At 75.1% G+C, this 56,950-nt stretch carries 52 protein-coding genes (1 of these 52 cut by a window edge); 28 read left to right on the top strand and 24 right to left on the bottom strand.

The genetic code is table 11. The features are described 5' to 3' along the window. The 3 genes in view from BLT72_RS14685 to BLT72_RS14675 are tightly spaced (each overlapping or abutting the next) and all read right to left on the bottom strand, a layout consistent with a single transcriptional unit that may run on beyond the window. On the bottom strand, positions 1–696 hold the 5' portion of the coding sequence (locus BLT72_RS14685; protein ID WP_091413813.1) for an endonuclease/exonuclease/phosphatase family protein. It extends 294 nt beyond the left edge of the window; only the first 696 of its 990 coding nucleotides appear in the window; the start codon lies at positions 694–696; the stop codon falls past the left edge of the window. Beyond that, complete coding sequence (locus BLT72_RS14680; protein ID WP_091413811.1) at positions 693–1,727, bottom strand: endonuclease/exonuclease/phosphatase family protein; 1,035 nt, start codon at positions 1,725–1,727, stop codon at positions 693–695. The genes BLT72_RS14685 and BLT72_RS14680 overlap by 4 nt, the downstream gene beginning before the upstream one ends. Then, positions 1,724–2,683: a GNAT family N-acetyltransferase gene (locus BLT72_RS14675; protein ID WP_091413809.1), complete on the bottom strand. Its 960-nt coding sequence runs from the start codon at positions 2,681–2,683 to the stop codon at positions 1,724–1,726. Before BLT72_RS14675 ends, BLT72_RS14680 begins: the two co-directional genes overlap by 4 nt. An 83-nt stretch (positions 2,684–2,766) precedes the next feature. Between BLT72_RS14675 and BLT72_RS14670 the strand changes: the two genes are divergently transcribed. The 3 genes from BLT72_RS14670 (at position 2,767) to BLT72_RS14660 (ending at position 7,002) form a co-directional block, all read left to right on the top strand. Beyond that, complete coding sequence (locus BLT72_RS14670; protein WP_091413807.1) at positions 2,767–3,621, top strand: DegV family protein; 855 nt, start codon at positions 2,767–2,769, stop codon at positions 3,619–3,621. Positions 3,622–3,710: 89 nt separating this feature from the next. Next, a complete protein-coding gene (locus BLT72_RS23340; protein WP_197677049.1) occupies positions 3,711–4,568 on the top strand; it encodes a ComEA family DNA-binding protein in 858 nt (285 codons plus the stop codon). A gap of 85 nt (positions 4,569–4,653) precedes the next feature. Continuing rightward, complete coding sequence (locus tag BLT72_RS14660) at positions 4,654–7,002, top strand: ComEC/Rec2 family competence protein (RefSeq protein ID WP_172826083.1); 2,349 nt, start codon at positions 4,654–4,656, stop codon at positions 7,000–7,002. 6 nt (positions 7,003–7,008) lie between these two features. Here BLT72_RS14660 and BLT72_RS22785 read toward each other — a convergent pair whose 3' ends face one another. Both BLT72_RS22785 and BLT72_RS14650 read right to left on the bottom strand, forming a co-directional pair. Then, positions 7,009–8,478 carry a hypothetical protein gene (locus BLT72_RS22785; protein WP_197677048.1) on the bottom strand — a complete coding sequence of 490 codons (1,470 nt, stop codon included), beginning with the start codon at positions 8,476–8,478 and terminating at the stop codon, positions 7,009–7,011. A gap of 11 nt (positions 8,479–8,489) precedes the next feature. After that, positions 8,490–9,224 (bottom strand): hypothetical protein, encoded by a 735-nt coding sequence (locus BLT72_RS14650; RefSeq protein ID WP_091413803.1) that lies wholly within the window; start codon positions 9,222–9,224, stop codon positions 8,490–8,492. Positions 9,225–9,361: 137 nt separating this feature from the next. Between BLT72_RS14650 and holA the strand changes: the two genes are divergently transcribed. Continuing rightward, positions 9,362–10,333, top strand: coding sequence for a DNA polymerase III subunit delta (gene holA / locus BLT72_RS14645; protein WP_091413801.1), 972 nt, complete (start codon positions 9,362–9,364; stop codon positions 10,331–10,333). A gap of 184 nt (positions 10,334–10,517) precedes the next feature. On the opposite strand, the gene rpsT is transcribed toward holA, so the two are convergent. Next, the gene (gene rpsT, locus BLT72_RS14640; protein WP_091413799.1) at positions 10,518–10,778 is read right to left on the bottom strand and encodes a 30S ribosomal protein S20; all 261 of its coding nucleotides are present in this window, start codon (positions 10,776–10,778) and stop codon (positions 10,518–10,520) included. A gap of 90 nt (positions 10,779–10,868) precedes the next feature. Then, positions 10,869–11,906 (bottom strand): hypothetical protein, encoded by a 1,038-nt coding sequence (locus BLT72_RS14635; protein WP_091413797.1) that lies wholly within the window; start codon positions 11,904–11,906, stop codon positions 10,869–10,871. A gap of 215 nt (positions 11,907–12,121) precedes the next feature. Between BLT72_RS14635 and lepA the strand changes: the two genes are divergently transcribed. Further along, positions 12,122–13,936, top strand: a complete 1,815-nt coding sequence (lepA, locus tag BLT72_RS14630) for a translation elongation factor 4 (protein WP_091413795.1) — start codon at positions 12,122–12,124, stop codon at positions 13,934–13,936. A gap of 160 nt (positions 13,937–14,096) precedes the next feature. Here lepA and BLT72_RS14625 read toward each other — a convergent pair whose 3' ends face one another. The 3 genes from BLT72_RS14625 to BLT72_RS14615 are packed head-to-tail and all read right to left on the bottom strand — an operon-like array spanning position 14,097 to position 17,189. After that, positions 14,097–14,924 (bottom strand): carbohydrate ABC transporter permease, encoded by an 828-nt coding sequence (locus tag BLT72_RS14625; RefSeq protein WP_091413793.1) that lies wholly within the window; start codon positions 14,922–14,924, stop codon positions 14,097–14,099. Beyond that, on the bottom strand, positions 14,921–15,889 hold the full coding sequence (locus tag BLT72_RS14620) for a carbohydrate ABC transporter permease (protein ID WP_425349211.1): 969 nt from the start codon (positions 15,887–15,889) through the stop codon (positions 14,921–14,923). The genes BLT72_RS14625 and BLT72_RS14620 overlap by 4 nt, the downstream gene beginning before the upstream one ends. Positions 15,890–15,893: 4 nt before the next feature. After that, positions 15,894–17,189, bottom strand: coding sequence for an ABC transporter substrate-binding protein (locus BLT72_RS14615; RefSeq protein WP_091413791.1), 1,296 nt, complete (start codon positions 17,187–17,189; stop codon positions 15,894–15,896). 97 nt (positions 17,190–17,286) lie between these two features. Here BLT72_RS14615 and BLT72_RS14610 point away from each other — a divergent pair, with 97 nt between their 5' ends. The 4 genes from BLT72_RS14610 to BLT72_RS22775 all read left to right on the top strand — a co-directional run bounded on the left by BLT72_RS14610 (position 17,287) and on the right by BLT72_RS22775 (position 20,984). Then, on the top strand, positions 17,287–18,186 hold the full coding sequence (locus tag BLT72_RS14610; RefSeq protein WP_091413788.1) for an NADP-dependent oxidoreductase: 900 nt from the start codon (positions 17,287–17,289) through the stop codon (positions 18,184–18,186). Between the two features lie 92 nt (positions 18,187–18,278). Further along, the gene (gene hemW, locus BLT72_RS14605) at positions 18,279–19,499 is read left to right on the top strand and encodes a radical SAM family heme chaperone HemW (protein WP_091413786.1); all 1,221 of its coding nucleotides are present in this window, start codon (positions 18,279–18,281) and stop codon (positions 19,497–19,499) included. A gap of 121 nt (positions 19,500–19,620) precedes the next feature. Continuing rightward, complete coding sequence (locus BLT72_RS22780; protein WP_197677047.1) at positions 19,621–20,436, top strand: acetamidase/formamidase family protein; 816 nt, start codon at positions 19,621–19,623, stop codon at positions 20,434–20,436. Continuing rightward, a complete protein-coding gene (locus BLT72_RS22775; protein WP_197677046.1) occupies positions 20,403–20,984 on the top strand; it encodes an acetamidase/formamidase family protein in 582 nt (193 codons plus the stop codon). Before BLT72_RS22780 ends, BLT72_RS22775 begins: the two co-directional genes overlap by 34 nt. 14 nt (positions 20,985–20,998) lie before the next feature. Here the strand turns inward: BLT72_RS22775 and BLT72_RS14595 are convergent, their stop codons facing one another. Beyond that, positions 20,999–21,862, bottom strand: a complete 864-nt coding sequence (locus BLT72_RS14595; protein WP_091413784.1) for a DUF3097 domain-containing protein — start codon at positions 21,860–21,862, stop codon at positions 20,999–21,001. Between the two features lie 99 nt (positions 21,863–21,961). On the opposite strand from BLT72_RS14595, the gene BLT72_RS14590 reads away from it, so the two are divergent. Then, entirely contained in the window at positions 21,962–22,549 is a 588-nt protein-coding gene (locus tag BLT72_RS14590; RefSeq protein ID WP_231930646.1) for an LON peptidase substrate-binding domain-containing protein, read from the top strand. A gap of 242 nt (positions 22,550–22,791) precedes the next feature. On the opposite strand, the gene BLT72_RS14585 is transcribed toward BLT72_RS14590, so the two are convergent. Continuing rightward, complete coding sequence (locus BLT72_RS14585; protein ID WP_091413781.1) at positions 22,792–23,823, bottom strand: substrate-binding domain-containing protein; 1,032 nt, start codon at positions 23,821–23,823, stop codon at positions 22,792–22,794. A gap of 88 nt (positions 23,824–23,911) precedes the next feature. Continuing rightward, positions 23,912–24,814 carry an MBL fold metallo-hydrolase gene (locus BLT72_RS14580; RefSeq protein WP_157720512.1) on the bottom strand — a complete coding sequence of 301 codons (903 nt, stop codon included), beginning with the start codon at positions 24,812–24,814 and terminating at the stop codon, positions 23,912–23,914. A 103-nt stretch (positions 24,815–24,917) separates the two neighbouring features. On the opposite strand from BLT72_RS14580, the gene hrcA reads away from it, so the two are divergent. From hrcA to era, 11 genes are all read left to right on the top strand, one after another. Then, entirely contained in the window at positions 24,918–25,931 is a 1,014-nt protein-coding gene (hrcA, locus tag BLT72_RS14575; protein ID WP_091413777.1) for a heat-inducible transcriptional repressor HrcA, read from the top strand. A 12-nt stretch (positions 25,932–25,943) separates the two neighbouring features. Beyond that, on the top strand, positions 25,944–27,119 hold the full coding sequence (gene dnaJ / locus BLT72_RS14570; protein ID WP_091413774.1) for a molecular chaperone DnaJ: 1,176 nt from the start codon (positions 25,944–25,946) through the stop codon (positions 27,117–27,119). A gap of 31 nt (positions 27,120–27,150) precedes the next feature. Further along, positions 27,151–27,882, top strand: a complete 732-nt coding sequence (locus BLT72_RS14565; protein ID WP_091413772.1) for a 16S rRNA (uracil(1498)-N(3))-methyltransferase — start codon at positions 27,151–27,153, stop codon at positions 27,880–27,882. An 81-nt stretch (positions 27,883–27,963) separates the two neighbouring features. Beyond that, the gene (locus tag BLT72_RS14560; RefSeq protein ID WP_091413771.1) at positions 27,964–28,794 is read left to right on the top strand and encodes an MBL fold metallo-hydrolase; all 831 of its coding nucleotides are present in this window, start codon (positions 27,964–27,966) and stop codon (positions 28,792–28,794) included. 98 nt (positions 28,795–28,892) lie between these two features. After that, entirely contained in the window at positions 28,893–30,506 is a 1,614-nt protein-coding gene (locus BLT72_RS14555; RefSeq protein WP_091413769.1) for a serine/threonine-protein kinase, read from the top strand. Positions 30,507–30,567: 61 nt separating this feature from the next. Continuing rightward, positions 30,568–31,014, top strand: a complete 447-nt coding sequence (locus tag BLT72_RS14550) for a DUF5709 domain-containing protein (protein ID WP_231930067.1) — start codon at positions 30,568–30,570, stop codon at positions 31,012–31,014. A 324-nt stretch (positions 31,015–31,338) separates the two neighbouring features. After that, positions 31,339–32,280 carry a PhoH family protein gene (locus BLT72_RS14540; protein ID WP_091417513.1) on the top strand — a complete coding sequence of 314 codons (942 nt, stop codon included), beginning with the start codon at positions 31,339–31,341 and terminating at the stop codon, positions 32,278–32,280. Between the two features lie 10 nt (positions 32,281–32,290). Next, positions 32,291–32,764 carry an rRNA maturation RNase YbeY gene (gene ybeY / locus BLT72_RS14535; RefSeq protein WP_091413766.1) on the top strand — a complete coding sequence of 158 codons (474 nt, stop codon included), beginning with the start codon at positions 32,291–32,293 and terminating at the stop codon, positions 32,762–32,764. Continuing rightward, positions 32,761–34,119 carry a hemolysin family protein gene (locus BLT72_RS14530; RefSeq protein ID WP_091413765.1) on the top strand — a complete coding sequence of 453 codons (1,359 nt, stop codon included), beginning with the start codon at positions 32,761–32,763 and terminating at the stop codon, positions 34,117–34,119. The genes ybeY and BLT72_RS14530 overlap by 4 nt, the downstream gene beginning before the upstream one ends. Further along, complete coding sequence (locus tag BLT72_RS14525) at positions 34,116–34,490, top strand: cytidine deaminase (RefSeq protein WP_091413763.1); 375 nt, start codon at positions 34,116–34,118, stop codon at positions 34,488–34,490. The genes BLT72_RS14530 and BLT72_RS14525 overlap by 4 nt, the downstream gene beginning before the upstream one ends. Before the next feature lie 16 nt (positions 34,491–34,506). After that, positions 34,507–35,442 (top strand): GTPase Era, encoded by a 936-nt coding sequence (era, locus tag BLT72_RS14520; protein WP_091413761.1) that lies wholly within the window; start codon positions 34,507–34,509, stop codon positions 35,440–35,442. A 54-nt stretch (positions 35,443–35,496) separates the two neighbouring features. Here era and BLT72_RS14515 read toward each other — a convergent pair whose 3' ends face one another. Beyond that, positions 35,497–36,537: a GNAT family N-acetyltransferase gene (locus BLT72_RS14515; protein ID WP_157720511.1), complete on the bottom strand. Its 1,041-nt coding sequence runs from the start codon at positions 36,535–36,537 to the stop codon at positions 35,497–35,499. Positions 36,538–36,756: 219 nt separating this feature from the next. Here BLT72_RS14515 and leuA point away from each other — a divergent pair, with 219 nt between their 5' ends. Beyond that, entirely contained in the window at positions 36,757–38,514 is a 1,758-nt protein-coding gene (leuA, locus tag BLT72_RS14510) for a 2-isopropylmalate synthase (RefSeq protein WP_091413759.1), read from the top strand. Between the two features lie 444 nt (positions 38,515–38,958). On the opposite strand, the gene BLT72_RS14505 is transcribed toward leuA, so the two are convergent. Further along, the gene (locus tag BLT72_RS14505) at positions 38,959–40,440 is read right to left on the bottom strand and encodes a M1 family metallopeptidase (protein ID WP_091413757.1); all 1,482 of its coding nucleotides are present in this window, start codon (positions 40,438–40,440) and stop codon (positions 38,959–38,961) included. Then, positions 40,427–41,167, bottom strand: coding sequence for a DNA repair protein RecO (gene recO, locus BLT72_RS14500; protein WP_091413756.1), 741 nt, complete (start codon positions 41,165–41,167; stop codon positions 40,427–40,429). Before recO ends, BLT72_RS14505 begins: the two co-directional genes overlap by 14 nt. Before the next feature lie 18 nt (positions 41,168–41,185). On the opposite strand from recO, the gene BLT72_RS14495 reads away from it, so the two are divergent. From BLT72_RS14495 to BLT72_RS14480, 4 genes are all read left to right on the top strand, one after another. Beyond that, positions 41,186–42,037: an isoprenyl transferase gene (locus tag BLT72_RS14495; protein WP_091413754.1), complete on the top strand. Its 852-nt coding sequence runs from the start codon at positions 41,186–41,188 to the stop codon at positions 42,035–42,037. A gap of 85 nt (positions 42,038–42,122) precedes the next feature. After that, entirely contained in the window at positions 42,123–43,145 is a 1,023-nt protein-coding gene (locus BLT72_RS14490; protein ID WP_091413752.1) for a 3-oxoacyl-ACP synthase III, read from the top strand. Next, positions 43,142–45,769 carry an alpha/beta fold hydrolase gene (locus BLT72_RS14485; RefSeq protein WP_091413750.1) on the top strand — a complete coding sequence of 876 codons (2,628 nt, stop codon included), beginning with the start codon at positions 43,142–43,144 and terminating at the stop codon, positions 45,767–45,769. Before BLT72_RS14490 ends, BLT72_RS14485 begins: the two co-directional genes overlap by 4 nt. Positions 45,770–45,787: 18 nt before the next feature. Then, complete coding sequence (locus BLT72_RS14480) at positions 45,788–46,780, top strand: NAD-dependent epimerase/dehydratase family protein (RefSeq protein WP_091413748.1); 993 nt, start codon at positions 45,788–45,790, stop codon at positions 46,778–46,780. A gap of 3 nt (positions 46,781–46,783) precedes the next feature. Here the strand turns inward: BLT72_RS14480 and BLT72_RS14475 are convergent, their stop codons facing one another. From BLT72_RS14475 to BLT72_RS14440, 8 genes are all read right to left on the bottom strand, one after another. Beyond that, positions 46,784–47,188 carry a Fur family transcriptional regulator gene (locus BLT72_RS14475; protein ID WP_091413746.1) on the bottom strand — a complete coding sequence of 135 codons (405 nt, stop codon included), beginning with the start codon at positions 47,186–47,188 and terminating at the stop codon, positions 46,784–46,786. Between the two features lies 1 nt (position 47,189). Beyond that, complete coding sequence (locus BLT72_RS14470; protein ID WP_091417509.1) at positions 47,190–48,164, bottom strand: metal ABC transporter permease; 975 nt, start codon at positions 48,162–48,164, stop codon at positions 47,190–47,192. Between the two features lie 23 nt (positions 48,165–48,187). Beyond that, a complete protein-coding gene (locus tag BLT72_RS14465) occupies positions 48,188–48,991 on the bottom strand; it encodes a metal ABC transporter ATP-binding protein (protein ID WP_091413744.1) in 804 nt (267 codons plus the stop codon). After that, on the bottom strand, positions 48,982–49,947 hold the full coding sequence (locus tag BLT72_RS14460) for a metal ABC transporter substrate-binding protein (protein ID WP_091413742.1): 966 nt from the start codon (positions 49,945–49,947) through the stop codon (positions 48,982–48,984). Before BLT72_RS14460 ends, BLT72_RS14465 begins: the two co-directional genes overlap by 10 nt. A 70-nt stretch (positions 49,948–50,017) precedes the next feature. Continuing rightward, complete coding sequence (locus BLT72_RS14455) at positions 50,018–51,373, bottom strand: GAF domain-containing protein (protein ID WP_091413740.1); 1,356 nt, start codon at positions 51,371–51,373, stop codon at positions 50,018–50,020. Between the two features lie 91 nt (positions 51,374–51,464). After that, a complete protein-coding gene (locus BLT72_RS14450) occupies positions 51,465–51,767 on the bottom strand; it encodes a DUF6703 family protein (RefSeq protein WP_342587403.1) in 303 nt (100 codons plus the stop codon). A 61-nt stretch (positions 51,768–51,828) separates the two neighbouring features. Further along, positions 51,829–53,142 carry a glycosyltransferase gene (locus tag BLT72_RS14445; protein WP_091413737.1) on the bottom strand — a complete coding sequence of 438 codons (1,314 nt, stop codon included), beginning with the start codon at positions 53,140–53,142 and terminating at the stop codon, positions 51,829–51,831. A gap of 48 nt (positions 53,143–53,190) precedes the next feature. After that, on the bottom strand, positions 53,191–55,467 hold the full coding sequence (locus BLT72_RS14440; protein WP_091413735.1) for a glycoside hydrolase domain-containing protein: 2,277 nt from the start codon (positions 55,465–55,467) through the stop codon (positions 53,191–53,193). A gap of 154 nt (positions 55,468–55,621) precedes the next feature. Here BLT72_RS14440 and BLT72_RS14435 point away from each other — a divergent pair, with 154 nt between their 5' ends. Both BLT72_RS14435 and BLT72_RS14430 read left to right on the top strand, forming a co-directional pair. After that, positions 55,622–56,557 carry an SDR family NAD(P)-dependent oxidoreductase gene (locus BLT72_RS14435; protein WP_091413734.1) on the top strand — a complete coding sequence of 312 codons (936 nt, stop codon included), beginning with the start codon at positions 55,622–55,624 and terminating at the stop codon, positions 56,555–56,557. 57 nt (positions 56,558–56,614) lie between these two features. Further along, positions 56,615–56,935, top strand: a complete 321-nt coding sequence (locus BLT72_RS14430) for an antibiotic biosynthesis monooxygenase family protein (RefSeq protein ID WP_091413733.1) — start codon at positions 56,615–56,617, stop codon at positions 56,933–56,935. The last annotated feature ends 15 nt before the right edge of the window (positions 56,936–56,950 follow it).

Genomic DNA, 56,950 nt, shown 5'->3' with positions numbered 1-56,950 from the left:
CTGCTCGCCCGCCCAGCCCGACCCACCGCGCACCGGACGCTGCGGGTGGACCGCGACCACGGTGACGCTGCCCATCCCCGGCACCTGCAGGTCGGCGCGCCAGTGCTGGTCGCCGAGGGCGGCGTCCAGCGGGCCGTCGGACCGGACCGGGTACCGGCTGTACAGGTGGGTGCCGGACGCGCCCGTGCGCGGCAGCGCGCCGCTGCCGGCCTCGAACGGGAACCGCTCCCGCACCCCCGCCGCCTCGAGCGCCTGGCGCGCCGGCTCCGTGGCCTCGGTGAGCACAAGCACGTCGACGTCCTGCGCCGCCTGCAGCAACGCCCCGGGGTCGGCGCCCCCGTAGAGCATGTTCTGGGCCAGCACGCGCAGCTCGCCGGGACCGCCGGCCGGCCGGTCGTCGGCGACGTAGCCGGGCACCAGCCACGCGAGGTGGACGGCGGACAGCCCCAGCGCCAGGCCGACGGCGACCAGCCGCAGGCGGTTGCGCCGCAGCAGCACCCCGCCGAGCAGGCCCAGCACGGCGACGAGGTAGGCCAGCGCCCCGGCGTCGGTGAAGGAGGTCACCATCACCCAGGTGTCCGGGGCGACGCCCGGCACCCCCGGGAGCACCCGCGCCAGGGTGGTGGTCGCGCCGGCGGCCAGGGCGAGCACTCCCAGGGTCGTGGCCACGCGGGCGGCGACCCGGCGGCCCGTCACGCCGACCGCCCGACGCGGGCGAGCAGCCCCAGGTGGTCGGTCCCGTCCACCGGCACCCGCTCGAGCGCGGTGACGCCCAGGGCGGGGTCGACGAGGACGTGGTCGATGGCCAGCAGCGGGGGCAGCCGCCGCCCGGCCGGGTAGGTCGGCGCCCAGCCGCTGCCGACCAGGTCGGCCCCGCTGCGCAGGCCCAGGCGCCGCAGCTGCTGCATCGGCCCGTGGTCGACGACGGCGTTGAAGTCGCCCGCCACCACCAGCGGGCCGCCCAGCCGGCCCTGCACCTGCCGGCGGAGGTCCTCGTGCTCGCGGGCCCACCGGTCCTGGCCGCAGTAGGGGTTGCAGGGGTGCACCGCGACCAGGGCGACGGCCCCGACGTCCGGCACGTCGACGGTGGTCGCCCACTGGTCGAAGAAGCTGGAGCCGAACTGCTCGCTGCCGCTGAGCGGGAAGCGGGAGAAGACGGCGGTGTTGGTGACGCGGCCGCCGGAGGCGCCCGCGTCGTAGGGGAAGCGCTCCCGCCAGCCACGGGCGTCGAGCGCGCGGACCAGGGCGGAGGTCACCTCCACCAGCACGACCACGTCGGCCTGCGCGGCCGCGGCCCGGACCTGCTCGGGGTCGGCCTCGCCCTTGTAGGTGTTGAGCGTGAGCAGGCCGAAGGTGGTGCCGGGCACCGGCCGGTGGTCGGGGACGAAGTAGGGCAGCTGCCAGCCGACCTGGGCGCCCAGCAGCAGCGCCACCACGCCCGCCAGCGCGGCCAGCCGCGACCGCCGACGGGCCCGCACCAGGGCCCCGAGCAGGCAGAGCAGGGCGCACCCCAGCAGCGGGAGGCCATAGGGGACGAACGCGGCGACGAGGGCGGCGGCGTCGTCCGCGGGGGGCAGCCACCGCATCGCGGTCAGCACCAGCCCGGGTACGGTCAGCAGGAGGCCGACGGTGACCAGCGCCGACTGACCGGGGCGGCCGGCCTCGACGGTGTCCCAGGCGGGGCGCACCGTGCGCCGCGGACCGGCGGAGCCGCGGGTCCCGCTCACCGGCCGCGCCGGGGCGCCGCCGGGTTGCGCCGCTCCATCCGCAGCTCGACCGGGGCCGGCGGGAACTCGCACGGCCGCCGGTCGCTGCTCTCGGTCCAGCCGAGCGAGCGGTAGAAGGCGCGGGCCCCCTCGTTGCCCTCCAGCACCCACAGACCCGCCTGCGGCGCGCCGCCGTCGAAGATCTCGTGGGTCGCGAACTCGAGCAGCGCAGTGCCGTAGCCGCGCCGGGTGTGGTCCGGCACCACGCCGAGGTGGCGCACGGAGGCGTCGTCGAAGGCGACGAAGCCCACCGGCTCGCCGTCCTTCTCCAGGACGACGACCCGGACGGTCGCGTCCCGCAGCAGCCGGCGCCAGCGCCGCGTCACCTCGGTCACCGGGTAGGGGTGGCGGTCGGGCGGGAAGAGGTGGCGGAGCTCCTCCTCGCTGGCCGCCCGTTCCAGCCGGGTGAGGACGCGGCTCTCGTCGGGCCGGGCCCGCCGGATCCGCAGCCCGGTCTCGTCGTCCTCCAGCGGCGGGTCGTGCTCCTCGAGCATGTCGAACAGCTCGGTGGTGATCCGGTCGGCCCGGGTGAGGCGGCCCTTGCGGGCCGCCCGGTTCGACTTCTGCACGCACCACGCCTCGGCCCGCGCGTCGACGCCGGCCAGCACGAGGCCGTTCTCCCCGGGGGCGATCACGCGCAGGTCGTCCCAGCCGAAGCGGTGCACCGAGAAGGGGTTGACCACCGTGACCCCGGTGGCGTCGGCGCGCAGCCGCGGGTGCAGCCCGAACCGCCAGGCGTAGCCGAGGGCGATCACGCTGAGGGCGGCCAGCAGCGCCGGGGTGACCCAGCCGCGGTCGTCGGACCAGATGAGGTAGGCCAGCAGCGGGACCGCCACGGCGGCGACGACCATGAACACGACGACCACGGCGAGGGTGCCGGGCGCCGCCCGCCAGACCCGCCGGTCCCGTCCGTCCACTCGCCTGCTTCCCTCGCCGAACCCGTCCTCCAGCCCCGCCCCACCGCGCAGCCCGCCCCGACCGCGGCCCCTAGGCTGTGCAGGTGCCTGGCGTCGCGGTGGTGACCGACTCTACGTCGTCGTTCGCCCCGCAGCAGGCCGAGCGCGCCGACGTGCGCGTCGTCCCGCTGCAGGTCGTCCTCGACGGCCGGAGCCGGCCCGAGAGCGAGGTGGCCGCCGCGGAGGTGGCGGCCGCCCTGCGGGCCGGCCGCCGCGTCAGCACCTCGCGGCCGACGCCCGAGGTGATCGGCGCGACCTACGCCGGGCTCGCCGCCGCCGGCTTCACCGGCGTCGTCTCCGTGCACCTCAGCGGTGGCATCTCGGGCACCGCCCAGGCCGCCGAGGTGGCCGCCCGCAGCGCCACCCTGCCGGTCCGCGTGGTGGACAGCCGGGGGGCGGCGATGGCGACCGGCTTCGCGGCGCTGGCCGCCGCGCGGGCGGCTGGACAGGGCGCGGACCTCGACGCCGTCGTGGCCTCGGCGGCCCGGACCGCCGCAGCCACCAGCACCTGGTTCTGCGTCGACGACCTCGTCCACCTGCGCCGCGGGGGACGGGTCAGTGCCGCGACGGCGGTGCTGGGCACCGCGCTGGCCGTGAAGCCGCTGCTCACCGTCGCCGACGGCACCATCCGGGCGCTGGAGCGGGTGCGGACCAGCTCGCGGGCGCTGGCCCGGCTGGAGCAGCTGGCGGGGGAGGCCGTCCGGGCGGGCGTGGGGGCGGGCCGGGTCGTCGACGTCGCCGTGCACCACCTCGACAACGCTGACGCCGCGGAACGACTGGCCGCGGGGCTGCGCGCGCTGACGCCGGGCGGCTCCGTGCTGGTCAGCGAGCTGAGCGCCGTGCTCGCCGTGCACGTCGGCCCCGGGACGGTCGGCGTGGTGGTGTCCCCGGCCGCCTGAGCCGGCTGTCCCCAGGGCCGGTCGGGGCGCTGTCCACAGCGCCGCCGGCGGTGTGCTCGGTCCGGGGCGGGCGTCCGGAGGATGCCGACGTGGCCAGACGAGGTGATCCCGACCCGCTCCTGCTGCAGACCGTCAGCGAGCGGCTGGCGCGGCTGCTCGCCGAGCACGAGCCGCGGCGGGCCGTGGCTGACCCGCCCGCCGGTTCCGGCGGCGACGACCGGGCTGGCTCGGCGCCGGCCGCGATCGGCGCGCCGGCGGAGGACGTCGACGCGCTGCCCCCGCCCCGGCGCTTCGGCCGGGCGCACCTCGGCGTGGTCGCGGTCGTGCTGCTGCTCGGGGTCCTCGTGGCCGCCTGGAGCCTGGTGCGGGCGAGGCCGGTGGCCCTCGCCGCGCCGGAGCCCTCGACGGTGGTCGTCACCGAGCAGGCGCCGTCGGCCTCGGCCTCCGCCCGGGCGACGCCGTCCGCCGACCCCGGTGCGGGCACCGGCCCGGCGGCCGAGCTCGTGGTGCACGTGCTGGGGGCGGTGCGCCGCCCCGGGCTGGTCCGGCTGCCGGGGCCGGCCCGCGTCCAGGACGCCGTCGACGCGGCCGGTGGCCTCACCCGCGCCGCCGACCCGGGCGAGCTGAACCTGGCCCAGCTGCTGACCGACGGTCAGCAGGTGGTCATCGGCACCCGGGACGACCCCGACGGGGAGGTCCGCGGCAGCGGCGGTGGGCCGTCCGGCGACAGCTCCGGCGCTGGTGGGGGCGTCGGGCCGGTCCTGGACCTCAACAGCGCCGACGCGACCCGGCTGGAGGAGCTCCCAGGGGTCGGGCCGGTGACCGCCGCCAAGATCGTGGCCTGGCGGGACGAGCACGGCCGGTTCAGCCGGGTCGAGGAGCTGCAGGAGGTCGACGGCATTGGGCCGAAGACCTACGCGGAGATCGCGCCGCACGTCCGTGTCTGAGCCGTGGGCCCGGCGGACCGCCGCCGCACTCCGGGCCCGCCTCGCTCCGGACCGCCCGGAACCGTCGGAGGAGGCGACCGCCGCCGTGCGCGACCTCCGGGTGGTCCCGCTGGCGCTGGCCGCCGGGGCCGCGGCCTGGGCGGGGACCGGCGGGCGGCCGCTGGTCGGTCTCCTCGCCGCCGGGGCGCTCGGCCTCACCGCGACCGTCGCCGCGGCCATCGCTGCGGCCGGGCTGTCCCACCGGCGGGCCGGTGCGGACCGGACCGCCCCCGGGGCCTGGTGGCTGGTGACCGTGCTCGTGGCCCTGGTGGTCGGGACGATCGGCGTCGCGCAGGCGGAGCGGCTGCGGTCGGGCCCCCCGGCCCGGCTGGCCGCCGCCGGGGCGGTGGTGACGGCCCGGCTGGAGGTCCGCAGCGACGCCCGGCTGGTGGCCGGGAGCGCGACCCGGCCGCCGGTGCTGCTGGCGGGCGCCCGGCTGCTCGCCGTCAGCGGTCGGGGTGGCCACTGGCGGGTGCGGGTGCCCGTCACGCTGCTGGTCACCGGCGGCGAGGTCGGCTGGTGGGCCCGGCAGCCGGTGGGGACCACGGTCACGGTCGAGGGACGGCTGCAGAGCCCCCGGCGCGGCGACGACGTCGCCGCCCTGCTGCGGGTCCGGGCGCCGCCCACGGCCGTCGCGCCGCCGGGCCCTGCGGGCCGCCTGGTCGAGCAGGTGCGCGCCGGCCTCCGGCAGGCGGTGGCCGGCCGGCCACCCGAGCCGCGGGCCCTCGTGCCTGCCCTCGTCCTCGGCGACACCGCGGGACTCACCCCGGAGCTGCAGGAGGTGTTCCGGACGACCGGGCTGACCCACCTCACCGCCGTCTCGGGCGCCAACCTGACGCTGCTGCTCGCCTTCCTGCTGCTCGGGGCCCGCTGGGCCGGGGTGCGCGGCTGGTGGCTGCGAGGCGTCGGCCTGCTCGGCGTCGCCGTGTTCGTGGCGCTGTGCCGCACCGAGCCCAGCGTGCTGCGGGCGGCCGCCATGGGGCTCGTCGCGCTGGCCGCGCTGGGGGCGGGCGGCCGACGGGCCGGCCTGCGGAACCTCGGTGTGGCCGTGCTGGTCCTGCTGCTGGTCGACCCCTTCCTCAGCCGGTCCTGGGGCTTCGCGCTCTCGGTGCTGGCCAGCGGCGGGATCATCTGGTGGGCCCGGCCCTGGGCCGACGTGCTGGCCCGCTGGCTGCCCCGGCTCGTCGCGGAGTCGGTGACCCTGCCGCTGGCCGCCCACCTCGCGACCCTGCCGGTGGTCGTGCTGCTCTCGGGCCAGGTGAGCGTCGTCGGACTGCTGGCCAACGCACTGGCCGGACCGTTCGTCGGCCCGGCCACCGTGCTGGGGTTCGCCGCCGCCGGCGCCTCCCTGCTCAGCGTCCCGCTCGCCGCCGGGCTGGGCTGGGGTGCCGCCTGGTCCGCGCAGGCGATCATCACGGTCGCCCGGCTCGGGGCGCGGCTGCCCGGGGCCGCCGTCGGCTGGCCCGCGGGCCCCGCCGCGGTGGCGCTGCTCGCGGCGGGCTGCCTGCTGGCCGCGCTGCTCGTGCCCTGGCTGCTGGCTCGCCGGGTGCCCACCCTGCTGCTCGCGCTGGCCCTGCTGGTGGCGCTGGTCCGGGTGCCGACGGCGCCGGGCTGGCCGCCACCCGGCTGGCAGTTCGTCGCCTGCGACGTCGGCCAGGGCGACGGGCTGGTGCTCCGGGCCGGCCCGGGCCGTGCCGTCGTCGTCGACGCCGGCCCCGACCCGGTCGCGATGCGACGCTGCCTGGACACCCTGGGGGTGCGGACGGTCCCGCTGCTCGTGCTCACCCACTTCCACGCCGACCACGCCGACGGGCTGGCGGGGGTGCTGGCCGGGCGGACGGTGCAGCAGGTGTGGGTCAGCCCGCTGGCGGAGCCGGTGGGGGAGGTCGTCGCGGTCCGAGCCGCCGCCGCGGCGGCGGGGGCGGCCGTCACCGTGGCCGGGCCCGGCACCCGGGTGCGGGTGGGGGAGCTCGCGCTGCGGGTGGTGGGCCCGCTCCCGCCGCGCGGCACCGACGACGACGCGTCCGCCGCCCAGAACGACGCCAGCGTGGTGCTGCTCGCCGACGTCGGGGGCCTGACGGTGCTGCTGCCGGGCGACCTGGAGCCGCCGGGGCAGCGGGCCCTGCTGGCCGCCGGCGTCGACCTGCGGGTCACGGTGCTCAAGGTCCCCCACCACGGCTCCGGCCGGCAGGAGCCGGACTTCTTCGCCGCGACCGGGGCGCGGCTGGCCGTGGCCAGCGCGGGCCGGGACAACGACTACGGGCACCCGGCGCCGCGGACGGTCGCGCTGGCCCGCGGGCTGGGGATGACGGTGGTCTCCACCGACCGGGCGGGCGGGGTCGCCGTCACCGGCACCGACGCCGACCCGGGCCTGGTCACCCAGCGGCGACCGTGACCGGGCTCAGCGCAGCCGGGCGCCGGTGGCCGGGTCCAGCCGGGTGACGCGGTCGGCGCAGGTCACGACGACGGCGGCCCGGCCGGCGCCGACGTGACCGCGCTCGGGCGCGTCCCCGCCGGGCACGCCGGTGAAGCGCAGGCGGAGGGGCCGACGGTCCGGGCAGCTCCACCGCCACTGCTCGGTGCCGTCGGCGACCGCGACGGCGAGCAGCTGGTCGGCGCCGTTGTCCACGCGGTCGGAGCCGGCCAGCACCAGGGCCGGCCCGTACTGCGCGCCCACCACCCGGCCGGCCAGCCGTCGGCCCTCGGGATCGCGGGCGGTGACCGGGGCCAGCGAGAAGGGGAGCTCGCGGGTGACCAGCTGGCGGTAGCCCTCGAAGGAGGTCAGCTCCGTGCAGGTGAGGCCGGTGATGACCAGGGTGCGCGCGGGCGTCTCCGGGCCGGCCGGGCGGTCCACCTGCGCGGCGCCGCAGCTGAAGTGCACGGCGTCGGCCGGGCTGTCCTGCAGCAGCTGCGCGGCCCGGCGCTCCGCGGGCCCGACGGCGGCGCTGCCCACCAGCGCCGTCAGCACCAGGGCAGCGACCAGGACCAGCACCCGCACGCCGGTGCGGAGGTCGCGCCGCGGCGGCCAGCACTGGTAGCCGGCCCACACCGCCACGCCGACGAACAGCCCGCTGAGGTAGAGCAGCAGGGTCGTGCCGGTGGTCAGCGCCGCCAGCCGCAGGGCGACGGTGTTGCCCTGCAGGGCGGCGGCGGCATCACGCAGGTCGGGGCCGAACAGCGCCCGGCCGACCGCGGTGGGCACCGGGCCCACGACGGCGTACGCGGCCAGCAGCACCACCCCGTGCCGCCACCGCCGCTCGCGGTAGGCCTCGGGGTCCACCAGCAGCCCGGCGAGCCCCGCGTAGCCGGCGGTGCCGACCCAGAGCGCGAGCAGCACCAGCGTGAGCCCCGACGCCGATGGCCGGCCCCCGACCACCAGGGCGACGGCCATCACCAGGGCGACCAGCGCCCCGGCGGCCGCGGGCAGCACCGCGGCGCCCGGACCCAGCAGGCGGGGCCGTCGGTTCAGCACGAAGAGGACGACGGCGGCCAGCAGGAGGAGCACCCCACCCAGGCCGGGCTGGCGCCACTGCGCCTCGACCTGGGGCTCCCCGGCGCTGGTCAGCGCCTCCGACGCGAGGGGGGCCAGCTGGCCCAGCCACCAGTCGTGGGCGGGGAAGGCGCTGGTCTCGGGGATCCAGTAGGCGACCAGGAACAGCACGTGCACGCCGAGTCCGATCACCAGCGGCACCGCCGCCGCCACCCGCACCCGGGTCACGAACCGGGCGCGGTCGTCCGGCCGCTCCGGCACACCGACGGGGGAGAGGGCCGGGGCCGGCGCCTGCGGGTCGGCGTAGAGGGCGGTCGTGGCGACCGGCGCCGGCACGGGGCTGGTCGGCACGGGGCTGGGCGTCACGGGGCTGGGCGTCACGGGGGTGGGTGTCACGGGCTCGGGGCCGGGGTCGTGACCGGGTGCCGGCCCAGCACCGGGACCGTCGGCTCGTCCTGGCCGCCCTCACCGTCCCTCTCGACGACGTCGAAGCCGCGCCGCAGCAGCAGCCCGCCGCTGAACGTCAGCGGCAGCCAGCGTTCGGCCAGCACCTCGCGCAGCCCCAGCCGCTGCAGCTGGGCCAGCCGGTTCATGGCCACGGCGCCCTGGGCGGCCGCCGCGCAGGCGCGCGGCACCGGGTCGAGCAGCACCGCCTCCACCGCGGCGCCGTGCTCGGCCACCAGCGCGGCCAGCGCCGCGTACTCGTCCGCCGCGTCCAGCTGCAGCTCCAGGCGCAGGGTCACGGGGTCCACCGGGTAGCCGTCGAAGCTCACCAGACCGGCCAGCGGCACGTCGAGGTGCAGCAGGTCGGTGCTGACCGGCAGCACCCGGAGGGCCGGCGCGCCGGGACGGACGAGCAGCCGCGGGACGAGCAGCTCACCCGGTCGGCGGACGACCGCGCGGCCGTCGGGCGCCAGCACCACCGCCACCGTGCCGCGGCCGACGACGGCCAGCCGGGTCAGCGGGACGAGCGCACCCACCAGCCGGTGACCGAGCGACGGCTGCGGTGCGGGGGAGGCGCCGGTGCTGGAGGGGGCGCCGGGCGCGCGGCCCGGTTCGCGGGCGGCGCGGTCCTGGGCCCGCCGGGCCCACCAGCGGAGCAGGGCGTTGCCGCGGTCGTCGTCCACGCGTCCCCTCCGTCCGTCCCACCCGAGGCGGTCGCCCCATTCTGGCCCGCGGGGGCGGCGAGCCGGTGAGCAACGCCGCAGCCCGGTCCCGCCGCTCGGGATTCGGGACTGTCGGCGCCGGCTGGCATGCTGGCGCCGTGCCCCCCCGACCCTCACCCTTCGGCCGGGTGACCCTGGTCAGCGGACCCGAGAGCCTGCTGGCCGACCGGGCCGTCGCCGTCCTGCTCGAGCAGGTGCGGTCGGAGTCCCCGGAGGCCGAGGTGACCCGGACGGCGGGCGAGCGGCTCGACCCGTCCCGCTTCGCCGAGATGACCAGCGCCTCGCTGTTCGCGGTCCGGCGGGCCGCGGTGGTCGAGGACCTGGCCAACCTGCCGGCCGAGCTCACCGACGCCGTGCTCGAGCTGGTCCGGCAGCCGCAGGAGGACCTCGCCCTAGTCCTCGTGCACGGCGGCGGGCAGAAGGGCAAGGGCCTGCTGGACAAGCTGAAAGCCGCGAAGGTGGCCGTCGTCGACGCCCCCGCCGTCAAGGCCTGGGAGCTGCCCCAGTTCGTCGCCGCCGAGGCGCGCCGGGTGGGGGCGGGGATCGACGCGGGCGCCGCCCAGACGCTGGTCGACGCCGTGGGCCACGACCTGCGCTCGCTGGCGGCCGCGGTCAGCCAGCTGGTGGCCGACGGCGAGGGCGGCCCGATCGAGGAGGTGCAGGTCCGCCGCTACTTCGGCGGGCGGTCCGAGGTCACCAGCTTCGCCGTCGCCGACGCCGCCCTGGCGGGCCGGACCGGGGTGGCGATGGAGCAGCTGCGCTGGGCCCTCGCGACCGGGGTGGCGCCGGTGCTGGTCACCAGCGCCCTGGCCTCGGGCCTGCGGGGGCTGGGCAAGCTGGTGACGGCGGCGTCCGGACTGCGCGAGGCCGACCTCGCCCGCGAGGTCGGCGTGCCGCCGTGGAAGCTGCGCACGATGCGGAGCCAGGCCCGCGGGTGGGACCAGGGCGGGCTGGCCGCTGCCCTGCAGGCGGTCGCCGTGGCGGACGCGGAGGTGAAGGGCGCGGCGGACGACGCCGCCTTCGCCCTGGAACGGGCCGTGCTCACGGTCGCGCGCTCCCGCCGCGGCTGAGGGAACACCCGGCGCGACGGACGTCCCGGCAACACGACGTCCCGGAAACGCACGACGTCCCGATCACGAGGGTGATCGGGACGTCGAGACGGACCTGGGGGACGGGGTGGCGGCCCCCGGTGGTCGCGGCCGCGCGTGCCGGACCGGAGGCGTGGGGGTGGTCACCCCCGGTGCAGCGCTGAGCTCAGCTCAGCTTCGCGGCCTGGGCAGCGATGGCCGACTTGCGGTTCGCTGCCTGGTTCTTGTGGATGACGCCGGCGGACGCCGCCTTGTCGAGCTGGCGGTTGGCCGCACGGGCCAGCTCCAGGCTCTTGGCGTCGCCGGAAGCCGCGGCCTCACGGAAACGGCGGATCGACGTCTTGAGCGCGGACTTGGTCGCCTTGTTGCGCTGGCGGGCCTTCTCGTTCGTCTTGATCCGCTTGATCTGGGACTTGATGTTCGCCACGGGGCAAGCCTCTGTTAACTGTCGTTGTTCGGTCTCGGGGTCGCGCTGCGGTCCTGACCTGCACGGAACCCTCGGGCGCGACTAGTCACGTTACCAAACCCGGTGACCCGACCCCAAATCCACGGCCCGGACGAAGCCGAGCAGGTCGTCGGCGCAGCGCCGCTGCCAGCCGCGGATCGTCGGCAGCCCCGGCGGTTCCCCGCCGCGGGAGAGCCGGTGCAGGGTGACGGCCAGCCCGGTCATCATCGCCCAGCGCAGCACGGGGTCGACCGCGGCGGTCACCGGGTGGGACGCCAGGAAGTCGACGACGTCCATCGACCCGCCCTGCCCGCGGTCGGCGCGCGAGACGACCAGGTCGCAGGCCAGGATCGCGGGGTCCACCCACGGGGCGGCGCGCAGGGCCGCCGCCCAGTCCACGAACCAGACGTCCGGCTCCTCGCCCGGGGCCGCCGGCCGCCCGACGAGGACGTTGTCGGCGCGCAGGTCGGCGTGCACCGGCGCCTCCCCGACGACGGCCGCGCCGAGCAGTGTCGAGAAGGCCGCCAGGTCGCCCGCGCGGGCCCGCACCCACGGGTCGTCGTTCCAGGGGTCGGCCGGGTCGTCCAGCACCTCGGACCAGGGGCGGAGGAACCCCGTGAGGTGGTCGCTGCCCGGCAGCGCCGCCGTCAACACCGACCCGGCCGCCTGCACGAGGGTGGTCTGCAGGTCACCGAGCCGGTCCAGCACGAGCCGCGCCACCGGCTCCGTCCAGGGGTGGGCCGGCGGCTCGCCGGGCACCGCCGGCAGCAGCGTCACCGACCAGGTCTGGTCGGGCAGCGCGAGGTCGGCGGCGGCCAGCGGCTTCGGCAGGGCCGGGTGGTCGGGGAGCGCGGCCAGCCGGGCCCGCTCCCCGCGGTAGAGCTCGAGGGCGAAGGCGTTGGGCACCGATCCGGTGGCCTTGACGAAGCCGGCCCGTGCGGCCGTCCGGACGACGGCGGCGCAGCCGGGCGCGAACCCGCCGACGCGGTCCTCGACCTGCACGACCGGCCCGCCGAGCTGCTCCTCCACCCAGTGCCGCACCGCACCGGGCAGCTGCCGGTAGGGCACCCGCACGCCGCGGGCGTAGGTCACGGGGAGGTCGACGGGCACCGGCCCATCGTCGCGACCGCCGGGTCGGGCCGCCACGGGTTTGCCCCCGGCGCCGGGCGTCCGCGTCGATTGGGTGGCGTGGCCCGGCGTGGGAGGATGGGCAGCCGGGCGACCCGCCCGACGTGCCACCGCACGGGAGAGCACCACACCGCGCCGCCGACCGGGAAGACGACTTGACTCCGCCAGCACCCAGCCCCGGGCGTACCGAGCCCGCGATGATCCGCAACTTCTGCATCATCGCCCACATCGACCACGGCAAGTCGACCCTGGCCGACCGGATGCTGCAGCTGACCGGCGTCGTCGACTCCCGCGCCATGCGCGCCCAGTACCTCGACCGGATGGACATCGAGCGCGAGCGCGGCATCACCATCAAGTCCCAGGCCGTCCGGATGCCCTGGACGGCGCCGGGTTCGCCCGGGGCCGAGCCCGACATCCACGTCCTCAACATGATCGACACCCCGGGCCACGTCGACTTCACCTACGAGGTGTCCCGCTCGCTCGCCGCCTGCGAGGGCGCCGTGCTGCTGGTCGACGCCGCGCAGGGGATCGAGGCGCAGACGCTGGCGAACCTGTACCTGGCCCTGGACGCCGACCTCACGATCATCCCGGTGCTCAACAAGATCGACCTGCCGAGCGCGCAGCCGGAGAAGTACGCGGCCGAGCTGGCCGGGATCATCGGCTGCGACCCGTCGGACGTGCTCAAGGTGTCGGCCAAGACCGGCGAGGGCGTCGAGGCGCTGCTGCACGAGATCGTCCGCCAGATCCCGGCCCCGGTCGGGGACCCGGACGCCCCCGCCCGCGCGCTGATCTTCGACTCCGTCTACGACACCTACCGCGGCGTGGTCACCTACGTCCGGGTGGTCGACGGCGAGCTCAGCCACCGCGAGCGGGTGCTGATGATGTCCACCAAGTCCGCCCACGAGGCGATCGAGGTGGGCGTCATCTCGCCGGAGCCCGTCAAGTCGCCCTCCCTCGGGGTCGGCGAGGTCGGCTACCTCATCACCGGCGTCAAGGACGTCCGGCAGTCCCGCGTCGGCGACACGGTCACCTCCGTCGTCCGGCCCGCCACCCAGGACCTGGGCGGCTACCGGCACCCCAACCCGATGGTCTTCGCCGGGATGTACCCGATCGACGGCGCCGACTACCCGGAGCTGCGCGAGGCGCTGGACAAGCTGCAGCTGAACGACGCGGCGCTGGCGTACGAGCCGGAGACGTCCGGGGCGCTCGGCTTCGGCTTCCGGATCGGCTTCCTCGGCCTGCTGCACATGGAGATCGTCCGCGAGCGGCTGGAGCGCGAGTTCAACCTCGAGCTGATCTCGACCGCACCCAGCGTGGTCTACCGGCTGGTGATGGAGAACGGCACCGAGGTGCAGGTCACCAACCCGTCGGAGTACCCGACCGACGGCAAGATCGCCGAGGTCTACGAGCCCGTCGTCCGGGCCACCATCCTGACCCCGGTGGACTACATCGGCACGATCCTCGAGCTCTGCCAGGCGCGCCGGGGGGTGCAGCACGGGATGGAGTACCTGTCGGCCGACCGGGTCGAGATCCGGTACACGCTGCCGCTGGCCGAGATCGTCTTCGACTTCTTCGACGCCCTCAAGTCCCGCACCAAGGGCTACGCCAGCCTGGACTACGAGCCGTCGGGGGAGGAGCGCAGCGACCTGGTCAAGGTCGACATCCTGCTGCAGGGCGAGCCGGTCGACGCCTTCTCGGCCGTCGTGCACCGGGACAAGGCCTACGCCTACGGCGTGATGATGGCCGGCAAGCTGAGCGCCCTGATCCCGCGGCAGCAGTTCGAGGTGCCCATCCAGGCCGCCATCGGCGCCCGGGTGATCGCCCGCGAGACCATCCGCGCGATCCGCAAGGACGTCCTCGCGAAGTGCTACGGCGGCGACATCACCCGCAAGCGCAAGCTGCTGGAGAAGCAGAAGGAGGGCAAGAAGCGGATGAAGATGGTCGGCCGCGTCGAGGTCCCCCAGGAGGCCTTCGTCGCCGCGCTCTCCACCACCGAGCCCGCCAAGTCCTGAGCCCGACCACGGTCTCAGGCCCACCGCTGCCTGAGCCCACCACCGTTGCCTGAGCCCACCACCGCTGCCTGAGCCTGTCGAAGGCCCTTCGACAGGCTCAGGGCGCGGTGGTCGGGCTCAGGGGACGGTAGTCGGGCTCAGGCTCGGTGGCGGGCGCCAGTCAGTCGATGCCCGAACGCTCCACGCCCTGCACCAGGTAGCGCTGGAGGAACAGGAAGACCAGCAGCACCGGCAGGATCGCCACGGCGGCGCCGACGAAGAGCTGCGGCATGTCGATCCGCTGGCTGGACATGAACTGGCTGAGCGCCACCTGGACGGTGCGGAAGTCGCGGTCCTGGCCGATCAGCAGCGGCCACAGGAAGGCGTTCCACGAGCCGATGAAGGTGATGGTCCCGACGGCGGCGCAGATGCCGTAGGTGTTGGGCATCACCACCCGCCAGAAGGTCCGCCAGTACCCGGCCCCGTCGATGTAGGCGGCCTCCTCGAGCTCGCGGGGGAAGCCGAGGAAGAACTGCCGGAACAGGAACGTCGCGAACGCCGAGAACAGCACGGGGATGATCAGCCCGCGGAGCGTGGAGATCCAGCCCAGGGTGGAGACCAGCACGAAGCTGGGGATGAAGGTCACCGCCGCCGGGACCATCAGCGTCAGCACCGTCAGCCCGAGGACGAGCCGGCTGAGCCGGTGGTCGATCCGGGCCAGGCCGTAGCCGGCCAGCGCTGAGATCACCACGGTGGCCAGCGTCTGCACGACCGCGACGACGGCGGAGTTGGCCATGCTGCGGGCCATCCGGATGCTGTCGTTGGCGAACAGCTCGCGTAGGTTCGTGAGGTTGACCTCGTCGGGCAGCCAGCGCCACTGCGCCGCGGCCATCAGGCGCTCGCTCGAGAACCCGTTGCGCAGCAGCACGTAGAAGGGCAGCAGGAACAGCAGGGCCAGCACGCTCAGCACCACGTAGCGCAGCGCGGACACCCCGCGGGAGGACCTCATGCCCGGTCCTCCCGGCCGCCGACGGAGAAGATCTTGAGCTGGACGACGCCGATGACCACCACGACGGCCGTGAGGATGATCGTCCCGGCGCTGCCCAGCCCCAGGTCCTGGCTGCCCCCGCCGAGCGAGATCAGGTAGAGGTAGACCAGCGGCGGGCGGGCGAACGGCGGGTAGCCGCCGACGGAGATCAGGGTGTTGTAGAACTCGTCGAACGCCTGGAAGGCGGCGATCAGCAGCAGCAGGACCACCGCCACCGACGTCGCCCGCAGCTGCGGCAGCGTGATCCAGCGGAACACCTTCCAGCCCACGGCGCCGTCGATGGCGGCGGCCTCGTAGGTGTCGGTCGGGATCCGCTGGAGGCCGGCCAGGAACAGGATCATGTAGAAGCCGACCTGCAGCCACAGCCGCAGGCTGACCAGCACCACCCAGTAGCCGTAGTTGCCGCCGCCCAGCCAGTTGACGTTCTCGAAGCCGAGCGAGCGCAGCAGGGAGTTGGCCAGGCCGAAGCGGGCGCCGTTGAAGAAGGACAGCCGCCAGATCATGGCCGCGATCACGTAGGAGCAGGCGGTGGGCAGGAAGAAGGCCGAGCGGAAGAACGCCTGGGCCACCCGCGCCCGGTTGACCAGCAGGGCCAGCCCCAGCGAGCAGGCGAACGTGACGGGCACGATGAACGCCGCGAACACCAGGAACGTGCCCATGCTGGAGACGAACGCCGGGTCCTGCAGCAGGTAGACGTAGTTGCCGAACCCCACGAACTTCGTCGGCGTGACCGTGTTGCGGGCGTCGAAGAACGAGAGGTAGACGCTCCACAGGATCGGCACGTAGACGAAGACCAGCAGGCCGGCCAGGAACGGCCCGACGAACACCCAGAACCACCGGTTGCGGTTCTGCTGCAGGGTGCGGGCCTTCCGCGGCTGCGGGCCGCGGCGCAGGGCGCGCGCGGGTGCGGTCGGGGCAGCGGTCACCGTCTCAGCCGTTGACGCGCTCGAGCTCCGCCGTGGCCTTGGCGGCCACCGCGGCGAGCTCCTTCTGCGGGTCCGCCCCCTTGTTGACGACGTTGGTCACCGCACCGGTGTAGGCCTGCAGGATCGCGGGGGTCCACAGCAGGCTCGGGGCGTGGCCGAAGTCGGTGACGAAGGTCGCGGCGTCCTTGCCGGCGCCCTCGGCCAGCTTGGTCGCCTGGGCGGCCAGGGCGGGCTTGGCCGGGATGTGCGTCCCGTAGCTGTTGGAGAAGTCGACCTGGTCGGCCTCCTGGTCCACCCACAGCCACTTGACGAAGGCCTTGGCCGCGTCGGGGTTCTTGCCCTTGGCGGCCACGCAGGAGCTGAACGCGCCGAAGGGGACGACCTGCCGGCCCGAGGGCCCGATGGCGGGGAACGGCACGACGCCGAAGTCGTCGCCGAAGGTGTCCTGGATCTCGGGCAGCACCCAGAGGCCCGTCCACTGCATGGCGGTCTCCTCGTTGACGAACGGGGCCGCGTCGAACCAGTCCTTCGACGCGCTGGCCAGCAGGCCGTCCTCGTGCAGGGCGCGGAACTGGTCGAGGCCGTCGTACATCGCCTGGCTGTCGAAGCCGATGCCTGTCTTCTCGGCGTTGATCTGCTCCAGCCCGGCGGCCCAGATCAGCTGGTTGCCGAGGACGCCGACGCCGCCGTCGTTGCCGGCGAAGAAGCCGCCGATGTCCTTGCTCTGCAGGGCGCGCGCGGCGGTGATCAGCTCGGCCATCGTCTGCGGCGGCTGCAGACCGGCCTTCTCCAGCATGGAGCGGCGGTAGTACAGCATCTGCATGTCGACGGTCTGCGGGACGGCCCAGACCTTGTCGTCCCACGTCATCGCGGCCAGCACCGACGGCGCGAACTGGGACCGGGCGTCGCCGAGGGTGTCGGTGAGGTCCAGCACCTGGCCGGCCTTGATCATGTCCAGCGTCGGTCCGTTGCCGTACTCGAAGACGTCGGGGACGTCGTCGGTCAGCAGGGCGGCCGAGACCAGCTTCTCGTACTCACCGGGGTTCCACTTGACGGTGACCTCCGCCTGGTCGTAGGCGGCCGCGTAGCGCTTGACGGCGTCCTCGACGCCGTCCTCGCCGTACTCGTGGTACCACTGGCTCAGCTGGGCCCGGCCGCCGCCAGAGGCGCTCGCGCTGGCGCTGCCGGACGCGCCGGGCTCGGGGCGACCCGTGTTGCTGCCGCAGGCCGAGAGGCCGGCAGCGGCAGCGGCGGCGAGACCGCCGGAGAGGGACAAGAACCGTCGACGCGGAATAGCCATAGGCGGACTCTAGTTCCTGCGACAGGACCGGTCCGCCGTGGCTCGGACCGTCCACCGGTCGAGCGCCGCGGGGCGCTCTCGAGCAGGAGGTTCGACGTTGAAGGCTCTGCAGTTCTCCGCCTACGGCGGTCCCGAGGTGCTGACGGTGGGCGACGCCCCCGAGCCGCACGCGGGCCCCGGGCAGGTCCGCGTCCAGGTCCGTGCGGCGGGCCTCAACCCGCTCGACTGGAAGCTCCGCGCCGGCTACCTGAGCCAGGGCGCGCCGCTGGAGGGACCCGGCCGCACCGGCTTCGAGGCCGCCGGCGTCGTCGACGAGGTGGGGGAGGGCGTCACCGGCACCGCCATCGGCGACGACGTCTTCGGGCTCGGGAACGCCACCCACGCCGAGCTCGCGGTGCTGGACGCCTGGGCCGCCAAGCCCGCGTCGGTCGACTGGGCCGTCGCCGCGGGCGCGGGCGTCGCCGTCGAGACCGCCATCCGTGGGCTGGACCTGCTGGGTGTCGGCCGCGGCAGCACCGTCCTCGTCGACGGCGGGGCCGGGGGCGTCGGCGCGGTCGCCGTGCAGATCGCCGTCAGCCGCGGGGCCACCGTCGTCGCCAGCGCCGGCGAGGCCAACCAGGGCTACCTCACCGAGATCGGCGCGCTGCCCGTGCTCTACGGCGAGGGGCTCGCCGAGCGCGTCCGCGCGGTCGCGCCGCAGGGCCTGGACGCCGTCCTCGACGTGGCGGGCAAGACCCCGCCGACGACGCTCGCATCGATGGTCGCGGACCCCGCGCAGGCCCTCACCATCGCCCAGTTCGACCTCGGGGACTCCGGCATCCGCCTCACCACCGGCGGGGAGATCGACCGGGCCGCCGCGCTGGCCGAGGGAGCGCGGCTCCTGCAGAGCAACGACCTGGTCGTGAAGGTGCAGACCTTCCCGCTGGAGCGGGCCCGGGAGGCCGTCGAGATCTCCGAGTCCGGCCACGTCCGCGGGAAGCTCGTCCTGCTGCCGTGACGGCGGACTTCTGGCGGCTGGACCACCTCAGCGGTGGTCTGACCGCCAGAAGTCCGGCACGGGCCGGGCGATGCGCCGACTAGGCTTCTCCGATGCCCTCCGCCCTGCCCGACGGCGTCCCGGCCCCGGCCGACGGCGCCCTGCCCGCGGCGGCGCGGGCCGAGGTGGCCGCGGCGCCGCTGAGCGTCTACCTGCACGTGCCGTTCTGCACCACCCGCTGCGGCTACTGCGACTTCAACACCTACACCGCCACCGAGCTGGGCCCCGAGCCCGGCGCCTCGCAGGCGGGCTACGCCGAGACCGCCGCCCGCGAGCTGGCGCTCGCTGCCCGGGTGCTGGGCCCGGAGGCGCCACCGGTCAGCACGGTCTTCGTGGGCGGCGGCACCCCCACCCTGCTGCCGCCGGCCGACCTGGCGCTGCTGCTGGACGCGGTCCGCGAGCACCTCGGGCTGGCCCCGGACGCGGAGGTGACGACCGAGTCCAACCCCGAGTCCGTCGACGCCGCCGACCTCGCCGCCCTGCGGGAGGCGGGCTTCACCCGGATCTCCTTCGGCATGCAGTCGGCGGTCCCGCACGTGCTGGCCACGCTCGACCGCGTCCACTCCCCGGGCCGGCCGCAGCAGGCCGTGGCCGAGGCGCGGGCGGCGGGCTTCGACAGCGTCAGCCTCGACCTCATCTACGGCACGCCGGGGGAGTCCCTGGACGACTGGGCCACCAGCCTCGACGCCGCCCTGGCCGCGGAGCCGGACCACGTCAGCGCCTACGCCCTGATCGTCGAGGACGGCACCCGGCTGGCCGCCCAGGTCCGTCGCGGCCGGCTGCCGATGACCGACGACGACGACCTGGCCGACAAGTACCTGCTGGCGCAGGAGCGGCTGACCGCCGCCGGCCACACCGCCTACGAGGTGAGCAACTGGGCCCGCGGCGAGGAGCACCGGTGCCGGCACAACCTCGCCTACTGGCGCGGGCACGCGTGGTGGGGTGTCGGACCGGGGGCGCACAGCCACGTCGGCGGCGTCCGCTGGTGGAACGTCAAGCACCCGGCTGCCTACGCCGGCCGGATCGCCGCCGGGGTGTCGCCGGCGCACGCCCGTGAGCTCCTCGACGCCGACGACCGCCGGGTCGAGCGCGTGCTGCTGGAGCTGCGGCTGTCCGACGGGCTCGACCTCGCGGTGCTGACGCCGTCCGAGCGGCGCCGCGTCCCCGACCTGGTGGCCCGCGGGCTCGCCGCGGTCAGCGCGGCGGACACCCTGGTGCTCACCCTGACCGGCCGGCTGCTGGCCGACGGCGTGGTCCGCGACCTGCTCGACTAGCGGCCGAGAGGGCGGCGGGCCTCCGGTGACCCGACCGCAACGGGGACGACGCCGCGCCGCAACACGGCATCTCTAGCGTCGGGGTCGAGCCACCGGGCTCACCGAGACGAGGGAGCTCACCGTGCCGACATCCGAGGGCCGCGAGGCCGCCGAGACCATCGAGAAGGGCATCGGCCGGCGCAACCTGCTGCGGACGGCGGCGTCCCTGGGCGCCGCCGCGACCGTCACGGCCGGCGCTCCCGTCGCCGCCACCGCCGCCCCCCGCGCGGGCAGCGGGTACCGGGGCGGGCTCCAGGTGCTGCAGCCCGGCACCGGCCGGATCACCGGGGACCACTACCTCAGCCCGGAGGCCGACGAGGTGCTCTGGGGGTACGTGCCCGCGATCGGCGCCGAGCCGGTGCTGGAGATGGGGTCGGGCGAGACCGTCACGATCGACGCCCTCTCCCACGAGGGCATCCTCGAGGACCAGGGCCGCGACCCGCGGGCGTTCTTCGCCGGGCAGGGCGTCCGTCCCCGCGAGGTGCTGGACGACGCGGTGGCCGTCGCCCGTGACTACGACCGGACGCCCCGCGACTTCGACGTCGACGGCCCGCACGTGGTGCTGGGCCCGATCTACGTCCGCGGGGCCCGCCCCGGCGACGTGCTCAAGGTCGAGACGCTGGCGGCGGTGCCGCGGGTGCCCTACGGCGTCGTCTCCAGCCGGCACGGCAAGGGCGCGCTGCCGCAGGGCCCGGGCCGGACCGCGCCGGCCGGGATCACGCGCTCGACGAGGTCATGCCGCCCGTGTCGACCGACGGCCGCGCCACCGGTGACCCCACCCGCTACGGCAACGTCTCGGTCTTCACCCCCGTCGAGAGCCGGCGGGGCCGGCTGTACGGCCGGATGGACCGCTCGGACGGGGCCGTGCGGTTCCCGCTCAACCCCTTCATGGGGATGATGGGCGTGGCCTCGGCGCCGGCCGAAAACCTCAACGCCCCGCAGGTCAACTCGATCCCGCCGACGCTGGGCGGCGGCAACATCGACATCAGCCTGCTGGGCCCGGGCTCCACCTTCTACCTGCCCGTCTTCGACGAGGGCGCCCTGTTCTACGTCGGCGACCCGCACCTGGCGATGGGCGACGGCGAGGTGGCGCTGACCGCGATGGAGGGCTCGCTGCGCGCCACCTTCCGGCTCACGGTGTGCCGGCCGGGCGCCAGCGGGGTGCCGTCGGTCGCCTACGGCTACCCCTTCGCCGAGAACGCCCGGTCCTGGGTCCCGATCGGGCTGTCCGACCCGGACGGCGTCGTCGGCGGCCAGGTCAACGACCTCGACATCGCCATGCGCAGGGCCGTGGTCAACGCCCTGGACTTCCTGCAGGACGACCTCGGGATGGAGCGGGCGGTCGCCTACGCCTACCTGTCGGCGGCGGCCGACTTCGTCGTCTCCCAGGTGGTCGACCGCACCGTCGGCGTGCACGCGGTCATCCAGAAGTCGCACTTCCGGTAGGGCGGTGGCGGCGCTCAGCCCTCCGGCAGCGGGTGGTCCTGGGTGACGAAGTCGATCAGCTGCTCGACGGTGGTGAGCAGCGGCCGCTCCAGGTCGTTCCAGGAGCGGACCCGGCCCAGGATCATCTTCCAGGCGGCGGCGATGTCGGCCTGCTCGGCGTGCGGCAGCCGCAGCACCTCGCAGATGCCGTGCTTCCACTCGACGTCGCGGGGGATCTGCGGCCAGACCTTGAGGCCCACCCGCTCGGGCTTCACCGCCTGCCAGATGTCGACGTAGGGGTGGCCGAGGACCTGCACGTAGCCGCCGCCGCGGCCGCGCTCGACCTGGGCGGCGATCCGGCTCTCCTTGCTGCCCGGCACCAGGTGGTCCACCAGCACGCCGAGCCGGCGGCCGCGCTCGGGCGCGAACTCCTCGACGATGGCCGGCAGGTCGTCGATGCCGCCGAGGTACTCCACGACGACGCCGACGTGCCGCAGGTCCTCCCCCCAGATCCGCTCGACCAGCTCGGCGTCGTGGCGGCCCTCGACGTAGATCCGGCTGGGCAGGGCCACCTTCGCGCGCTCGGCCGGTCCGGCCACGGAGCCCGACGCCGTCCGCCGCGGGGCGCTGGTGGCCGCCCGGGCCGCGACGACGAGGGTCACCGGCTTCCCCTCGTCCAGGAACCCCGCGCCGAGCGGGAAGCTGCGCAGCTTGCCCCGGCGGTCCTCCAGCACGACGATGCCGCGCTCCACCCGGACGACGGCCCCGACGAAGCCGGTGGTCGCGTCCTCCAGCACCTGGCCCGGCTTCACGGCCAGCTCGGTGCTGACGGGCTTGCCGGCCTGCTGCCAGCCGGTGGCCAGGACGTCGGTCGCGTAGCGGTCGGTCGGAGAGCTCACCGGCTGAGCGTAGGCGAGCCGGGCCCGGCAGCCGGGGACCTGACGACGGGGTGGTGCCCGCCGGCTTGCCCGCGGTGGTTGTCTGGGCCCGTGCCGGTGATGTCGATGTTCCCCCTCGGGTCCGTGCTGTTCCCGCACATGCCGCTGCGGCTGCGGGTGTTCGAGGAGCGCTACCTCGTCATGCTGTCGGAGCTCGTCCGGGCGCAGGACACCCGCTTCGGTGTCGTGCTGATCGAGCGCGGCTTCGAGGTGGGCGGCGGCGAGCACCGCTTCGGCGTGGGCACCACGGCCGACGTGGCCCAGATCCAGGCCGAGGACGGCATGGTGGGCCTGGGGGCGCAGGGCGGTGAGCGGTTCGAGGTCGAGGACTGGCTGCCGGACGAGCCGTACCCCCGCGCGGTGGTGCGGGTGCTGCCCGAGCTGGTCTGGGACGAGGCCCTGGAGCCGCTGCGCGCCGAGACCGAGCAGCTGGTCCGCCGCACGCTGGCCCGGGCCAGCGAGTTCGCCGAGGACGTGTGGCCCGCCGACGTCGAGCTGGCCGACGAACCGGTGCCCGCCCTCTGGCAGCTGGCGGCGATCGCCCCGCTGACCGCCCTGGACCAGGTCCGGCTGCTGCGGGCGGAGTCGGCGGAGGCGCTGCTGCAGACGCTGGCGGAGCTGACGGAGGACGCCGCCCTGCAATTCTGACCTCGCTCCGCTCGGTCGCGGATCTCGCTCGGGCCCCCTGTCCTCCTCCCTCCCGGGCAGGACGAGGAGCGTGTCCTGCCCGTCCGGTCGTCCGGACAGCGGCGCGAGATCCGGGTGCCTGGTCGGCGGCGCCGTGACCCGCTCGCCGTGCTCGACCCGCGCTCCCTGAGCTCGTCGAAGCGCCGTCGACCAGCTCAGGCGACGGTGCGGTCAGGCCGCGGGTGCAGGATCGGGCTGGTGACTCAGCGGGCGGCGGGCCCCGTCGAGGCTCGCTGGACCAGCTCGATGGGGAGCAGGACCTGGCGCGGCGCGGCGTCGGCGTCCACCAGCAGGCGGCCGACCTGGCGGCCCCGCTCGCGGATCGGCTGCCGGACCGTGGTCAGGTCCCGGGCCGCCGCGTCGGCGATGTCGTCGAAGCCGCACACCGACACCCGGCCGGGGACGTCGACGCCCAGCTCGGCCAGCGCCGTCAGCGCGCCCAGGGCGAGCACGTCGCTGAGGCCGACCACCGCCGTCGGCGGCTCCGGCCGCTGCATCAGCGCGCGGGCGGCGGCGGCGCCGGACGCCAGCGCGTTGTGCCCGCCGGAGACCAGGGTGATCCGGCCGGGCAGGCTCTGCTGCAGCCCGCGCAGCCGGGAGGCGTAGTCGAGGAACGTGACCTCGGCCGGGTCGAGCTCGACCACCTCGCGGCCGGCCGGGGCGTTCCGCTCCACCAGCACCGCCACGTCGCGGTGACCCAGCGCGGCCAGGTGCTCGCCCACCAGCACGCCGCCGCGCAGGTCGTCGATGGCCACCCAGGACGCCTCCGGGTCGTCGCGGATGTCGGTGCCGACGAAGCGGATGCCGCGGGCGCGGGCGACGGCGGCCGCGGGGTGCTGCTCCGGCAGGCACATGATCGTGAGCGCGTCGATGCTGGCCCGCTGGATCGCGGTGACGTCGGGCCCCTGCTCGGAGAACGCCAGCGGCATCAGCAGCACGCTCGTCTGGTGCTGCTCCACGACCTCGCTCAGCCCGGTGAGGAACTCCACGGCGAAGGGGTCGGAGAAGGCGTAGGAGAGCTGCTCGGTCAGCAGCACCCCGACGGCGCCCGAGCGGCCGACGCGCAGGGTCCGGGCCGCCGCGTCGGGGCCGGCGTAGCCCAGCTCGGTGGCGGTGGCCAGGATCCGCTCGCGCAGCTCGCGGGAGAGCTGGTCGGGGCGGTTGTAGGCGTTCGAGACCGTCGCGGGGGAGACGCCCAGCGTCGCCGCCAGCGTCTTCACCGTCACCCGGCCCATCGTCGTCCGCCCCTTCCTGCTGGCTGGTCGGGACGTGCGCCGGTCCCGACCGGCACCCAGTCTGACCCCGTGGGGGGCGGGGGGACGCTCACGCGAGCGGCAGCGTCGGTCGGGTGCCCTTGACGCCGCGGCCGGCCAGCGCCGCGTACCCGGGGGCCACGGCGCCGGCGACGTGCTCGGCGGGGTAGGGCCAGCTGCCGCGGGCCAGCGCGTCGGCCTCCGCCACGCCGGACTCGACCAGGTGGGTCAGCTCCCCGGAGACGGCGGCCACCCGGCCGCGGGTGCCGAAGACGAACTCGCGGTCCACGAGGTCGCCGTGCCCCGGCACGGCCCGGGTGCCGGCGGTCATCAGCCCGATCACCCCGTCCAGGGTGGCGCCCCAGGCGTGCGGCACGCTGTCCGGACCCCACCACGGGGCCGCCGTCTCGGGCGTCGGCGCGGACTCGACGAGGTCCCCGACGAACAGCAGGTCGGCGTCCGGGACGACGACCACGAGGTCGCCCTCGGTGTGCCCCGGCCCGAGGTGGGCCACCTCGACGCGCCGGTCGCCGAGGTCGACGGCCACGGCGACGGCGATCTCCCGCGCGGGCGGCGCCAGGGCCGCCGGGTCGACGCCGAGGGCCCGGGCGGCCCCCGCCGAGACCGCGGAGGCCAGCGCGGCGGGCAGGGTCTCGTGGCCCAGGGTGGGCACGTCACCGAAGGCGGCCAGCCCGAACGCGTGGTCGGGGTGGGCGTGGGTGACGACGACGCCCACCAGGGGCAGGTCCGTCGCGGCGGCCACCGCGGCCCGCACCGCGGCCCCCTGCTCCGGGCTCGAGCCGGTGTCGACGAGGAGGGCTCCGGTGCGGCCCAGCACCAGGCCCAGGTTCACGGCGTCGGGTTCGGCTACGCAGACGAGGACGCCCTCGGCCACCTCCCGCCAGGGGCCGAGCGAGAACGGCGGGGCCGCGCCGCCCTGCCGGGGCTGGCCTGCCGTCGGCTGCTGGTCCATCCCGCTAGACTGGCACTCTGGCCATCTGAGTGCCAACCCGGCCGCGCGCGGGCGTCCGACGCCCGCACCGCCGACCGCCCGCGACCCGACACGAGGAGGGGACATGGACGACCGCAAGCTCGAGGTGCTGCGCGCCATCGTGACCGACTACGTGTCCAGCCAGGAGCCGGTGGGCTCCAAGGCCCTGGTGGAGCGGCACGACCTCGGCGTCTCCCCGGCCACCGTCCGCAACGACATGGCCGCGCTGGAGGAGGAGGGCTACATCACCCAGCCCCACACCAGCGCCGGCCGGATCCCCACCGACAAGGGCTACCGGCTCTTCGTCGACCGGCTCGGCACGGTCAAACCCCTGTCGCCGGCCGAGCAGAAGGCCATCCACACCTTCCTCTCCGGCGCGGCCGACCTCGACGACGTCCTGCTGCGCACGGTGCGGCTGCTCGCCCAGGTCACCCAGCAGGTGGCGATCGTGCAGTACCCGACCCTCAGCCACTCCACGGTGCGGCACGTCGAGGTCGTCTCGCTCTCCAGCTCGCGGATGCTCCTCATCCTCATCACCTCCACCGGTCGGATCGAGCAGCGCGCGCTGGAGCTCCCCGACCACGAGACCGAGACGCTGGCGTCGCTGCGCGCCCAGCTGAACGCCGCCACGGTCGGCCACCCGTCGTCCGTCGCGGCCGCGCGGCTCAGCGCGCTGGTCGACGAGCTGCCGCCCGAGCTCGGCGCGATCGGCCAGGTGGCCGCGGCCACCCTGCTCGAGATGCTCAGCAGCGAGACCTCCACCCGGATGGTCGTCGGGGGCATGCCCAACCTCACCCGCTACGGCGCCGAGTTCGAGACGACGGTCAAGCCGGTCCTCGAGGCGCTGGAGGAGCAGGTCGTGCTGCTCAAGCTGATGGGCGAGGCCACCACGGCCGACGCCGTCACCGTGCGCATCGGCCAGGAGAACCCGTACAAGGAACTACAGTCGACGTCGGTCGTCGCGAGCGGCTACGGCAGCCAGCTCGACATCTTCGCCACGCTGGGCGTCGTCGGCCCCACCCGGATGGACTACCCCTCCACCATGGCCTCGGTGCGTGCCGTCGCCCGCTACGTAGGCCGTTTCCTCTCCGAAGGATGATCACCCCACACCATGAGCTCTGACTACTACGAGATCCTCGGCGTCACGCGGGACGCGACGCCGGAGCAGATCAAGAAGGCCTACCGCCAGCTGGCCATGAAGCTGCACCCCGACGTGGCCACGGAGGCCGACGCCGGCGACCGGTTCAAGAAGGTCGCCGAGGCCTACGAGGTGCTGCAGGACCCGAAGAAGCGCGACCTCTACGACCGCGGCGGCGACCCGCTCGGCGGCGGGATGGGCGGCTTCGGCGGGGGCGGCGGCTTCGGCGGCCAGGCCGGCGGCTTCGACTTCACCAACCTGGTCGACGCCATGTTCGGGCAGCAGACCACCCGCGGCCCGCGCTCCCGGGTGCGGCGCGGCCAGGACGCCCTGGTGCGGCTGTCGCTCGAGCTGGCCGAGGCCGCCTTCGGCACCACCAAGCCGCTCCAGGTCGACACCGCCGTGCTCTGCCCGCGCTGCAGCGGCTCGGGCGCCACGGAGGGCTCCGAGCCCGAGACCTGCCGGACCTGCCACGGGCAGGGCGACGTGACCCACGTCCAGCGCTCGTTCATCGGCGACATCCGCACCACCCAGCCGTGCCCCACCTGCCGCGGCTACGGGACGGTCATCCCCAACCCGTGCGTCGAGTGCTCGGGCGACGGCCGGATCCGCTCGTCGCGCACCATCAACGTCAAGATCCCGGCGGGGGTCAGCACCGGCAACCGGATCCACCTCGCCGCGCACGGCGAGGTGGGCCCCGGCGGCGGCCCGGCCGGCGACCTCTACGTCGAGCTGGCGGTCGCCCAGCACGAGGTGTTCCGCCGCGAGGGCGACGACCTCGAGGTGGTCGTCAAGATCCCGATGACGGCGGCCGCGCTCGGCACCGAGGTGTCCGTGGCCACGCTCGAGGCCGACCTCGAGGACGCCGACGAGGCCGACCGCAGCGTCCAGGTCACCGTCCCGGCCGGCACCCAGTCCGGCACCCGCGTCGCCCTGGAGGGCAAGGGCGTGCCGCGGCTCCGGTCCAACGGCCGTGGCCAGATGGGCGTCACGCTGCTGGTGCAGACCCCGAGCCGGCTGGACGAGGAGCAGCGCGAGCTCGTCCGCCAGCTCGCCGAGCTGCGCGGCGAGACAGGCCCCGAGGGCACCGTGCAGAAGCACGGCCGCGGCGTCTTCGGCCGCCTGCGGGACGCCTTCGCCGGGCAGTGACCGTCGTCGGCGACGGGGCCGGGAGCACGTCGTGACCGCGCCGCTGTTCCTGCTGGAGACGCTGGCCGACCCGCGGCCCGCGGTGGGCGCGGTGCTGGAGCTCGGCGGTGACGAGGGCCGGCACGCCGCCGTCGTCCGCCGGATCGGCGCCGGCGAGCAGGTGCTCGTCGCCGACGGCCGCGGTCGCGGCGTCCGCGCCGAGGTGACCGCCGCGTCCAAGGCCGGGCTGACGCTGCGGGTGGTCGAGCACCTCGACGCGCCCGACCGGGCCCTGCGCGTCGTCGCCGTGCAGGCGCTGGCCAAGGGCGACCGGTCCGAGCTCGCCGTGGAGATGCTCACCGAGGTGGGGGTCAGCGAGATCTGGCCGTGGCAGGCCTCCCGCTCGATCGTCCGCTGGTCCGCCGAGCGCGGCGAGAAGTCGCTCGGTCGCTGGCGCTCCACCGCCCGCGAGGCCACCAAGCAGTCCCGCCGCCTGCTCCAGCCGGCCCTGCGACCGGTGCTCAGCACCGCCGGGCTCTGCCGGGAGCTGGCCGGCGTCGACCTGGCCCTCGTGCTGCACGAGGACGCCACCACCGCCCTCCGCGACGTCGACCTGCCCGAGCGCGGCACCGTCGCCCTCGTCGTCGGCCCCGAGGGCGGCATCACGCCCGAGGAGCTGGAGCAGTTCGCCGCCGCGGGCGCCCGCGCCGTCTCGGTCAGCGACGCCGTGCTGCGCACCTCCACCGCCGGCGTGGTCGCCGTCGCCGGCCTGCTGCTGCGCTGAGACCTGCGGGCCCGGCCGCCCGGTGCCAGGCTGGCCCCAGACCCCGGCCGGGCCCGGCGCGGGGAGGCCGAGGAGGAGCCCGTGACCGTCTGGACCTGCCGCACCTGCGCCGTCGAGCACGCCGACACCGACGCGCCCCCCGCCACCTGCGCGATCTGCTGCGACGAGCGCCAGTACGTCCGCCCCGCGGGGCAGCGCTGGACCACGCTCGACGAGCTGCGGGCCGAGGGGCACCGCGGCCGGCTGGCGGAGGTGGAGCCCGGGCTGACCGGCATCAGCGTCGAGCCGCAGGTCGGCATCGGGCAGCGGGCGCTGCTCGTCCGGACGCCGGGCGGGAACGTGCTGTGGGATCCCGTGGGCTACCTCGACGACGACCTCGTCGCGGAGGTCCGCGCGCTCGGCGGGGTGGCGGCCATCGCCGCCAGCCACCCGCACATGTTCGGTGCCCAGGTCGCCTGGTCGCGGGCCTTCGACGACGCCCCCGTCCACGTGATGGCCGCCGACGCCGGCTGGGTGCAGCGGCCCGATCCGGTCGTGCGGCTGGTCGAGGAGACGGTGGAGCCGGTGCCCGGCGTGCGCCTGGTGCGCATCGGCGGCCACTTCCCGGGCAGCGCGGTGCTGCACCTGACCGGCGCCGACGGCCGCGGCGTGCTGCTGACCGGCGACACCGTGGCCGGCACCCCCGACGAGCACTGGGTCGCCTTCCTGCGCAGCTACCCCAACAAGATCCCGCTGTCGGCCGCCGTGGTCGGCCGGGTCGCCGACCGGGTCCTGGAGCTGGACTTCGACCGGCTCTACGACAACTTCGGTGGCCGGGTGCGCGCCGACGCCGCCGCCTGGGTCCGGCGCTCGGCGGACCGGGTGGTGGCCTGGACCCGGGGCGACTTCGACCACCTGACCGGAACGGGTTGACGAGGGCCGGAGCGGCCACGAGCCGGCCGGTCCGTGCCGTAGTCTCGGTCCTCGCCGAAGTGCCCGGACCGCGGGGCCGTCCGGGAGGGGGAGTTCGGGTGAGTGAGCCGCAGGCCCTCGTCGGCGACCGCTACCGCCTCGTCGAGAAGGTCGGCTCCGGTGGCATGGGCGTCGTCTGGGAGGCCTGGGACGAGCGGCTGGAGCGCCGGGTGGCCCTCAAGCAGCTCCGCACGCACGCCGGCGTCAGCGAGGAGGAGGCCGAGCTCGCGACCCAGCGGGCGATGCGGGAGGCCCGGATCACCGCCCGGCTGCACCACCGCCACGCCGTCCCCGTCTTCGACGTGGTCGAGCACGAGGGCCGACCCTGCCTGATCATGCAGTTCGTCCCCTCCGTGCCGCTCTCCGCGGTGCTGCGCGACGGCGGGCCGCTCTCCCCGGCCGAGGCGGCCCGGCTGGGCGCCGAGGTGGCCTCCGCCCTCGCCGCCGCGCACCAGCTCGGCATCGTGCACCGCGACGTCAAGCCCGGGAACATCCTGGTCGCCGACGACGGCGAGGCCCTGATCAGCGACTTCGGCATCTCCCACGCCCTCGGCGACGCCACGCTGACCTCGACCGGGCTGCTGCACGGCACCCCGGCCTACCTCGCCCCCGAGGTCGCGCGCGGGACCAGCGCCAGCGCCGCCTCCGACGTCTACTCCCTCGGCGCCACGTTGTACGCCGCCCTGGAGGGCGAGCCGCCGTTCGGCACGGACTCGAACTCCATCGCCCTGCTGCACCGGGTCGCCGCGGGGGAGTACCCGCCGCCGCGTCGCAGCGGAGCCCTGGGACCACTGCTCACCCGGATGCTCGCGCGGGAGCCCGACGACCGGCCCACCATGCGGCAGGTGGCCGACGAGCTCGCCGCGACCCGGGGCGAGCCCACCGCGCCCGCCGACCCGGTGCCGCCGACGCTGCCCCTGGCCGCCGTGGGCACGCCGGCGCCCGTGGCGGAGACCACCCGGGTCACGGTCCCCGCGGCCGCACCGCTCCCGGCGACCGCGCTCCCCGAGCCGTCGCCGGCCCCGTCCCCGGTCGTCGTACCCGGCGGCCGGGAGGTGGAGCGCCGCCGTCGGCGGGGCCTGCTCCCGGTGCTGCTCGGGCTCGTCGCGCTGGTCGCGGTCGTCGTCCTGGCGGTGGCGCTGCTGCGCCCCGACCCGACGGGCACGGCGACGCCGGACCCGCAGACCTCGGCGGCCACCAGCCCGGCCGGCCCGGCGCCCTCGCAGGACAGCGCGAGCGCCGACCCGACCCCGACCGCCGTGTCCTCACCGACGCCCACCCCCACGCCGACGCCGACCCGCACGCCCACGCCAACGCCGTCCCCGACGCCGAGCCGGGACGGCGGCGCGCCCACGGCCGGCGATCTCGCCGCCGCCATCCGCACCTACTACCGCCTGGTGCCCGACGACACCGACGAGGCGTGGCCGCTGCTGACGGGGCGCTACCAGTCGGGCACCACGGGTGGCCGGGACGCGTACGAGAACTTCTGGGACGGGATCGAGGAGGTCTCGGTCCGCTCGGTGCGGGGCACCCCGCCGGGCGGTGCGGAGGCCGTGGTCACCTACACCTACGACGACGACCGGGTGGTGCGGGAGCGGACGTCCTTCCGGCTGGTGGAGCAGGGCGGCGTGCTCAAGATCGACGACTCCACCGTGATCAGCTCCACCGGCTGACGCACCGGTCCGCGCCGGAGGGCCGGGCCGAGCGCTCCGGCGGGCGTGGCAGGGTAGAGGCATGAGCGACATGACGCAGTCCTACGAGCAGACCCCGGACCGGGAGGAGCAGCTCGACCAGGACCAGCTGCAGTCCCAGACGAACCTCGAGGAGCGGGGCGTCGACGACGCCCTCGACGAGGGCTACTCCCCGCCGGAGAAGCCCTCGGTGCTGCTGCGCGAGGGTGAGCACGACTCGATGGACGCCCGGCTGTCGGAGGAGATCCCCGAGCCCGACCCGTACGCCGAGACCGACCAGGAGAAGGGGCTCGACGACGGCGTCTCCGACGAGTCCGACTTCCTCGACACCGAGACCGGCGACGAGCGCGCCGGCCGTCTGATGGACCTCGACGAGGGCATCGGGCCGGACGACGAGGGCTCCCTGCTGGCGACCGACGCCGGGATCGACGCCGGCGCGGCCACCGCCGAGGAGGCGGCCATGCACATCGTCCCCGACGACCAGGTGTGACGACCACCGGCGCCTGAGCCGGCCACCGCTGCCCGAGCCCGTCGAGGGCCCTTCGACGGGTGCGGGGGGAGCGCGGAGACCATGGCGCCGATCACCCGCCCTCGTGGGAATCTTCAGCCGTACGGGCCGGTTGACTAGGATGTCATCGCGACCACCCCCGAGAGCTGCCCCGGCAGCCCCCTCACAGCGAGGAAACCCCTGAGCAGAACAGACAGCCCGGCCCGGACCAACGACCCGTCCCAGCCCCGCCCGCTCGGCGCCGCGCGCCCCGAGGAGCCCGCGCTGGACGAGATCCGCCGCGTGACCGTGCCGGTCTCGGTGGACATGGTCAACATCCTGGGCCCCGGCGATGAGTTCCTGCGGATCCTGGAGCGCGAGCTGAGCGCCGGCGTCCACGTCCGCGGCAACGAGATCACCCTGACCGGTTCGGCCCCCGAGGTCGACGCCGCCGCCGAGGTGCTGACCGAGCTCGTCACGGTGCTGCGCACCGGGCAGGGCCTGACGGCGGACGCCGTCGAGCGCACCTGCGCGATGGTCGTCGGCCGCGAGGAGACGCACCCCTCCGACGTGCTCACCCAGAACATCCTGTCCTCGCGCGGCAAGACGATCCGGCCGAAGACGCTGAACCAGAAGCGCTACGTCGACGCCATCGACAAGCACACGGTGGTCTTCGGGATCGGCCCCGCCGGTACCGGCAAGACCTACCTGGCCGTGGCCAAGGCGGTGCAGGCGCTGCAGAACAAGCAGGTCAACCGGATCATCCTGACGCGGCCGGCCGTCGAGGCCGGGGAGCACCTGGGCTTCCTGCCCGGCACGCTCAACGACAAGATCGACCCGTACCTGCGCCCGCTCTACGACGCGCTGCACGACATGCTCGACCCCAACACCATCCCGCGGCTGCTGACCGCCGGGACGATCGAGGTCGCGCCGCTGGCCTACATGCGCGGCCGCACGCTGAACGACGCCTTCATCATCCTCGACGAGGCCCAGAACACCTCGATGGAGCAGATGAAGATGTTCCTGACCCGGCTGGGCTTCGGCTCGAAGATCGTGGTGACCGGCGACGTCACCCAGGTCGACCTGCCGGGGGGCACCCGCAGCGGGCTCCGCGAGGTGCAGGCGATCCTCGACGACGTCGCGGACATCTCGTTCAACCACCTCACGAACCACGACGTCGTCCGGCACAAGCTGGTCGGCAAGATCGTGGCGGCCTACGACGTGTTCGAGGCCCAGCAGCCGCCGCCCGTGGCGCGCGGCCACCGGTGAGGGCGCCCCGATGAGCGTCGACATCAACAACGAGTCCGGTCTGGAGGCCGACAGTCCGGGCCTCGTCCGGCTCGCCACCTTCACCCTCGACCAGCTGAGGATCCACCCCCAGGCCGAGCTGTCGATCCTGCTCGTGGACGAGGACACCATGTCCGCGTACCACGAGAAGTACATGGGCGAGCCCGGCCCGACCGACGTCCTCAGCTTCCCGATGGACGAGCTGCAGCCGCCGGACGACGACGAGGAGCCCCCGCTGGGGATGCTCGGTGACGTGGTGCTCTGCCCGGCGGTCACCAGCCGTCAGGCGACCGAGCACGGACGCTCCGCCGACGCCGAGGCGGAGTACCTGCTGGTGCACGGGATGCTGCACCTGCTGGGCTACGACCACGCCGACGACGAGGAGAAGGCCGAGATGTTCGGCTTGAAGGACCGCGTGCTGGCCGCCTGGGCCGAGCAGCGTCCCGACCGGGCCGGCCGCTCGTGAACCAGCAGGACGCGGTCCAGCTGGCCGTCGCCCTGGTCCTGGTCGTGCTCGCGGGCCTCACCGCTGCCGCGGAGGCGGCCCTCTACTCGTTCTCGAAGGCGCGGGCCGACCGGCTCGTGGCCGACAACGTCGCCGGGGCGGGCCGGGTGCGCAAGATCGCCGAGGACCCGCCGCGCTTCCTGAACACCGCGCTGCTGCTGCGGACGATCTTCGAGATCTCCGCGATCGTGCTCGTGGCGCTGGTGGTGTTCGGCATCTTCGCGACGACCACCGAGCGCGTGCTGATCACCGCCGGGTCCATGATCGTCGTCTCCTACATCTTCTGGGGGGTCGCGCCGCGCACCCTGGGACGCCAGCACGCGAACAGGATCGCCTGCGCCGCGGCCGGCCCGCTGGTCGCGTTCACCCGGGTGCTGGGGCCGATCCCGCGGCTGCTGATCATGATCGGCAACGCCCTCACCCCGGGCCGTGGTTTTGTCGACGGCCCGTTCGCCACCGAGGCCGAGCTCCGCGAGATGGTCGACTACGCCGAGGCCAGCGCGGTGATCGAGTCGGGCGAGCGGAAGATGATCCACTCCGTCTTCGACCTGGGCAACACCATCGTCCGCGAGGTGATGGTGCCGCGGACCGACATGGTCTTCATCGAGGAGCACAAGACGCTCCGGCAGGCGGTGTCGCTGTCCCTGCGCTCCGGCTTCAGCCGGATCCCGGTGATCCGCGACGGGCTCGACGACGTGGTGGGCGTGCTGTACCTCAAGGACGTCATCAAGCGGGTCTACGACTCCCCGGGCACCCAGTCCACCGAGCGCGTCGGGCCGATGATGCGGCAGCCGGTCTGGTGCCCGGACTCCAAGCCGGTGGACGAGCTGCTGCAGGAGATGCAAGCCAAGCGCGTGCACCTGGTGATCGTCGTCGACGAGTTCGGCGGCACCGCGGGGATGGCCACCATCGAGGACATCCTCGAGGAGATCGTCGGTGAGATCACCGACGAGTACGACGAGGAGAACACCGACATCACCGAGCTGGGGGAGGGCCGCTACCGCGTCTCGTCGCGGCTCCCGCTGGACGAGCTGGGCGACCTCTTCGGCCTCGAGCTCGACGACGAGGACGTCGAGACGGTGGGCGGGCTGATGGCCAAGCAGCTCAACAAGGTGCCGATCGCCGGCTCCGTCGTCACGTTCGAGGGCCTCGAGCTGCTGGCCGAGCGCTCCACCGGCCGGCGCAACCGGATCGGGGCCGTCGTGGCCAGCCGGGTGCGGACCGAGGAGCGTCCCGAGGACGACAGCCGGACCGACGACCACCGCACCGACGCGGCCACCCGGCTCGTCGTCGACGAGACGGCGCCGGTCGCGTGAGCACCACCGACGCAGCCCCCGCGGCGCCGACCGACCCCGAGGACGTCAAGATCCTCACCCTGGCTCGCGCCGCGCTGGCGCGCACCGGGGCCCGGCAGGGCGCCTGCGTCCGCGACACCGACGGCCGGACCTACGCCGGCACCAGCGTGGACCTGCCGCACCTGCGGCTGTCGGCGATCTCCGTCGTGGTCGCGATGGCCGTGTCCTCCGGCGCCGAGGGCCTGGAGGCCGTCGCGCTGTCCAGCACCGACGACCCCGACGACGACGACCTCGCGGTCGTCGCCGACCTCCCCGGTCAGGGCGTGGTGCTCTGGCACGCCGACCCCCGGGGCCAGCTCCGACGGAAGGTCGACGTCCGTGCCCGCACCTGAGGACCTCCCGGGCCAGATGGCCTCGACGGCGCCGGAGGGGTTCCGGTCCGGCTTCGCCTGCTTCGTCGGCCGTCCCAACGCCGGCAAGTCGACGCTGACCAACGCCCTGGTGGGCAGCAAGATCGCCATCGCGTCGTCGAAGCCGCAGACCACCCGGCACGCCATCCGCGGGATCGTGCACCGAGCGGACGCCCAGCTGGTGCTGATCGACACCCCGGGCCTGCACAAGCCGCGCACCCTGCTGGGGGAGCGGTTGAACGACCTGGTCCGCGGCACCTGGACCGAGGTCGACGTCATCGGCGTCTGCCTGCCGGCCAACCAGAAGATCGGCCCGGGCGACACCTACCTGGTCGGGGAGATCGCCAACCTGCCACGCAAGCCGATGCTCGTCGCCGTGGCCACCAAGTCGGACCTCGTCGGCCCGCAGCGGATGGCCGAGCACCTGATGGCCATCTCCGCGCTCGAGGAGAAGCTCGGCATCCGCTGGGAGCACATCGTCCCCGTGTCCGCCGTCGGCGACGACCAGCTGGACGTGCTGGCGGACACCCTCGTCTCGCTGCTCCCGGAGGGTCCGCCGCTCTACCCGGAGGGCGAGATCACCGACGAGCCGGAGGAGACCCTCGTCGCCGAGCTCATCCGCGAGGTCGCCCTCGAAGGCGTGCGGGACGAGCTGCCGCACTCGATCACCGTGGTGGTCGAGGAGATGAACCTGCGGGAGGGCCGGCCGGCCGAGAAGCCGCTGCTCGACGTGTTCGCCTCGATGGTCGTCGAGCGCGACTCCCAGAAGGGCATCATCATCGGCCACAAGGGCGAGCGGCTGCGCGACATCGGTGCGGCCGCCCGGCACCAGATCGAGGCGCTGCTCGGCACCCCCGTGTACCTGGACCTCCGGGTCAAGGTGCTCAAGGAGTGGCAGCGCGACGCGAAGCACCTGAACCGGCTGGGGTTCTGAGACCCTGCCGATGACGGGCGTCCGGTCCCGCCCCCGCAGGCGGGACCGGACGGCTCAGACCGACGCCAGCTCCCCGGCCGGCTGCTCCTGAGCGGCCGGGTCCAGCTGCCGCTCGTACATGTGGAACACCCGGTCGAGCCGGTAGCCCAGCGCCTCGTTCACGGCGATCATGTGCGTGTTGTCGGCCTGGTTCCAGGTCTCGACGAGCTGGACCTGCGGCTCCACCTCGGCCAGCCACGCCATCATCTCGATCTTGAGCAGCAGCCCCAGCCGGTGCCCGCGGTGCCCGCGCGCCACCGCCGTGTCGCCCTGGAAGGCCCAGGTGGGCCGCACCGGGTCGGTCACCATCATCGTGTGCCCGCCCAGCACCCCGGTGCCGCGGTGGCGGGCCAGCACCCGGTACAACCGGTCCCCGCGACCCTCGCGGGCCGTCTCGATGTCGCGGACGAGGTCGGCGTCGTAGACCTCGCGCTCCCAGGTCAGGTCGCCCATCGGGGCGTCGTTGATGGACTCGGCGACCACGGCGATCTCGGCGAGGAGCTCCTCGGGGACCGGCGGGGTGAGCCGCACCAGCTCGTAGTCCGACGCCGCGGCCTCGGCGCCGGCGCGCAGCCGGGCGATCTCGGCCGGGTCCACGTCGGCGAGCCGCTGGCGGCGTCGGGCGTCGGGACTGGCGTAGTGGAAGCCGGTGCCGGCCAGGAAGGCGGCGGCCGCCGCGTCGTCGGCGGCGCACCCCATCCAGATGGTGGTCCGGCCGGCCTCCCGGGTGCGGCGGAGGACCTCGGCGGCCATCGCGGTCCCGTGCCCGCGACGCCGGGCGTCCGGGCGGACGGTGATCTGCGCCCAGACCAGGTGCCGGTTGTCACGGTGCGGCAGCTCGACCGCCAGCACCCCGACCGGCGCGCCCCCGCCGTCGGGGACGAGGAGGAACTGCTCCTCCGGGTGCAGGTCCCAGCCGTAGCGGAGCCATCCGGCGTACCGCTCGCGGACGACCTCGGGGGCCGTCGGGTCGTCCAGCCGGCGCGAGGCTTCGAGGATCTCCGCTGCTGCGCCGACCGCCTCGTGGTCGTCGGGCTGGATGCGTACGTAAGGCATGCAGCCAGGGTGGCCCGGCGCCGCCGGGCCGGCCACCGGTTTTCGGGGGGCTGCTTGGTGCTCCGGCCGGCCCGCGCTACTGTGACCGCATGGCTGGCACCGGGCGTCTCGTCGCGCTCCTCCTTCGCTGCCGCAGCGAGGCCCGCTAAGGGCTGGCATCCTCGCTGCGGAGTCCGAGCCTGTCCGGCCTGCTCCCGAACCTGACTCAGCGAGGAACGCATGACCACCACCCCTGACCACACCGTCTTCGGCACGCGTGCGCAGTCCGTGCCCGTGCAGCAGCCCAGCCCCATGCCCTACGGGCGCTACCGCGCCTTCCCGCCGGTCGACCTGCCCGACCGCACCTGGCCGGCGCAGCAGATCACCGCCGCACCCCGGTGGCTGTCCACCGACCTGCGGGACGGCAACCAGGCCCTCATCGACCCGATGACCCCGGCCCGCAAGCACAAGATGTTCGAGCTGCTGGTGCGGATGGGCTACAAGGAGATCGAGGTCGGCTTCCCCTCCGCCAGCCAGTTCGACTTCGACTTCGTCCGGCAGCTGATCGAGCGGGGCATCCCCGACGACGTGACGATCTCGGTGCTGACGCAGGCCCGCGAGGACCTGATCGAGCGCACCGCGGAGTCGCTGGTGGGGGCGCGGGCGGCGACGATCCACCTCTACAACGCGACGGCGCCGCTGTTCCGCCGCGTCGTCTTCGGCGTCGACAAGCCGGAGTGCATCGCGCTGGCCACCCGCGGGACCGAGCTGGTGATGAAGTACGCCGAGCAGCATCTGGGCGACGTCGAGTTCGGCTACCAGTACAGCCCGGAGATCTTCACCGGCACCGAGCTGGACTTCGCCGTCGAGGTCTGCGACGCCGTGATGGACGTCTGGCAGCCCAGCGCCGGACGGGAGATCATCCTCAACCTGCCGGCGACGGTGGAGATGGCGACGCCGAACGTCTACGCCGACCAGATCGAGTGGTTCAGCCGGCACGTGCGGAACCGGGAGCACGTCGCGATCTCGCTGCACCCGCACAACGACCGCGGCACGGCGACCGCGGCCACCGAGCTGGCCCTGATGGCGGGCGCCGACCGCGTCGAGGGCTGCCTGTTCGGCCACGGCGAGCGGACCGGCAACGTCGACCTGGTGACGCTGGGCATGAACCTGTTCAGCCAGGGGATCGACCCGAAGATCGACTTCTCCGACATCGACGAGATCCGTCGCACGGTGGAGTACTGCACGAACCTGCCGGTCCACCCGCGCCACCCCTACGCGGGCGACCTGGTCTACACCGCCTTCTCCGGCTCCCACCAGGACGCCATCAAGAAGGGCCTGGAGGCCCTGGAGAAGCAGGCCGCCGCCGAGGGCGTGCCCGTCTCGGAGCTGATGTGGGAGGCCCCGTACCTGCCCATCGACCCGCACGACGTCGGCCGCTCGTACGAGGCCGTGATCCGGGTCAACAGCCAGTCCGGCAAGGGCGGCGTCGCCTACATCATGAAGTCGGAGCACAACCTCGACCTCCCGCGCCGCCTGCAGATCGAGTTCAGCCGCGTCGTGCAGTCCCACACCGACAGTGACGGCGGGGAGGTCGGTGCCGCCCGGCTCTGGGACATCTTCACCACCGAGTACCTGGCGCCGGACGCGCCGTTGACCCTGCGGGGGGTCAAGTCCGCCTCCGCCAGCGGCCGGCACGACTCGGTCGAGGCCACCGTGGTGGACCGTGGCCGCGAGCGGCAGATCTCGGGGGAGGGCAACGGGCCCGTCTCGGCCTTCGTCGACGCCCTGTCCTCGCTGGGCTACCACGTGCGGGTCCTCGACTACGCCGAGCACGCGCTGTCCTCGGGCGGCGACGCCCTGGCCGCGGCCTACGTCGAGTGCGAGATCGGCGACGGCGAGAACAGCGTCGTCGCCTGGGGGGTGGGCATGGACGCCAACATCGTCGCCGCCTCCCTCAAGGCCGTCACCTCGGCCGTCAACCGCACCGCCGGCTGAGATCGTGCAGCGATCTGCCGCGACCACGCGGCAGATCGCTGCACATCGGCGGCGTCGTCCACCGAGGTCGCCGGCCATCGGTTCGCGGGGGTGCTCCGCACCGACTGCGGAGGTGCACCCGCGCAACGACCCCCGTCCCGAGCTGCTCGGTCTCGCCCAGACCCAGGGTGGCGTCGTCACGGCGGGGCAGGCCGAGAGGCGCGGGCTGGGACGGCATGCCCGCGCCCGCCGTCCAGCCCTTCCCGCTGTCCTGGGCGGCTCTGGCCTGGTCCGGGACCCTCCTCCGCGGGTCCGTGGCTCGGCTCGCAGGACCGGCTGCCGCCCACCTCCACGGCCTCGCGGAAGCGACCCCGGACCAGGTCGACGTCCTGGGCACCGTCCCCGTGGCGGACCGAGGGCCGTGGGCGTTCCACCGGGAGCGCGCGGCGGATCGCTACGCACTGGTCAGGGGAAGCCGAGGGCGGGGCTGGGCTCGGGGGCGGTGGGGGCTTGGTACCAGGCCGCGAAGTACGGGCCGAGGTCGACGGCGGTGGCCGCCTGGGCCTGCACCTGCCACTCCTCGAAGGACCGGGTGGCGGGCCTGCTGGTCCAGTCCCGGGCCAGGCCGAAGAAGGCCTCGTCGCCGATCAGGGTGCGCAGCGCCTGCAGGGCCAGCGGCCCGCGGGTGTAGACGGCGTCGAAGAGGTGGTCCCGGCCCGGGTCGGTGAGGTCGACCGACCAGATCCGGCGGTCGCTCCGGGCGGCGGCGTAGGTGCGCTCGAACGCCGCCGCGGCCGACGGCCCGCCGGTGCGCTCCACCACCGCCCACGCGACCCAGGAAGCCCAGCCCTCGCTGTTGACGACGTCGTCCCAGGCCCGCAGCGTGACCTGGTCGCCGAACCACTGGTGGGCCAGCTCGTGGGCCAGGAGCTCGGGGGCGAAGTCCGCGTCGGTGATCGCCCGGGCGTCGTAGACGGGCCGGGTCTGGGTCTCCAGCGCGCCGAACTCCAGCGGGGCCGACGGCACCACCCCGCCCAGCTCGGTGAAGGGGTAGGGCCCGAACATCGTCTCCAGCACCCGCACCGTCGCGCCGCTCGTCCGCAGCCGGTCCAGGGCCGCCCGCTGCTGCCGGCCCGTCAGCTGCTCGGAGACCGCGTAGACGGTGGAGCGGCCGTCCTGGACGCCCTCCTCCAACCGGTACGGCCCGACGCTGACGAAGGCCAGATAGGTCGCCATCGGCTGGCCGGCCACCCAGTGCCAGGTGTCGAAGTCGGCCTCGTCGCCGGTGTCGCGCGACGCCAACCGCCCGACGCTCACCGCCTCCACCCCGGCGGGCACCCGCACCGAGACGTCGACCAGGGCCGGGTCGGAGGGGTGGTCGTCCGCCGGGAACCACCAGGCCGACGCCTCCGGCTCGCCGAACACCGACCACTCCGCGCCCCGCTGGTGGACCGGCGACGCACCGTCGACCTCGACGGCCGCGGGCGTGCCGGCGTACTCGACGCGGACGCTGAACTCCGCACCCACCGGCACCGGCCGGACCGGCTGCACCCGGACGTCGGTGGCCCCGTCGCGGCTGACGGCCGCCGCGGCCCCGTCCACCTGCACCGCCCGGACGTCGAGCGCCAGGTCGAACCAGAACCAGGCCAGGTCCTGCGTCGCGCGGGCCACGAACGTCGTCGTCCCGGTCAGCGAGCCGTCGCCCGCGCCCAGGTCGAGGTCGATGGTGTAGCGGTCCACGTCGTATCCGCTGTTGCCGGCCCGCGGGAAGTACGGGTCGCCGAGTCCGGGCTCGCCGCCGGTGCGCCCCGGCGCGGCCTCCCGCCGCTCCAGCACCAGCAGCACGGTGGTGACCAGCGCCCCGACCAGCAGCGCGGCCAGCGCGGCGAGCAGCAGCCGGCGGCGACGCCGTCGAGGTCGCGCCGGGCCCGGGTCAGCGCTCGACATGCACCAGCGAGCGCAGGTTGCGGTCCAGGTGCCAGGTGGCGAACGCCGCCGTGATGCCGCTGGCCTCGCGGGCGGTCGCGGTCTGGGCGTCCCGGGTGTCGACCCAGCGGCCCTCGAGCAGCGCCCCCAGCAGCTCCAGCGTGTCCGGGGACGGCCGCGAGGCCCCGGCCGGCCGGCAGCGCTCGCAGACCACGCCGCCGGCGACGGGGGAGAAGGCGGTGTGCGGGCCGACCACGCCGCAGCGGGCGCAGTCGTGGAAGGACGGCGCGTAGCCGGCGACCGCGAGCGCGCGGAGCAGGTAGGAGTCCAGGACCATCGACGCGGGCCGCGGTCCGTCGGCCGTGCCGCGGTTCAACACCCGCAGCGCGCCGACCAGCAGCAGGTACTGCTGCAGCGCCGGCTCACCCTCCTCGACCACCAGCCGGTCCGCCGTCTCCAGCATCACCTGGCCGGCGGTGTAGGTCGGGTAGTCCTCGGTCAGCGCGGGCCCGAACGCGTCCAGGGACTCGACCTGGGTCACCACGTCGAGGCTGCGGCCCTCGGCGAACTGCAGGTCGACGTGGGAGAAGGGCTCCAGCCGCGCACCGAACTTCGACGACGTCCGCCGCACCCCCTTGGCGACGGCCCGGATCTTGCCGCGCCGGCGGCTCAGCAGGGTGATGATCCGGTCGGCCTCGCCGAGCTTGTGCGTGCGCAGCACGAGCGCTTCGTCACGGTAGGTCGGCACCTCGATAGTGTCCCGCACATGGCCAAGACCCCGCGGCGGACGACGCGCGACACCCCCCGTCCGCCGGCCCGGCCGCCCGAGCCGCACCCCAGCGGTGCGCGCCCGCCGGCCCTGCCCGTCGCGAAGGTGCCGACGCACGTCGCCGTGGTCATGGACGGCAACGGCCGGTGGGCCAAGGCGCGCGGCCTCCCGCGCACCGCCGGCCACGCCCGCGGCGAGGACGCGCTCTTCGACGTCGTCGAGGGCGCCATCGAGGTCGGGGTGCGCTACCTGTCCGCCTACGCCTTCTCCACCGAGAACTGGAACCGCTCCCCGGACGAGGTCCGCTGGCTGATGGGCTTCAACCGCGACGTCATCCGCCGCCGGCGCGACCAGATGGACGCCCTCGGCGTCCGGGTCCGCTGGGCGGGCCGGCGGCCGCGGCTGTGGCGCAGCGTCATCGCCGAGCTGGAGGAGGCCGAGCGGCGGACGGTCGACAACGACGTGCTGACGCTGCAGTTCTGCGTCAACTACGGCGGCCGGGCCGAGATCGTCGACGCGGCCCGGCGGATCGCCGAGCTGGCGGCGGAGGGCCGGCTCGACCCGGCCAAGCTGACCGAGGAGCGCTTCCGGCGCTACCTCGACGAGCCGGAGATCCCCGACGTCGATCTCTTCGTCCGCTCCTCGGGGGAGCAGCGGACGTCGAACTTCCTGGTCTGGCAGTCGGCCTACGCGGAGATGGTGTTCCTCGACCAGCTGTGGCCGGACTTCGACCGCCGCGACCTCTGGCGGGCCGTCGAGCTCTACGCCGACCGGGACCGCCGCTACGGCGGGGCCGTCCCGAACGCCGTCCGTCCGGCCGACCCGGACAGCGGGGCGGGGCCAGCGTGAGAGAATCGTCGGATTCTGAACGGGACGATCCGCACCGCCGACCACCTCGGGGTGACGCGGCGGGAGGCGGGGTGAGGGCACGCAGATGAGCGGTAACGCAACCTATCGGCTCGGCAACACGAGCATCCTGGCGGTGTGCGGCGTCGAGGCGCCCGTCGTCGCCACGTCGGACTCCTTCGACGAGCGGCTGGCGGCGACCTACGAGCGCGTGGGGATGCTGCCCGGCATGCAGGAGCAGCTCGCCGGGGTCAAGGAGCGCCGTTGGTGGCCCGAGGACGTCTCGTTCGCCGACGCCGCCGCCATGGCGGGGGCCAAGGCGCTCGCCGAGTCGGGCGTCGACCCCTCCCAGGTCGGCCTGGTCATCAACACCTCCGTGTGCCGCGCGCACCTCGAGCCGTCGATCGCCGTCGAGGTGCACCACCAGCTGGGACTGCCCACGAGCTGTCTCAACTTCGACATCGCCAACGCCTGCCTCGGCTTCGTCAACGCCATCCAGCTGGCCGGGACCATGATCGACGCCGGGCAGATCGAGTACGCGCTGCTCGTCGACGCCGAGGGCTCCCGCGAGCTGCACGACAACACCATCACGAGCCTGCAGCGCCCGGAGACCACCGCCGAGGAGGTCAAGGAGGCGTTCGCCAGCCTGACCATCGGCTCGGGGGCCGCCGCCATGGTGCTGGGCCGGACCGACCGGCACCCGGAGGGCCACGTCGTCATCGGCGGCGCCAGCCGGGCGGGCAGCGAGCACCACGACCTCTGCGTCGGCGACCTCAGCGGGATGCGCACGGACAGCCGTGCGCTGTTCCAGGCCGGCATCGCCCTGGCCGTCGACACCTGGCACGAGGCGCAGGGCGACTTCGACTGGTCCGAGGTCGACTACTTCATGTGCCACCAGACCTCGGTCAAGCACATCGCCACCATGGCGAAGTCGGTGGGCGCCACCCCCGAGCAGTTCCCCATGACGGTGACCACCTACGGGAACCTCGGTCCCGCGGCCGTGCCGTTCACGCTCGCGCAGAGCGTCGACAAGCTGCAGGCCGGCATGCGGGTCATGCTGCTGGGGATCGGTTCGGGGCTCAACACGTCCTTCGCCGAGATCATCTGGTGACCTCGACGGCTCCCGGGTCCGCCCCGGCCGTCCCCGCCGACGTCCTCGCCTCGCTGCCCGACGTCGACCCCACCTGGTCCCGCACCGTCGAGGTCGCCGACGGCGAGGGCGTCCCGCACCTGTGGCACGTGCTCGACACCCACGCCCCGGGCCGCGCGCCCGCGGAGCCGGTCCGCGCGACCCTGCTCTGCGTGCACGGCAACCCCACCTGGTCGTTCCTGTGGCGCCGCTTCCTGGCCGCCGCCCCGGCGGGCTGGCGCGTGGTCGCCGTCGACCAGCTGGGCATGGGCTTCTCGGAGCGCCCGGCCGGGCCGCGCCGGTTCGCCGACCGGGTGGCCGACCTCGGCGACCTGACCGCGGCCCTCGGCGTCGACGGCCCCGTCGTCACCCTGGCCCACGACTGGGGCGGTCCCATCTCGCTGGGCTGGGCCCAGGCGCACCGCGACCAGCTGGCGGGCGTCGTGCTCACCAACACCGGCGTCGACCTGCCCGTCGACGACGAGCTGCCCCCGCTGATCCGGCTGGCCCGGACCCCGAGCCTGCGGCAGCTGGCCTGCACCACCACGCCGGCCTTCGTGCGCGGCGGGTCGCTGCTCTCGCGGCCGGCCCTGCCGGCGGACGCCGTGCACGGTCTGGTCGCGCCCTACGACCACCCCGGCCGGCGCCGTGCGGTCGCCGACTTCGTGGCCGACATCCCGCTGGAGGCCGACCACCCCAGCCGGCCGGCCTGGGACGCCATGGCCGACGGGGTCCGCTCCCTGGCCGACGTGCCCGTCCTGCTGGCCTGGGGCCCGCGGGACCCGGTGTTCGGCGAGCGGTTCCTCGAGGACCTGCTGCGACGCCTGCCGCAGGCCGACGTCCAGCGCTACCCGCCGGCGTCGCACCTGGTCACCGAGGACGCCCCGCAGACCGCCGTCGACATCTGGCGCTGGGTGGTGGAGCGGGTCGCCCCCACCCTGGCCGGCGCCAGGCCCGCCGAGCCCACCCCGCCGCGGCCGCCGCTCGCCCCCGAGGACCTGCCCTGGGCCGCGCTGCTGCGCCGCGCCGACGACGAGTCCACCGCCGTCGCCGAGGTGCACGGCCCGGTCACCAGTCGCACCTCGTTCGCCCTGCTGAACGCCCGGATCCGCGACGTCGCCGCCGGCCTGGTCGCCTCCGGCGTGCGCCCGGGGGAGCGGGTGGCCCTGCTCGTCCCGCCCGGCCTCGAGCTCACCGTCGCGGTGTACGCCTGCTGGCGCGCCGGCGCGGCGATCGTCGTCGCCGACGCCGGCCTCGGCCTGCGGGGGATGGCGCACGCCCTGCGCAGCGCCGCCCCCGACCACGTCATCGGCATCCCGAAGGCCCTCGTCGCCCTCGGCGCCCTGGGCGTGCCCGGCCGGCGGATCGCGGTCGGCGGTTCGCCGCTGGCCGCCCGCTCCTTCGGCTGGGTCGGCGAGCTGTCGGCCCTGGAGGCCCTGGGCCGTGACCGCGACCTGCCGGACCCGGGCCTGGAGGACGTCGAGGGCGCGGTGCTGTTCACCTCCGGCGCGACCGGCCCGGCCAAGGGCGTGGTCTACCGGCTCTCGCAGCTGCGCGAGCAGATCCGCCAGGTCGCGACGGTGCTCCGGCTCGGCCCGGACGACCGGCTGGTCGCCGCCTTCGCGCCGTTCGCCCTCTACGGCCCGGCCATCGGGATCGGCGCCGTCGCCCCCGACATGGACGTCACCGCACCCGGCACCCTCACCGCCACCGCGCTCGCCGACGCGGTGCTGGCCATCGACGCCACCTCGGTGTTCGCGTCCCCGGCAGCGCTGCGCAACGTCGTGGCCACCGCCGACGAGCTGGACGCCCGCCGCCGCGACGCCCTGCGCGGGGTCCGCACCGTGCTCTCGGCCGGGGCCCCCGTCCCGCTGCCCCTGCTCCGCCAGGTGCAGGCGCTGCTACCCGACGCCGAGCTGCACACCCCCTACGGGATGACCGAGGTGCTGCCGGCCACCGACATCGCGCTGGCCCAGATCGAGGCGGCGGGCCCCGGCGACGGCGTCTGCGTCGGCCTCCCGCTGCCCGGGGTGACGCTGCGGATCAGCCCGCTCGACGCGCTGGGCCGCGCCGACGGCGCGCTGACCGACGAGCCCGGCGTGCGGGGGGAGATCTGCATCGCCGCCGCGCACCGCAAGGACCGCTACGACCGCCTGTGGGCCACCGAGCAGCAGAGCTCCCGCAACCCCGGCTACCACCGCAGTGGTGACGTCGGCCACCTCGACGCGGAGGGTCGGCTGTGGGTCGAGGGGCGGCTGGTGCACGTCGTCACCACCGCCGACGGCCCCGTCACCCCGGTCGGGGTGGAGCAGCAGATCGAGGCCTCGGACGCCGTCCGCGCGACCGCCGTCGTCGGGGTCGGGCCGGTCGGCGCCCAGCAGGTGGTCGCGGTCGTGGTCCCCGCCGACGGACGTCGCCGGCGGCAGCCGCTGGCCGAGCCGGACCTCGCCGACGCCGTCCGCGCCGCCTCGCCCGTCCCGCTGGCCGCGGTGCTGGTGGTCGACGCGCTGCCGGTCGACATCCGGCACGCCTCCAAGGTCGACCGCGCCCGGCTGGCCCGCTGGGCCGGCCGGCTGCTGGCCGGCGAGCGACCCGGGAAGGTGTGACGTGGAGGTCCTGGTCGCGTGAAGGTCCTGGTCACGGGGGCCAGCGGGATGCTCGGCGGGGCGACGGCCCGGGCGCTCGCGGACCGCGGCGACGACGTCACGGTGCTGCAACGCCGGCCCGCGGGGCTGGGGCTGCGCGAGGTGCAGGCCGACGTGGCCGACCCCGCTGCCGTGCTGCGCGCCGTCGACGGGCACGAGGCCGTCGTCCACCTGGCCGCGAAGGTCAACATCACCGGGGCCTGGGCCGACTACGCGCGGATCAACATCGACGGCACCCGGGCCGTCGTCGACGCCTGCCGCCGGACCGGCGTCGCCCGCCTGGTCGACGTCTCCTCGCCGTCGGTCGCGCACGCCGGGCGCTCGCTGGTCGGGGCCGGCGCCGGGCCGGCCGACCCGGACGCCGCCCGCGGTCCGTACGCCCGCAGCAAGGCGGCCGCGGAGCTGCTGGCGCTGGCCGCCGACGGGCCGGCGCTCGCCGTCGTGGCCGTCCGCCCGCACCTGGTCTGGGGCCCGGGGGACACCCAGCTGGTCGCCCGGATCGTCCGGCGCGCCCGGCAGGGCCGGCTGCCGCTGATGGGGGCCGGTGCGGTCCTCGTCGACACCACCTACGTGGACAACGCGGTGGACGCCCTGGTCGCCGCGCTCGACCGCTGCCGGCCCGACGGCCTGCACGGGGAGGCGCTGGTGGTGAGCAACGGCGAGCCGCGGCCGATCGCGGAGGTCCTCGGCGCCTGGGCGGAGGCGGGCGGGGCACCGCGGCCGGGCCGCCACGTGCCGGTGCCGCTCGCCCTGGCGGCCGGGGCGGTCACCGAGGCGCTGTGGGCCCTGCGGCCGGGCGACGACGCCGACCCGCCGCTCAACCGCTTCCTGGTCGAGCAGCTCTCCACGGCGCACTGGTTCGACCAGCGGCGGACCCGGGAGGCGCTGGGGTGGCGGCCCGCCGTCAGCCTCGACGAGGGCTTCGCGCGGCTGGCCCGGTGGTACGCCGAGGGCGGCCCCGGCCGGTCCTGAGGCTCAGCAGGAGCCGCAGGTCCCGAAGATCTCCAGGTCGTGGCTGACGTCGCGGAAGCCGTGCTCGTCGGCGACGGCGCTGGCCCACCGCTCGACGGCCGGCCCGGACACCTCGACGGTCCGGCCGCAGCTGCGGCAGACGAGGTGGTGGTGGTGCCCCGACGAGCAGCGGCGGTACGCGGTCTCGCCGTCGTCGGTGCGCAGGGCGTCGAGCTGGCCGGACTCGACCATCGCCTGCAGGGTGCGGTACACCGTGGTCAGGCCGACGCTGTCGCCCTGGCGGCGCAGCACGTCGTGGATCTGCTGCGCCGTCCGGAACTCCTCCAGGTGGGTGAGGATCTGGTCGACGGCGGCGCGCTGCCGGGTGCGGCGCTGCGGGGCGGCGGGGGTGGTGCCGGGCTGGTCCATGTCAGTGCTCGTCGTAGTGGTCGGCGTGGGCCGCGTGCCGGTGGCCCTCGTGCACGTAGTCGGTGTGGTCCCCGTGCCGCAGGGCCCGGTGCCCGCAGCCCTCGTCGTGCCGGTGCGGGTGGACGTCCTCGGCCACCACGTGGCCCGCGCCGTCGAGGGCGGCGGCCGGGTCGACGGGCAGCTCGAGGACCGCCCGCCGGCGGCGCACCAGCACCGAGACCGGCCAGCTGAGGGCGAACACGGCGATGGCCAGCACCACGATCAGGGCGCCCGGGGCGGCGTCGGCGTAGTAGGAGCCGGTGGCCCCGCCCACGGCGACGAGGGCGCCGACCGCCATCGCGCAGGCCAGCGTGGCGTAGAAGCCGCGCACGAGGTTCTGCGCCGCCGCGACCGGGATGACCATCAGCGCGCTGACCAGCAGCAGGCCGACCGTCCGCATCGCCAGGCTGACGGTGATGGCGGCCAGCACGACGATCAGCACGTTGTAGAACCGGACGGGCAGGCCCAGGGTGCGCGCGTGCTGCTCGTCGGTGCAGACGGCGAACAGCTGCGGGGCGAGCCCCAGGGCGGGGACCAGGACGACGACGGCCAGCACGGCCACCAGCCGCAGGTCCGCGGCCGTGACGGTGGTGAGGGAGCCGAACAGGTACTGCGACAGCGCGCCCGCCCCGGCACCGGCGATGCCGGACATCAGCACGCCGGCGGCCAGGCCGCCGTAGAACAGGATGGCCAGCCCGACGTCGCCGGTGGCCTTGCCGAGCTGGCGGAGCAGCTCGACGACGACCGCGCCCGCGATGCACACCACCACGGCGACCGGGATCGGAGCGCTGCCGGTGAGCAGGGCGAGGCCGACGCCGGCGATGGCCACGTGGCCGAGGCCGTCGCCGAGCAGGCTGAGCCGGCGCTGGACCACGTAGACGCCGATGGCGGGGGCGATCAGGCCGGTGAGCAGGGCGGCCAGCAGGGCGCGCTGCATGAAGGGGAAGCCGAGCAGCTCGCTCACCGGATGACCGTCCCGTCCAGCCAGTGCGGGTCGACGGGCTCGGGCTCGTGGTGCTCGCCGCCCGCGGCGGGGTGCAGGCGGGCTCCCAGGGAGGCCAGCGGACCGTCCAGGGCCACCCGGCCCTCGCGGAGCACGACGCCCCGGTCGACCAGGGCGCCCAGGCTGCCCACGTCGTGCAGCACGACGAGGACGGCGGTGCCCGCCGCGACCAGGTCGGCCAGGACGGCGGTCAGCACCTCCTGGTGGGCCAGGTCGACCCCGGCCGTCGGCTCGTCGAGGACCAGCAGCCGCGGCTCGGCGGCCAGCGCGCGGGCGATCAGCACCCGCTGCTGCTGCCCGCCGGAGAGCACGGCGAGGTCGTCGCGGGCCCGGTCGGTGAGGTCGACGGCCGCCAGGGCCCGCGCGACGGCCGCGCGGTCGGCGGCCCGGGCGGGGACGAAGGGCCGGCGGTGGGCCAGCCGGCCCGACCCGACCACCTCGCGGACCTTGGCGCCGCCCGGGGCCGCGGCGGAGCGCTGCGGCACGTAGCCGACGTCGCGCCAGGACCGGAAGCGGCGCAGCGGGGTGCCGAACAGGTCGACCGAGCCGCGGCTGAGCGGCACCAGGCCGAGCAGCGCGCGGACCAGCGTCGACTTCCCGGAGCCGTTGCCACCGAGCAGGGCGACGACCTCGCCCGGCTGCACGGCGAGGTCCACCCCGCGCAGCACCGGCAGCCCGCCCAGCTCCACGGAGACGTCGTGCGCCTGCAGCACCGGCGACGGCGCCCCCCCGCCGGCCGGGTCGCCCTCACCTAGGAGCATCCGTTCGCCTTCTGCAGGGCGGCCAGGTTCGAGCGCATGACGGCAACGTAGTCCTGCCCGCGCGAGGAGCCGGTGATGCCCTCCACCGGGTCGAGCACGTCGGTGGCCAGGCCGAGGTCGCCGGCGATGGCCTCGGCGATGGCCGGGGAGACCAGCGTCTCCGAGAAGATCGTCGTCACCCCGTGCTCCTGGGCCTCCTGCTGGACCTCCGCGATGCGCGCGGGGGAGGGCTCGGCGTCGGGGCTCAGCCCGGTGATGCCGATCTGGGTCAGCCCGTAGCGCGCCGCCAGGTAGCCGAACGCCGTGTGGGTGGTGATGAACGCCTGCCGCTCGCAGCCGGCCAGGCCGGTGCGGAACTCCTGGTCGAGCGTCGCCAGCTCGGCGTCCAGGGCCGCCGCGCTGGTCCGGTAGTCCGCGGCGTGGTCCGGGTCGAGCGCGGTGAGCTGGTCGCGCACCGCCGCGGTGATGGTGGCCATCTGGGTGGGGTCGAGCCAGACGTGCGGGTCGAGGCCGCCGTGCTCGTGCTCCTCCTCCGCGTGCCCCTCCCCGTGCTCCTCCTCCGCGTGCTCCCCGGCGGCGCCGAGCGGCTGCAGCGGGACCACGGTCGCGGTGTCGAGGACGTGCTGGTTGCCGCTCTGGTCGACCGCCTCGTCCACCGCGGCCTGGAAGGTCCGCTCGTAGACCACGAGGTCGGCCGTCGTGACCGAGGCCACCTGCCGGGGCGTCAGCTCCAGGTCGTGCGGCTCGGCGCCCGGCTGGGTCAGGCTGGTGACCCGCGCGTGCGGACCCGCGACACGCTCGGCGACGAACTGGAAGGGGTAGAACGACGCCACGACGCTCAGCTGGCCCGGCTGGCCCGGAGTGGCTGCCGCCCCGTCCGCTCCGCCACAGCCCGCCGCCAGCAGCAGGGCGGACGCCGCGAGCAGCGCGGCGAACGGACGCGCGTTCTTGTTCATGACAACCATTTTCATCTGCGGGAGGTGGCCGGTCAAGTCGGCCGTGGTCCCGCGCGGGCCGAGGCGACCGTCAGCCCGTCCGCCCCTCCTCGGCGACGGGCGTCGACCCGGGGGCGCTGCCCAGGGCGAAGATCGAGTCCCGCAACCGGTGCAGGGTGAGGTCCAGGTCGCCGGAGACCTCGTGCAGCAGCCGGCGGATCCGGAGGTCGCGGCTCCGACCGGCCGCGTCCTGCACCTTGGTCCCGGTGGACAGCAAGGAGGACGCGACGTGGTCGTGGAGGTCCCGGGCGATCCGGTCGCGGTCCTCGAGCTGGGCGACCCGCTGGTGCACCGCCCGGGCGCGGATCAGGTCCAGGGCCATCGCCACATGGCCCAGGAAGGTCTCCGCCATGTCGAGGTCGACGGCGCCGAACGGTGGGCGGCTGACGTGCCGGCCGGCGAGCAGCAGCCCGCGCAGGCCGGAGACGCCGTGCACGGGCAGCACCAGGACGGGTCCGATGCCGAGGGCGGCGAGGCCGTCGAGGCACGCGGAGCCGGTCCGGTCGCCGACGTCGAGGTGAGCGCCCCGGCCGGCGGCCAGCACCTCGGCGACCAGGGGGTCGTCGCCCTGCAGCGCGAGCCCGGCCAGCGTCTCGGCCCGGTCCCCGAGCCCGACCGCCGGCCGCAGCTGCTGGCGGTCCGGTTCGGGCACCCAGGCCGTCACCAGCTCGGCGTCGGCGAGCTTCTGCACGCTGCGGGCCACCAGGGCGACGGCCTCGGTCTCGGTGACCACGGCCAGGGTGCCGTTGCTGAGCTCGGCGGCCTCCTGCAGCCACTCCTGGCGGCGGCGCGCCTCCTCGTACAGGCGGGCGTTCTCGATGGCGGTGCCCGCGCTGGAGGCCAGCCCCAGCAGCACGTCCTCGTCCTCGGTCGTCAGCCCGCCCTCGGGCTCCACGACCAGCAGGACGGCCAGCACGTGGCGCCGGTGGTGGACCGCGAAGGCGGTGCAGCCGGCCGACCAGGGCGCCGGGAGCCCGTCGCCGGCCAGCCGGGCGACGGTCGCCGCCTTGAGCCCGCGGAGCCCGGAGGTCAGGGCCGACGCGTCGGCCGGGTCGAGCGGGAGGCAGCCGACGACGGCCAGGTCGTCGTCCCGCTGCACCAGCTGGACCACCGAGCCGTCCGCGTCGAGCACGGCGAGCGTGGCGTCCGGCAGCCCGACGAGGCGGTGCGCGGCCTCGACGACCCGGCGGTGCAGTGAGGGGAGGGAGAGCTCCTCGACGACGGCGGCGCTCTCGCGCATCAGCAGCCGGAGCCGGGTGGAGACCTCGGAGGCCTCCATGCCGCCGTCGGCCGGTGCGTCGTGGGCGCCGGCCGGGACGGCCGGGCGCGCCGGGGCGCGGGTGGTGGAGGTGCTGCTGGTGGGGCTCCGGGGGGATGCCGTCGTCATGTGCAGGCCTCTCGCTCTGCGTGCGGTCCCCGGGCCCTGCCAGCCTAGGACACCGGGACGGACTTCGCAGCCGAGCCGGGGTGACGCCCGGTCACAGGCGGCTCAGCCCCAGCCCGACGACGAGTCCGAGCATGACCACCCGCAGCACCCGGCCCGAGGCCGGTACCACCGGCCAGGACAGGTAGGCGATCCAGGCCACGAAGATCCCGACGACGGCCAGCGCGACCAGCCCGACGGCCGGCGGTGCGAGGACCCCCACCGCGATGAGCGCGATCGTGGCGAGCGGGACGACCGCGCGCGGCAGGGCGTGCAGCCGCAGCAGCAGGGGCCGGGTGGTGCGCTCGACCGAGGTGCGCAGCGTCGGGGTGGTCGGACCGGCAGGCATGCGGTCCAGTGTGGCAGGGCGGAGGCGGCGCTGCCCCGCACGAGGCCGGCACCCTCGGCGCGCGCGGGCCTCAGAACGCGGCGCCCACCGGGGTCGGCTCGGGGGCGAGCCGGGCTAGCAGCCGGTCGAAGACGCGCTGCCGGTCGAACTGCAGGGCGTGGTCGCGGGCGCGCAGCTCCATCGCCTCGCGCTCGTGCTCGGGCAGGCTCAGCGCCTCGTCGAGGGCGGCGGCGATCGCTACCGGGTCCTCGACGGGCACGATCAGCGCGTGGTCGCCCACCGCCTCGCCGATGCCCCCGGTGTCGGTGGTGATGACGGGCCCGCCACCCGCCAGCATCTTCTCCACCAGCGCGATCCCGAAGGTCTCGACGAACTCCGGCCGGGGCTTGCTGGGCAGCACGAAGGCGGCGCAGCCGGCCATCAGGTCGGGCTTCTCGTCGTCGTCCACGTCGTCGAGGAAGCGGATGCGGTCCGCGGCCGGGCTCGCGGCCGCCACCCGGTGCAGGTGCTCGGCCTCGGGCCCGTTCCCGGCCAGCACCAGGGTGAGCCCCCGGCAGCGCTCGCTGGCCGCGAAGCCGGCGATCAGCTCGTCGACGCCCTTGGCGTGCGCGAGCCGGGACAGGAACAGCACGTAGCCGTTGCGGTGCAGGCCGCGCCGCTCCAGCGTCGCCGAGAAGTGGTCGAGGTCCTGGGTCAGGTAGTCGGCCGTGTTGATCGCCGGGTAGGAGATGGCGACCCGGTCGCGGCACTGCGCGGCGAAGCGGGTGCCGTGGGCGGCGTCGACGGCTTCGGCCGAGGCGATCACGAGGTCGCGGGTGTAGGCCGAGACCGCGACCGGCACGTCGCTGGACAGGTAGGCGGTGAGCACGTGCGCCGCGGCCCCGAACCGGCCCTCCGCGACGCAGGACCGGACGACGTTGGTGACGTCGGAGCCCACGGCCTCGGCGATCGTCGTCACGTCCACCGGCAGGCCGGTGGCCCGGGCCACCCCGACGGCGTCGTGGACGGCGACGGTGTGCGGGCTGAGGTAGAGCGACATGGCGACGGTGGGCACGCCGTCGGTGAACAGCTCGACGAGCCGGCCCACCAGCCCGGCGAGGTAGCGCCCGTCGGGCACCTTGTAGTCGCCGACCGGCGCCGGCCGCTCCACCTCGATGCCGACGCTGTAGGGGCTGACGCCGTCCAGCGGCTTCAGCGGCAGGCCGGTCTCGGCGAGCCGGTCGAGCGGCCAGGTGACGATCCGGACCTCGGTGAAACCGCGCAGCAGCGCGGCCTCGGCCAGGTTCCGGGCCTCGCCCGAGTGCCCGCAGATCACGGGGTCGGCGCGGACGACGATGACGAGACGGCGGCGCGGCGGGAGGTCGCGGCGGGGTCGACGGTTCATGCGACGGCCTTTCTGCAGAGGGGGGACCGGGGACCGGGAGGTCGCCGGTCAGCCGGCGGGGTCACGGGGGACCGCCGGGTGGGAGGGGACGGCGGGCGTGGCCGGGGCGGAGACCGACGGCGGCCGGCTCGTGGTGCCCCAGGCGGACGGGCTCGGTCCGAGCTCGACGACCAGCCGACCGCCGCGGTGCAGGTCGCGTGCGGGCAGCCAGCTCTGCTCGAGGGGCCGGCCGTTGAAGGTGACCGTCTGGACGTACTGGACGGGGCCGCCGGCGACCGGCTCGACGAAGCCCGTGGTCTCCACGGCCAGCTCCTCCTCACCGAGCCGGATCCGGGACTGCGAGAACGACGGCGCGTTGACCAGGTAGAGGGACTGGCCGGCGATGGGGAACAGCCCGAGGCTCGCCCAGACGTACCAGGAGCTCAGACCGCCGGAGTCGTCGTTCCCGGGCAGGCCGCCGCGGCCGAGGCCGAACATCGCGTGCACGGCGGCGTGCACCACCTCCGCGGTGCGGTCGGGCCGGCCGACGTAGTGGTAGGCCCAGGGGACCTCCATGTCCGGCTCGTTGTTCAGCCCCTCGAACCGGTTCAGCGCGTAGCCGGCCAGCATCTCGGCCACGCCCGGCCGCTCGCCGACCTGGCGGACCGGCTCCGCGCCGTAGCCGAAGAAGGAGTCGAGCAGGGCCACGAAGGCGTCGTCGCCGCCGGCCAGGTCGATGCGGGCCTGCATGTCGTGCAGCACCCGGAAGGAGTAGTTCCACCGGCCGCCCTCGTAGTAGGAGGAGTCGACCAGCAGCCCGGTCGCCGGGTCGAACGCGTTGACCCACTGCCGGGCGAGGGCGTCGCACTGCTCGGCCAGGGCGACGTCGCCGACGTGCCGGGCGACCTGCGCCGTGCAGTGGTAGCCGAAGGCCAGGTCCAGGGTGTGGGTGATCGGGTGGACCACGCCCCGGAGCAGGAACTCCTCGCCGTAGGCGCGGCGCAGGTCGGTGTCCATGTGCACCAGTGCCCAGTCCCAGTCGACGCCGGGGACGCCCAGCTGGCACAGGTCGGCGAGGAAGGTCTGGGCCAGCGCGCTGCCCTGCCGGGAGAACCGGTCGGTGCCCTTGGCCATCCGGTACCCGATGGGCAGGTTGCCCTCCTCCTCGCACACGTAGAGCAGGGCGTGGGCCAGCTCGGCCGCCCGCTCCGGGAACAGCGCGGTGATCAGCGGCAGCTGCGTCCGGTACATGTCCCAGAGGGTGCAGAGGTCGAACACGAAGGGACCGTCGGTCGGCCAGAACGGGCTCTCGTCCGGGGCGAAGCAGGGCTTGACCAGCGAGTGGTAGAGCGCGGTGGAGAAGATGCGCTGCCGCTCGCTGGAGGGCGTCTCGATGCGGATGCGGCTCAGGTCGCGGCGCCACTGCGCCGAGGTCTCGGCGTGCCGGGCGTCGAAGCTGGTCGTCGTGCTGCAGGGCGAGGTCGACCCGGCGGGTGTCGCGCCGAGGTCGGTGATCAGGTTGGTCCGCGCCTGGTCCACGCCGCGCAGGGAGAACCCGAAGCGCAGCTCCAGCACCTGGCCGGGCTCGGTGTCGCCGCGCCACATGAGCCCGAACGGCCGCAGGGTGGTCGGCCGGATCCGGTCGAAGTCCAGCCGGGTGCCGCCCGGCATCAGCCGCCGGTCGTACCAGAGGAGCTGCTGCCAGCCGTCGACGTCGGCCTCGAGGTGGACGGCCAGCGGGGCGCCCTCGACGACGATCTCGGCCTGGGCGACGCCGGGGGCCAGGGCCTCCAGGTGCGCACGCAGCGGGACGGTGGCGCCGTAGGGGATGGCCAGCCCGCCAGCGGAGAAGTCGATGACCAGCCGGGCGTCCTTGTGGGCCGGGAAGGTGTAGCGGTGCACCGCGCTCTTCGGGCCGACGGTCAGCTCGGCACGGATGCCGGAGGCCAGCGTCGCGGCGTAGTAGCCGGGCTCGGCCCGCTCCTCGCGCAGCTCCCAGGCGGTGCCGAGGGCGTCGAGCGGCTCCACCATCGGGGTGACGCGGAAGTAGTTGTAGTACTTGCGGATGGCGCCGGTGCCCGACTGCTGGAAGTGGGTGAACCCGGTAGCCTGGAGGCGGTCGAACAGCTGCGGCGGCACGCCCTCGGTGTTGAGCTCGTACTGGCCGTAACCCGTCGGGTAGGCGCCGGAGTAGGCGCACGCCGAGACCATGCCGAACGGGTGCGCGGCGCCGGGATGGGTGTTGCCGACCTGCGGCTTGGGCCACCACCAGGTCGCCGCCAGGCCGGTGGGCGGGGGCAGCGCGGTCGCGGCGGACCCCAGGAACGGGTCGACGTGCTCGATCACCGGTGCCTCCCGCCGACGTGTGAAGAACTGAGATGACCCAGAGCTCAACGGCTGGCGAAGTCGGCTCGGACTGCGACCCTAGGGACGGCAGGTTTCGCCCGGGTGTCGACGAGGTGAGAACTGGGTGAGAATCAGCGCCGTCGCCCCTCGGGGCATGATCGCCCCTGTGCCCGCCGTCCCCGACCTCCCCGTCCTGCCCGACCTCAGCGACCGGACCGTCCTGGTGACCGGCGCCAACGCCGGGCTCGGCTACTTCGCCACCGAGCAGCTGGCGGCGGCCGGCGCCCACGTCCTGCTGGCCTGCCGCTCGGCCGAGCGGGCGGCGCGCGCCGTCGCCGCGGTGCGGGCCCGGGTGCCCGGCGCCCGGCTCGACGTGGCGGGCCTCGACCTCGCCGACCTGGGGAGCGTCGCCGCCTGCGCCCGCGCGGTGGACGTCGGGCTGGACGCGGTGCTCTGCAACGCCGGGGTCACCGGGACCGACGGCCGACGGACCACCGCCGACGGGCTGGAGCTGATGATGGGCGGCAACGCCTTCGGCCACCTGGCCCTGGTGGCCGGCCTGGCCGACCGGCTCCGGCCCGGTGCCCGGGTGGTGACGGTCGGCTCGATCGCGTCGCGCTGGTCCCCCCTGGACCTCGACGACCTGCAGGCGGAGCGCGGGTTCCGCTCCTTCCGCCAGTACGGCCGCTCCAAGACCGCGGCGATGGCCCTCGCCTTCACCCTCGACCGGCGCTGGCGGGCCGCCGGCCGGGACGGGCTCGCCCTGGCGGCGCACCCCGGCTTCGCCGTCGACGTGCTCAGCCCGTCGCGGCCCGGCGTCGTCGAACCCTCGGCCGTCGCCCGGCGGCTCGCCCGCCCGGCCCGGCTGCTGGTGCAGGGCAAGGACGCGGGGGCCTGGCCGCTGGTGCACGCGTGCGTCGGGGCCGGCGTCCGGGGCGGTGGGTACTGGGGGCCGGGCGGGGTGCAGGAGCTGCTCGGCCCGCCCGCGCCGGCCCGCGCGCACGACCACGTCCGCTCGAGCGACACCGGGGACCGGCTGTGGGCGGCCGCCGAGCAGGCGACCGGCCTCTCCCTCGCGGGTCTCGCCTGATCGCTCGGGACGGCTCCTCCGCTGCCGTCCGGCGAGGCCGGCCGTAGCCTGGCCGCCATGATCGTGCTGAGCCGCTTCCGCGTCGACGCCGTGGCGGAGGCGACCTTCCTACCGCAGGCCGAGGCGGCCATCGCCGTCCTGCGCCGGCGGGAGGGACTCCTCTCGCTGGACTTCGGCCGCAACCTCGACGAGCCGGACCTGTGGACCATCACGACCCGGTGGGCCGACGTCGGCTCCTACCGCCGGGCGCTGAGCGGCATCGAGTCCAAGAGCGTGGTGGTCCCGCTGCTGTCGCTGGCCGTCGACGAGCCGTCGGCCTACGAGAGCCCGGAGCTGGTGGGGGAGAACTGGGCCCGCGGCTCCTCCCGGCCCGGCTGAGACGGGGCCGACGGC

This window comes from Friedmanniella luteola (assembly GCF_900105065.1).
GTDB lineage: Bacteria > Actinomycetota > Actinomycetes > Propionibacteriales > Propionibacteriaceae > Microlunatus > Microlunatus luteolus.
Note: the sequence above shows the minus strand (reverse complement) of the source record. Positions and strands in the feature narration are given on the sequence as shown.

Bases quoted from the DNA above. Each gene is read 5' to 3' on its own strand.
- lepA (WP_091413795.1), top strand. From the start codon at position 12,122: ATGATCCGCAACTTCTGCATCATCGCCCACATCGACCACGGCAAGTCG.
- BLT72_RS14625 (WP_091413793.1), bottom strand. From the start codon at position 14,924: ATGAGGTCCTCCCGCGGGGTGTCCGCGCTGCGCTACGTGGTGCTGAGC.
- BLT72_RS14615 (WP_091413791.1), bottom strand. From the start codon at position 17,189: ATGGCTATTCCGCGTCGACGGTTCTTGTCCCTCTCCGGCGGTCTCGCC.
- hemW (WP_091413786.1), top strand. From the start codon at position 18,279: ATGCCCTCCGCCCTGCCCGACGGCGTCCCGGCCCCGGCCGACGGCGCC.
- BLT72_RS14590 (WP_231930646.1), top strand. From the start codon at position 21,962: ATGTCGATGTTCCCCCTCGGGTCCGTGCTGTTCCCGCACATGCCGCTG.
- BLT72_RS14585 (WP_091413781.1), bottom strand. From the start codon at position 23,823: ATGGGCCGGGTGACGGTGAAGACGCTGGCGGCGACGCTGGGCGTCTCC.
- BLT72_RS14580 (WP_157720512.1), bottom strand. From the start codon at position 24,814: ATGGACCAGCAGCCGACGGCAGGCCAGCCCCGGCAGGGCGGCGCGGCC.
- hrcA (WP_091413777.1), top strand. From the start codon at position 24,918: ATGGACGACCGCAAGCTCGAGGTGCTGCGCGCCATCGTGACCGACTAC.
- dnaJ (WP_091413774.1), top strand. From the start codon at position 25,944: ATGAGCTCTGACTACTACGAGATCCTCGGCGTCACGCGGGACGCGACG.
- BLT72_RS14550 (WP_231930067.1), top strand. From the start codon at position 30,568: ATGAGCGACATGACGCAGTCCTACGAGCAGACCCCGGACCGGGAGGAG.
- BLT72_RS14540 (WP_091417513.1), top strand. From the start codon at position 31,339: ATGGTCAACATCCTGGGCCCCGGCGATGAGTTCCTGCGGATCCTGGAG.
- ybeY (WP_091413766.1), top strand. From the start codon at position 32,291: ATGAGCGTCGACATCAACAACGAGTCCGGTCTGGAGGCCGACAGTCCG.
- era (WP_091413761.1), top strand. From the start codon at position 34,507: ATGGCCTCGACGGCGCCGGAGGGGTTCCGGTCCGGCTTCGCCTGCTTC.
- BLT72_RS14515 (WP_157720511.1), bottom strand. From the start codon at position 36,537: ATGCCTTACGTACGCATCCAGCCCGACGACCACGAGGCGGTCGGCGCA.
- leuA (WP_091413759.1), top strand. From the start codon at position 36,757: ATGACCACCACCCCTGACCACACCGTCTTCGGCACGCGTGCGCAGTCC.
- BLT72_RS14505 (WP_091413757.1), bottom strand. From the start codon at position 40,440: ATGTCGAGCGCTGACCCGGGCCCGGCGCGACCTCGACGGCGTCGCCGC.
- BLT72_RS14495 (WP_091413754.1), top strand. From the start codon at position 41,186: ATGGCCAAGACCCCGCGGCGGACGACGCGCGACACCCCCCGTCCGCCG.
- BLT72_RS14490 (WP_091413752.1), top strand. From the start codon at position 42,123: ATGAGCGGTAACGCAACCTATCGGCTCGGCAACACGAGCATCCTGGCG.
- BLT72_RS14475 (WP_091413746.1), bottom strand. From the start codon at position 47,188: ATGGACCAGCCCGGCACCACCCCCGCCGCCCCGCAGCGCCGCACCCGG.
- BLT72_RS14470 (WP_091417509.1), bottom strand. From the start codon at position 48,164: ATGCAGCGCGCCCTGCTGGCCGCCCTGCTCACCGGCCTGATCGCCCCC.
- BLT72_RS14465 (WP_091413744.1), bottom strand. From the start codon at position 48,991: ATGCTCCTAGGTGAGGGCGACCCGGCCGGCGGGGGGGCGCCGTCGCCG.
- BLT72_RS14460 (WP_091413742.1), bottom strand. From the start codon at position 49,947: ATGAACAAGAACGCGCGTCCGTTCGCCGCGCTGCTCGCGGCGTCCGCC.
- BLT72_RS14455 (WP_091413740.1), bottom strand. From the start codon at position 51,373: ATGACGACGGCATCCCCCCGGAGCCCCACCAGCAGCACCTCCACCACC.
- BLT72_RS14445 (WP_091413737.1), bottom strand. From the start codon at position 53,142: ATGAACCGTCGACCCCGCCGCGACCTCCCGCCGCGCCGCCGTCTCGTC.
- BLT72_RS14435 (WP_091413734.1), top strand. From the start codon at position 55,622: ATGATCGCCCCTGTGCCCGCCGTCCCCGACCTCCCCGTCCTGCCCGAC.
- BLT72_RS14430 (WP_091413733.1), top strand. From the start codon at position 56,615: ATGATCGTGCTGAGCCGCTTCCGCGTCGACGCCGTGGCGGAGGCGACC.